This is a genomic window from Longicatena caecimuris (assembly GCF_004341945.1).
GTDB classification, from domain to species: Bacteria; Bacillota_I; Bacilli_A; order Erysipelotrichales; family Erysipelotrichaceae; genus Longicatena; species Longicatena caecimuris.
Genome location: NZ_SMBP01000004.1, coordinates 57672 through 115342, shown reverse-complemented (window position 1 = coordinate 115342; position 57671 = coordinate 57672). Strand labels below are relative to the sequence as shown.

The window sequence follows — 57671 nt, the reverse complement described above, 5'->3', positions numbered from 1 at the left end:
CAGCAATTACTGATACAATAATTTCTTCTTCACTGATACTTAACATCTCACGTAGTCTATCAGCATCACGAATTCCCATGACTAAGGTACTTAATCCTAAATCCGTTGCTTTTAATAATAAGTTTTCATTTTGCAAGCCTAAATCATAACAACCCCAGCCATTGCCCAGTTCATTACTTGGTTCACCGTTACGTTCATAACCACTGCGATCTTTTACAAATGTTGTAACAATCAAAACTGGAGCATCTTTCGTATTCTCTGCATTAAATGGGGCAAGCCCTTCCTTTTTCACCTGCTCTAGCTTATCTTTATCCATAACAACATAATAACGTCCTGTCTGTGAATTTTTCCATGTAGGTGCTAAAAGAGCCGCATGAAGTAATTCCTCCACAACTTCTTTCTTTATCGGCTTATCTTGATATTTACGAATACTTCTTCTTTGTTCCAACACTTTCTGCATTTCCATCATTATCACCTCTTACCTTAAGTATATACTTATTTTGCGATATGTAAATTGTATCTTTACATCTATATGGATATAAAAAGTAAACAAAAGTATCATAATAACCCAATATAGTTAACCTTTTGTAGTATATCTAAGTAAAATAAATAGTATAAAGGGGCGATATTTATGACAATAGGAGAAGCAAGCTGTAAACGTATCTTGCAATTATGCAAAACGAACGAAATCACCTTAAATGGTCTTAGCACAACATGTGGTATCACACAATCAACATTAAATAATATTAAGTTTGGAAAAAGTAAAAATCCAACGATATCAACAATTAAAAAAATATGTGATGGCTTATCCATCACGATAATAGAATTTTTTGATGATCCACTTTTTGAAAACTTAGAACCTGAAATCGGTTCATAAACAGACAGCATCCTTTTCGTTGCTGAAGTATTACATAGATGGATAAAGAACATAGCGCTTTTTTCATACTGTAGATTTTTGAGAAATCGTAGTTTATAAGCTATGCAAATGCTTTGCATTGTTAGCGTCATATAAAGATAGTAAGAAGATAACTCGTAGGATAGAAAACTGCTTTTTCAATATTATTTAACCCCTCTTACATGAGCTATATAAAAATAGTAATGAAGCAGAGCTGTTAAAAAAAAGAAGATTGCATATGAGCAACGAAAGTGCTGAATATCCAATCTTCTTTTGTCATTCTTATGTTCCTATCTTAGTGTTTAAAGTGACGCACTCCGGTATACACCATCGCAATGCCATGTTCATTGCACACATCAATGGACAGCTGATCCTTGATAGAACCACCTGGTTGAATAATGGCTGTTACCCCTGCTTTCACTGCTTCTTCTACAGTATCTGGCATAGGGAAGAAAGCATCACTGCTCATAACAGAACCTTTAGCTTTTTCACCAGCTTGCTCAATGGCAATCTTTGCCGCACCGACACGATTCATCTGACCGGCACCAACTCCGATTGTCATGTTATCCTTTACCAATACGATGGCATTGGATTTCACATGTTTTACAACCTTCCATGCGAACAACAATTGTTTCATTTCTTCTTCCGTAGGCTTACGGTTTGTTACACAACGCAGATCCTCTTCTTTCAGCTTATGATCATCAATATCCTGTACCAATAAGCCATCGTTAACATTCGTATATTTATATTTTGTAGTTACTTCTAATGTCGTATCCAATTCCATCAGACGGATATTCTTTTTCTTTGATAAGATTTCAAATGCGGCCGGTTCAAAGTAAGGCGCAATGATGATTTCTAAGAAAATATTTGCCAGTTTTTCCGCAACTGCTGCATTGACCGGCTCATTCATAGCCACGATACCACCGAAGATGGAAATCGGATCTGCTTCATATGCCTTATCCCATGCTTCTTCCAAGGTCGCACCAATACCTACACCACATGGATTCATATGTTTTAATCCAACAACGGCACACTGTCCTTCAAAATCCTTTAAGATTTCAATTGCTGCATTGCCATCCTGAATGTTGTTGTAAGATAATTCCTTACCATGCAGCTGTTTGGCATTTGCTAAGGAGTAAGAAGGTTTCATACCTTTATAGAAGGCAGCACTTTGATGTGGGTTTTCTCCATAACGAAGGTCTTGTACCTTATCGAAGGTAATCGTTAATTTTTCAGGATATTTCTCACCCGTTTTATTTGTTAGATAGTCCGCAATCATCGCATCGTATGCTGCTGTATGACGGAAGACTTTAGCAGCCAAGAATTCTCTTGTCACCGGACAAGTTTCCCCCATTTCGCGCAGTTCCTTCAGCACTGCATCATAATCATTTGGATCCACAATGACCGGAATATAGCGATAGTTCTTAGATGCGCTACGCAGCATGCTAGGTCCGCCGATATCAATATTCTCGATGATTTCTTCATGCGTTACACCTGGTTTTTGTACGGTTTGTTTGAAGGGATACAAGTTTACACAAACCAAATCAATATAATCAATACCTAATTCCTGCAGCTGACGAACATGCTCCGGATTATCACGTACACACAATAACGCTCCATGTACCTTTGGATGTAATGTTTTTACACGACCATCCATGATTTCCGGAAAACCGGTAACCTCTGAGATACCAATAGTATCTAAACCGGCATTATCCAAAGCCTTCTTTGTACCACCGGTAGATATAATTTCATAACCTAATTCTTTTAATCCGGATACGAATTCAATCAGATTTGTTTTATCAGATACACTTACTAATGCTCGTTTCATAATAACACCGCTCTTTCTTTATTTATATTCTTCCATACGTTCACAAACTGTCTTTAAGACACGTGGAAACATATCATATTCCTTCGCATGCACATGCTCTTCTAGGGTTTCCAGATCCCATGCAGGATCAATCATGATCTTTTCCTGATGGATGATTTCCCCTGTATCGACACCTTCATCTACATAATGCACGGTAACCCCTGTATAAGATACCTTTGCTTCAAAAGCATCTTGAATGCTATGCGCACCGGGGAAGGCAGGTAAATATGCCGGATGCAGATTGATGATACGATTTGGATAGTTGCTTAACAACACCTTGCCAATAAAACGCATATATCCTGCTAGAACAATCAATTCAACCTCGTAGTTCTCTAAGGTTTTCATGATTTCTGTTTCATAGCCTTCTTTACCGCCATAGCCCTTAGGATTCACATAGACACATGGAATACCTAAACGCGCTGCACGCTCTTTGGCATATGCTTGTTCCTTATCAATAATCAATACCTTACAAACGGCATTATCAATATGTCCATTGTTTATTTCGTTGACAAGATTCTCAAAGTTAGAACCATTGCCACTGGCAAATATCGCAATGTTTACCATGTTAAATCCACACTTCCACTATCGGTTACTTCACCGATGACATAAGATTCTTCGCCGATTTCCTGTAACAGGCTTTGTACCTTTTCTACATCTGCTTTATCCACAGCCATCATAAAGCCAATACCCATGTTGAAGACATTGCACATTTCCTTCATAGGAATATCCCCTGTCTTCGCGATGAAATCAAAGATTGGTTTATGTGGATATGTTGTTAAATCGATAGAAACACCCTGTCCATCCTTTAACATTCTAGGTACGTTTTCATAGAAACCGCCACCGGTAATATGACTCATGCCTTTGATATCCACCTTACCTAGCAAGTGTTTAATAGCTTTGACATAAATCTTGGTAGGGGTTAATAAAACATCACCTAGTTTTTCATTACCTAATTCTTCATAACGCTTATGTAAATCTAATTTCGCATCCTTTAATAAAACCTTGCGAATCAAAGAGAACCCATTTGAATGTACACCGGAGCTTGGTAAGCCAATCAACACATTGCCTTTTTCAATCTTCTGGCCATCTAACAGATTACATTTATCTACAGCACCCACACAGAAACCGGCAATATCGTAATGCTGTACATCATACATATCCGGCATTTCTGCTGTTTCGCCGCCAATCAAAGCACATTCTGCCTGCACACAGCCATCCGCAACACCTTTTACCAATTGCTCGATCTTCGTTGGCTCATTCTTGCCCACTGCCAAATAATCTAAGAAGAAGATTGGCGCAGCTCCTTGTACCAAAACATCATTTACACACATTGCGACTGCATCAATACCAACGCTATCATGCTTATCCATAGCAAAAGCAATCATCAGTTTGGTACCAACACCATCTGTACCGGAAACCAAAACCGGCTCTTTCATATTTAACATGGATAAATCAAACATACCACCAAATGCACCGATAGAATCAATCGCACCCTTTACCTTTGTACGTGCCACATGACTTTTAATCAATCTTACGGATTCATAGCCAGCTTCCAGATTGACACCGGCTTCTCTATACTTATCACTCATATTCTCTTTACCTTTCTGTATATCCTATACATGATAGCGATGCCTGAGGATGTGTACACAGGCATTGCTATCTTTTTCATTCCTTCTTATTTATTTTTAAAGTAGTTCACACCGTTTTCAAAGATGTTCTGTAGTTTATTACCATCAATATTCTTAAACAGTCCATCTTCATAACGTTCACTATGTCCCATCTTACCTAAGATACGACCATCCTTAGAGGTAATACCCTCAATGGCATAGTAAGAACCGTTGATATTATACGTACCATCCATGGTTGGATTACCCTCAAGATCAACATATTGGGTCGCAACCTGTCCGTTTTCAAACAGTTCTTTGGCAACTTCTTCACTTACCACAAACTTACCTTCTCCATGTGACATGGCAATGCTATGGCAGTCATTTGGTGTAAAGCTAGACAGCCAAGGAGATTTATTGCTGGTAACTTTCGTTGTCGCAATATGCGAAACATGGCGGTTGATGTTGTTACGGAACAAGGTAGGAGAAGCTTCATTCAGCCCTTCAATATTGCCATATGGCAATAAGCCACTCTTGATCAATGCCTGGAATCCATTACAGATACCAAGAATCAAACCATCGTTATCTAACAATGTCTGGACTGCTTCATTTACCAATGGATTACTTAAGACATTCGCAATAAACTTACCGCTGCCATCTGGCTCATCACCGCTGGAGAAGCCACCAACCAGCATTAAGATCTGGGCATGGGCAATTTTTTCACTTAATTCCTTCAAACTGCGTTCAATGCTTGTAACATTCAGATTGTTGAAGACATAGATTTCAACTTCGGCACCGGCACGTTCAAACTGCTGTTTTGTGTCATATTCACAGTTTTGACCAGGGAAGACCGGAATAATAACTTTCGGTTTATCATATGTCTTGCTTGCTTGCTTATGTTCTGTGCTTGTATAGGTAGGTGTATCCACACGTTTTCCATCATGATCAACACTCATTGGATAAATCTTATCATAACGCTTGCACCAAACAGCGATAGCATCATCAATGTTGATACGTTCCTCATTGATACGAATACTGTTTGTATCGGTTGTTGTACCTAACAGGATGAAGGCATCATCTTCGATTACCTTATCACTTTCAACGATGATAGAACCGATGCTGATATCAAAAACAGGCTCATTTGTCACAACATCGATACCAATCTTATTACCAAAGCTCATCTTGCATAAGGTTTCGGCAATACCACCGAATTTCACAGTAGCAGCAGCTACGATATCCTTATTTAAGATATGCTCGCGCACAAGGGCAAAGTTTTTCTTTAACTGTTCATAATCCGGAGTCTTGTTTGCTTTTGGTGTGTGTTTTACCAGATACAGGTTATGACCTGCTGCTTTGCATTCACTGGAAATGATATTGTCTGTCTTTTCGGTTGTGACGGCAAAAGTAATCAAGGTAGGTGGCACACTGATATCATTAAAGGTTCCGGACATAGAATCCTTACCACCGATTGCCGGTGTTTCAAATGCCATTTCTGCCTCAATCAAACCAAGCAGTGCCTGCATAGGTTTGCCCCATTTTTCAGGGTCTGTATGTAAACGTTCAAAATATTCTTGATTGGTTAAACGACAAGTAGCATAATTACCACCTAACGCGGTCACTCTTGCTAGGGCTTCTACGACAGAATAGCTAGCTCCTAAATAAGGAGAGTATAAAGATACCTCAGGATGATATCCATGTGTCATGATGCTTGCGGTATTTGTGAAACCAAAGACAGGCAATTTCTGTACGCTGCCTTCTGTTTCAGTTAATTGATACTTACCGCCAAATGGCATTAAAACAGTAGACTTACCGATGGAAGCATCGAACATTTCAGCCAAGCCAATCTGAGAAGCAACATTTGGCTGCTGTAAGTCTTCTTCAATGCTTTTCACACTACTGTGGAATGGATCTTTTGTTGTTAAGCCTTCTTTCACAAGAACATCCTGTAAGCCACGCACACCATTGGTATCCAGGAAAGCACGTGACATATTCACGATTTCCTTACCCTGGAACTGCATTACCAAGCGTGGTTCTTCGGTTACCACGGCGACGATGCAGGCATCAAGATTTTCTTCATAGGCATATTGTTTAAACTCATCAAAGTCTTTTTCTTCAATTAATACAGCCATCCGTTCCTGTGATTCAGAAATTGCCAACTCAGTACCAGATAAACCGCTGTATTTTACTGGCACTTTATCCAAATCAATTTGTAAACCATCGGCTAATTCACCAACGGCAACACTGACACCGCCGGCCCCAAAGTCATTGGCTTTCTTAATCAAACGTGTCGCCTTTGGATTACGGAACAAGCGCTGCAGCTTACGTTCAATCGGTGCATTTCCTTTTTGAACCTCACTGGAACATTTCGTTAAAGAGGTGTCATTGTGTTCCTTACTGGAACCGGTAGCTCCACCGACACCATCACGTCCGGTAGCTCCACCAATCAAGACAACGATGTCACCGGCATTTGGTTTTTTACGCACAACATTTTCTTTCGGTGCTGCTCCAACGACTGCACCAACTTCCATACGTTTTGCGACATAGCCATCATTATAAATTTCTTTTACATATGTGGTTGCTAAACCAATCTGGTTTCCATAAGAAGAATATCCGGCAGCCGCCCCCTTAGAAATACGGGATTGTGGCAATTTGTTTGGTAAAGCTTCCTTAATATCTTTTGTAATATCACCGGCACCGGTAATACGCATTGCCTGATAAACATAGCTTCTTCCTGACAATGGGTCACGGATGGCACCACCGATACAAGTGGATGCGCCACCAAATGGTTCAATTTCCGTTGGATGGTTATGCGTTTCATTCTTAAACATCAACAGCCACTGCTGATCTTCACCATCTACATCCACCGTGATTTCAATGGAGCAGGCATTGATTTCATCACTGACTTCCATGTCTTCCAATTTACCATTCTTACGCAAATATTTACCGGCAATGGTTGCCATATCCATCAAGGTCATGACTTTCTTATTACCATGTACCTCTTCACGTAAATGCAAATAAGTTTCATATGCCTTCTGGATGCTATCCTGTAAAGAACCGGCATCAAAGGTCACATTCTGTAAGATTGTTTCAAATGTTGTATGACGACAATGATCAGACCAATAAGTATCCAATACCTTTAATTCCGTTAAAGTCAGATCACGCTGTTCTTCTTCTTTGAAATACTTCTGCACATGGGCAATATCTGCCAAGGTCATAGCTAAGCCATGTTCCTGACGAAGTGCTTCTAAGCCTGCTTCATCCAAAGCACAGAAACCTTCTAAAACCGGAACAGCTTCGATTTCTACATCTTCTTCATTGATTAACACAGAGAGATCTTTCTCTCTCATTTCCACAGGGTTAATAAGATAGTTCTTAATGGCGATAAGTTCTTCTTCACTTACACTGCCATCTAGAATAACGATCTTTCCACTTTTGATAACAACATCCTGCTTATTATTCAACAGCATCAAACATTGCTGTGCGCTATCAGCACGCTGATCATATTGACCTGGCAGGCATTCATATGCAATGTATGTCTTTCCTTCCAATGCGATCTCATCAAATACTTCATCTGTTACTTTTTCTGATAATACCTTATCCTTTAACAGTTCCATATCATGGTCATCCCCATGAAAAACATCATAGACATTGTAAAGCTCAATACCATGTACATCAGATAAATTCAAATTCTGTTTTAATTCATGAAATAAAGAATCTGCTTCTACACGAAAAGCTTCTTTCTTCTTCACATACACACGATAGTTCATCTTCTTCTCCTTATATTATTCCACTTCAATTACGGAATCTTTGATAACTTTTTCAGCCATTGCTTTCTTAAAGGCTTCCATTTTTTCAGCCATTTCATCATCGCTCAAGGCAATCATCTGTGCTGCCAGGATGGCGGCATTTTTTGCGCCGGCTTTACCGATTGCGACAGTTGCGACAGGAATTCCACCAGGCATTTGCACCGTACTCAGCAAAGAGTCCATACCACCTAATGCACTTGTCTGAATAGGAACACCAATCACTGGTAATGTCGTAGAACTAGCAATCACACCACCTAAGTGTGCAGCTCCACCGGCAGCTGCGATAATAACCTTAATACCGCGTTTCTTTGCGCCTTCTGCCAATGCGATAACTTCATTTGGCGTACGATGTGCTGATAAAGCATGTGCTTCAAAGGGGATATCGAATTCCTTCAGCTGATTGAAACAAGCTTCCATAGTAGGAAGATCACTGCGACTTCCCATTAAAATACTGACGATAGGTTTCTTTTCACTCATTTGCTTTTCCTCCTTAGAAATAAAAAATACATATCAAGCATCTCTTAATATGTACACTAAAAACCGTTGAATTGTGTAATTAATATAGTGCATCTTCTTAAGACCATAAGTAAGACCTCCTATAAAAATATAAAGACGTACCTGCCTGCCAAGCAAACAAGTACGTCCCGAACAAAAAGAAAGAGTAATTGTTTGCTTGTAGCCCGTGAATTTACGGCTCACGGCTAGAAACTCTCCATCCATATTATGGAGTATATACAAGCATATTGTCAATACATGATTATTTTACTAAACTTCCTATGGTATTACAATAGGTTTTCTTAATTTTTACATATATTTATGCAGGTTTATTATCATTTTTACCTGTATTCAATATAGCATAGAAACGGTTGCTAAAAATAACAGATAAAAACAAAGCCTGTGTCCCCTTGCTACATAAGTAGTTTGATATCCTCGTTCATTAATTTCTGAAAATATCTTAATTTTTTAATACCTTCTTGCGTCTATGCTACTTTGTGTTACAATGTAGTTGAAGGAAGTACCTTGTGTAACAAAGTAGAGGTGATTGCATGTATGACAAAACACAGCTGATGCGTGGGAGTCTGGAAGGATGTATTCTCAAGATTATCGAAAAGCAAACAACATATGGCTATGAGATTTTAATGGGCATGAAAGAAGCCGGCTGGATAGATGTCAGTGAAGGTACCTTGTATCCCATATTATTGCGCTTAGAAAAACAACATTATATCAAGGCTGAGAAAAAAGCATCACCGCTAGGTCCTAAACGTAAGTATTATCAGATTACAGAAGCAGGCAAAATGTATTTAGCTGAATTTTACGAAAATTGGCAAATTCTAGAACATACCATGCTTGTATTATTCGATGATAGAAAAGATACGTAATAATATAATGCATAATGTTTATGCAGGTGGTACAAGAGCATAATCGAAAGGAGTGAACACGATGAAAGATACAGGAAACTTAAACAAGGAATATCGTCAAGTTTATCAAACAATGTGTGAGTATCTATATACAAAAAACATAAACAAACTCATTCGTAAAGATATCTTAGCAGACATTTTAGCAATCGCCGAAGAAGGACAACTACGTGGAGCTTCACCACATGAAACCTTTGGCGATTATGAAAGTTTCTGTGATGAGGTATCAAAAAATGCCATTGCGGAAACAAAGTTAGAAACAATTTCTTTATACCTAGGTGCCTTTCTTATGTTATTTAGTTTAAGCTTCTTAAAAGAATTACTTTTTTCCTTACAAACGACCCTACAACTTGGCTATCTGCTTTATGACAGAGCAGACTTCTGTATGTACTTCACAGATTTCTTAATGATAACTTTAGTTATGTATATCTATCAAAGATATGCTTTCCATCTACCTAAAATGCGTATTCTTATCATAATTATAGGCTTTATTGTTATTGATGGCGGTATGTATTTAATAGCTCCTTATCTCCTGCCAGCTAAGATGCATATTCCTTTATTATTTATTGGTTGTATTTGTTTCATTTGTGTAATCATGCTAAGTTTGTCTTACTGGCTGCGGCATAAGCATTATCAACAGTTTCTTAACTACAAGAGTACATCAGGAGGTGAGAATGATGTTTTACAAAAATAAATTAGATGAGCGTGGTCTTAATAGCGATTATCTAACAACCTTCCATTTAATGAAAGATTATTTAACTAGCAAGCATATTAATCGTTTGGTTTTGTATGACATTCTAGAAGATATTCTTGTGATGGCTTTGGATAATCAACAGCGCAATTTAAAGCCTAAAGAAGTTTTTGGAGATTATCAACAGTTTTGTGATGAGATTTCCCGCAATGCCGTAAAAGAAACAACGATAGAAAAAGTAGGTTTATATGGCGGACTGCTATGCATTTTTATCACACTTCTTTTCCTAATCGGAATCTTCAATAACCATGGTGAGATACGTTTTACTGCAGATGAACTTATACGCTATATTTTGACATTTATAGGTATCCCTATGACCATCTTTATAATCAACCGTTTATCCTTTCGTTTAGAATTTGGTCGTTACGCCATTATGATACCCCTCTATGCTTTACTAATTTGTATAATGCCTCCTATGTTATCGCCTTATTTGCCTCATTCTATTATAATTCCTATAGTTTTTATTGGCATATGTATTCTCTTAACACCTATTTTGTTATACCTGTACTTTCATACACAGCATAAGAATTACTTTTCCTATAAAGAAGCAGCATAAAAACGGAGGTGTCTTTATGAAAAATAAAGTAAAAGATCTGCACCACGATTATAAAAAAGTATATACAAAGATTGCTCGTAATTTATCCTCTCGTCATATCAGCAATACTGTATTCCGTGATATTCTTGACGATGTGCTCGCCTTAGCCTTGGATAATCAACAACGTGACATCCCAACAGAAGAAGCTTTCGGTGATCTTGAAGAGTTCTGCAATCAAATCAGCGAAAATGCTGTAAAAGAAACCATGCTAGAACATATTTTGCGTTTATTATACATCTTTTCCGGTGCTATCTTCATCTTCTTTATCATGATCTTGCTTTTGTCTTTGATAGGTCTTGATGATACGACATCTATTTCTTTCACACACTATACATTTACCTTTACTGTAAATGATTTCTGTACCGCTCTTGCCGTATCTGCTGCCATTTTATTAGCTGATTTTGCACAAGGCCGCACTGTTTTGCGTTTTAAAGAATATAGTTGGATCATCTATATAATTATTTATGCTGTTTGCTATATAGGTATCATGCTTTGGGCAAATACACACTATACCGGAACTATCACCATCTCTTTCTTAGCGCTATGTATCATCTTATGTGTCATAGGTGCTATTTCAATTTTCTATCATATACTATGCCGCAAACAATTTAAGAAATATAAAGGCTTATGATATAGGCAGAAAGATTGCAATTCCGGCAAATTTCCCCTATGATATTTCTAAGTGAGGTGGCTAAAATGAAAGTCTTATTTATTGAATATCCGAAATGCTCCACATGTCAAAAAGCGAAAAAGCACTTACTATCCCTTGGTGTTGAGGTAGAAGCACGTCATATCGTGGAAGATACACCAAGTGCTGCAGAGCTAAGCACATGGTGGAAACAAAGCGGACTTCCTTTAAAGAAATTCTTTAATACCAGTGGTAATTTATACAAAGAACTACATATGAAAGAACGTCTTCCTTTGATGAGCGAGGAAGAACAATTGAAATTGCTGAGTGAGCATGGCATGTTAATCAAACGTCCGCTTCTTGTAACAGAGCAAGTTGTTCTTGTTGGCTTTAAAGAAGAGAATTACACAAACTTATGTTCACAGTCTTGATTTTATGATATATTTAAAGAAAGTATATTGAGGTGATTGCATGAAATTAGGGGAATCTTTAGAAGATTATTTAGAAACATTGCTGATATTGGAAGAAACCGGAAAAATTCGCTGTGTGGATGTCGCAAGTCGCATGCATGTATCCAAACCCAGTGTAAACAAAGCCATGAATGTGTTAAAAGAAAAAGGGTATGTCTTACAAGAAAGCTATGGAGATATTCATCTCACCGATGCCGGAAGAGATTTGGCAAAAAGTATTTATTTGCGTCATGAAACCATCAGCGGTTTTTTACAAGATGTACTTGGTGTCAGTGCTGAAAATGCTGATGAGGATGCCTGTCACATTGAACATGTCATCAGTGAGGAGACCTTTCAAAAACTGATGGATTTTAAAAACAAATATGCGAAATAAGCTGAAGAAACATCAACATCATTGCTGACTTCCTTCAGTTTTTTTTATGACTTTTTTATAATCAGCCGCATAACCCTTATATGAATACCTCGTACAGTTTTTTATCCATCATGATCTACATCTTTTTCATAACTCTACTAACAGTCGATTGATTATAAAAGCATGACACTGTAAGATATAGCCAGGAGGTGTATGTATGGATCAGATAAATAATGAAAAAGTCGGTTCGTATATAAGTGAATTAAGAAAAGCAAAAAAGCTTACACAAAAAGATTTAGCTGACAAGTTGTATGTATCAGATAAAACCGTAAGTAAATGGGAGCGTGGAGTAAGCATGCCCAGCATACCCTTGCTTATGCCCCTAGCAAATTTATTTGATATCACTGTTACTGAACTACTAAAAGGTGAGCATCAGAATATCGAATCCTTGAAGCCATGCGATATTCATGCATACGATCACGTCATCTATCACACGCTACAACAGCATCGAAAACATTGGATCATCGCATATTTCCTATGCATCATCATCTTTTTCTTTGAAATTATCATGTTTACTATGGCAGATATCTCGATATCAGACTTACAAAGCAGCATAACTACTAGTGTTATCATCTTATTATTAGGAGGATATTTTTGTTTTCTTACCCCAAAGGTATTACCTTCCTATTACGATTCAAATAAGATTCATTATGTTATGCATGGTATTTTCAGAATACATTGTACCGGTTTATCTTTCCATAATGGGAATTGGCCATATATCTGTACCACAATTAAAAGTTGGGCACTGCTATCTGCTGATGTATTCATTCTCATCCACGGTATATGTATAAAATTATATGGTTCAACAGTTACAAGCAACATACAGGGCGTTTTACTAACCTTTCTTTTCTGTAGCTTAATACTTGCTATATATTATATAGGTAAAAAGTATGAATGATATAAAGAGTAGAAATACCTTTAAACTTTCCATTGTCAATATAAAATAAAGATAAGAAAATAGTATTTATCTAATAAATAAAATCTTCTTATCTTTTTTGTTTTTCAAAGTTCCTATAACCGCTATGTATTATAAAATAACCTTTGATAATTTCTTTCTAATTGCTCAGCTAGCTCAGCTTCGCTCATACCCTTTATTTCACATAAGCGTTGAAAGGTTACTTCAACATACATCGGCTCATTTTGTTTGCCGCGATGTGGATGTGGTGTAAGATATGGGCTGTCTGTTTCAATAAACAATCTGTCTACAGAAAGTTTTTCAGCAACCTCTGGAGCTCCTCTTGAATTTTTAAATGTCAATGGTCCGCCATAGGAAATATAAAAGCCTAATTTCATTGCCTCAACAGCTGTCTCATAACTTCCGCTGTAACAGTGGAAAATTCCTTGTAAAGGTCTGTGTTCTTTCAAGATGTCAAGCGTGTCCTTTGTGGCTTCTCGCATATGTATAAGAATCGGAATGTGGTATTTTTTCGCCATTTCAAGCTGACGTATAAAGCCTTTTATCTGATCTTCTCTTTTTACGTCATCCCAATGATAATCCAAACCTATTTCACCAAGTGCACACAACTCATGATGCTGTAATAAGCTTTCCAATCGTACATAATCTTTTTCTTCAAATTTATATAGATCATTGGGATGAAAGCCTAACGCAATATCAAAGATTGCAGGATGTTGCTTTTTTAAACTTTTTGCACGTTCAAATTCTTTAAAATTCGTACAAACAATCAGCATTCTTCCTACATGATGCCTTTTTGCATTTTCAATCACATCATCAATGCGTTCAAATAGATCATCACATGTGATATGACAATGAGTATCTGTTAATGTATAGTCCATATCTTTCACCTTCTTTTTAAGAATCTGCTTCTGTAACCAGTCGATTAAAAACCATCCTATATTTACTTACCTAAACAGAAATTAGCAAATAATGTGTCTAATAAATCTTCTCGATGTACTTCTCCTAATATCTCTTTTAATGCCGTATAAGCTTCCTGTATATCGATTTCTACCACATCAAGTTCAAGTCCCATCGCAATCGCATCAACAGCTGACAGCATACTTTTTTTGGCTTTCATCATTTGTGATATTTGTCGTTCATTCGCTAATACGGGCTCTTCTATAACAATTTTATGACTGTCAAATAATCGATGTACTTCATGTATTAACGGTTCAATTTCATGATGCTGAGCAGAAATGCATATGCCTTTTATATGTTGATTAAGATCTTTTTTATTATATACAATAATTCTTGTCTTATTTTCAGTCATTTGCATCAGTTGCTGATCTTCTTCATCCAATGGACGACTGGCATCTAAAACTAAAATAATTAATTGTGCATCTTCGATAGCTTTCATACTTCTTTCGATACCGATTTTTTCAACAACATCCTCTGTTTCACGAATTCCCGCTGTATCTATCAAATTCAAAGTCAAACCACCCAAGTGAATATGACCTTCCACAATATCTCTGGTGGTTCCTGCTATTTCGGTAACAATTGCTTTATCTTCTTCCAGAAGGGCATTTAACAAGCTGCTTTTCCCAACATTTGGTTTTCCGATGATCGCTGTTTTGATACCTTCTTTCATCATTTGTCCACTTTCAGCACGTTCTAATAATTGATCAATTTGTGAAAGCCATTTTTGAATCTTAGGAAGTATCACTTCATTGCTCAACATCTCAACATCATCATATTCAGGGTAATCGATATTCACTTCTATATTCGCGATAATATCTAAAATATTTTTAATGAATGGCTCTAATAATTTTTTTACACTTCCGCGAATCCCATGCATTGCTAATTTCCGACTCTCATTAGAATCCGCAAGAATCATATCGTTAATAGCTTCTGCCTGTGTCAAATCAATTCGGCCATTTAAAAATGCTCTGCGCGTGAATTCTCCCGGCTCTGCTAAGCGTGCCCCCTGCATCAGACAAAGTTGCAGAATCTTTTTTGTCACATAACGGCCGCCATGGCAATTGATCTCTACGATATCCTCTCTTGTAAATGTTTTAGGAGCACGAAAAACCGATACTAACACCTCATCAATTTCCTCTTTTGTAATAGGGTCTAGGATAAAACCATAACTGATTGTATGACTTTTTTTTGATGTCAGATCGATCGAACATAAGGAATCAACAATTTGAATGGCCGCATCACCACTCATTCGTATGATCGAGATGGCGCCATCTACAGCTGCTGTTGAAATTGCCGCAATGGTATCTTGTAACATGTATAAACACCTGCCGTTTCTAACGTATATTGTATCATGTATATCACCATTTTTCCTATTCGTTTACCATCTTTTTCGCAGATAACGCATAAATTGTATGCTTTTGTAGATGCTTTGGGAAAAACAAGAAAATAACGCATAGCTGATATACACTACACTTTTCTTTCAAGCATCCTATTTTTGTAAAAGCGGCATTTCTGTTTTGTTACCATTTCTTAGTGCTTAATGAAACGTAAGAATTTTATGTAGTAAAAACGCTTGAAAACAGGTATAATAAATATGCTTATCATTACAAGAAAGGGCTGAAAACATGGCAAAAAAAAGCACGAATAAAAAGGCGTTCTATAAAAAGCCTGAATTTTATTTCATATTGATATATGCCGTACTTACTTTAGCATTTATCGTTCAAGCATTTACAATTAATCTGATTCCTATGAAATATTTTATGATACTTGCTGTATTGCTTCTGTTACTATTATTGGCAATGTATTATTTACAGATGGGTAAAAGAGTAAATCGATTTAACCGAGCTTTAGGAAAAGTTCTCATCGTTATTCTTTCCTTATTATTAGCTGTAGGTAATTGGTATATATTTAAAACAAGTGATGCTTTCTCAAAAATGACAGGTAGTGATACCGATGTATCTATCCTATCCGTTGTTGTTATGAAAGATAGCAAAATGAAAGAAATCAATGACTTAAAGGATAAGAAACTTGGCACAATCTCTATTGGTGATTCAGAAACCCAAAACAAGGCATTGACAGATATTGAAAAAGATTTAGGATCTAAGCCAGTTACCATTAGCTATTCTTCTTATAAGAAATATGGTGATGACTTATACAATGGAAATGTGGACGCAATCTTAGTTAACGAAGGTTCTCGCGGGATGTTTGAAGAAGAACACTCTGATTTTAACAAAAAGACACGTGTCATTAAAGAATACCGATATGAGACCAAATCAAAAGCATTGGCAAAAGGTGTTGACGTTACCGAAGATCCATTTAATGTGTATATTACCGGTATTGATACGTATGGTTCTATCGCTACTGTATCGCGTTCCGATGTTAATATGATCGTATCTATTAACCCTAAAACACATCAGATTTTAATGACCGGTGTACCTCGTGATTTCTATATTCCTCAGGTATGTCAAGATAATCAGCTTGATAAACTGACCCATACAGGTATCTTTGGTGTTGATTGTACTTTGAAATCAGTTGAGAACTTTATGGATATCAAATTAAATTATTATGCACGTGTAAATTTCTCAAGTTTAATTAATATTGTCGATGCATTAGGTGGTATCACAGTAAATTCTCCATTTGCCTTTACGACAAATAACGGATATCAAATCAATGTCGGCGAGAATAATTTGAGTGGTGAAGCAGCCCTTGGCTTTGTTCGTGAACGTTATTCATTAGCTGATGGTGATCGTGAACGTAGCCGTAATCAAATGCGCGCTTTGACAGCTATCATCAACAAAGCCTTATCCCCTACGATTATCACAAACTATACAGGTATTATGAGTGCTGTAAGCGGCAGCTTCCAGACAAATATGTCACAAAGTGAAATGACAGCATTTGTAAAAGCACAGTTGAATGATATGAGTGGCTGGGATATCAAGCAAATTCAAGTGAGTGGCCGCGGCGCAACCAAGTGGACACCGGCTAATGGATTTAATGCCTATGTTATGGTACCAAATGAAGCCTGTGTAACGAATGCTATTAAGTTAATCAAAAAGATAGATAAAGGTGAAACCATTACACAAGCAGATATTGATCATCAAAATGAGCTTGTTTCAAAAGCCGGATAATACTTTCTGTTATAGGGAAGTTTCGTCTTTATCGTTTCTTCGAAAAGACATCATGACGTATCCCAATTATTAGTAGCGATAGTTCTTATCTTTCAAATGAAGGAAGTAATCTTATCATCTTTAAAGAATAAAGTAATCTATAGAAAAGAAGAAGTTTGTAAACCTGTTGGATATGATTTCATTCAGTATCCATAACCTGCAACCTTCTTCTTTTTTTCTTCCATCGTGTAATGAATTTGCCTTTAATTTGCAATATGATGATGAAAAACCGGCGTTGTATCATCGATGATCCGGAATTCAAAGCCTTGTTGTATATAACTGTTTAACAGCGTAGGCAAAGCCTCAACAGTAGCTTTATTGGCACCTCCATCATGCATAAGCATCATGACCGTATCCTGATTTCTTACTTCTTTTAGCCCTGTGTTTATCAAAGAATCCACGCTTGTATAACAATTTCCATCACCGTTCGAAGCATTCCAGTCATAATAGTGATACCCATGTTCCTCAACTTTTTTAGCTAATTTACTCATAATCTTAGAGGCGTATTTCCGTGAGACTGTATTACTGACACCACCTGGAAAACGCAGAATTTTTGTCCTTTTTCCTGTTTGTTTCTCAATGATATCGTTCATTTTTTCAACATCTTTAAAATAACCATCTACACTTGTATAAATTGTTTTATAGTCATGTGCATATGTATGAACTCCTATCGCATGGCCTCTTTTTACCTCTTCTTTAATCATATTTATATGATCTGGGCTTTCTGCTGTTACGAAAAAGGTTGCTTTCACATGGAAACGATCTAGAATATCTAATATTTCTTGCGTATTCTGACTTGGACCATCATCAAAGGTAAGATACATCACTTTTTTCTTCTCGCTGCTTACCTTAATCAATTCAGCAGATGGCAAGACGGATGCCATCATCGCAATTACTAGCAAAAAACCACAACAACACAAAAACACACGCTTTGCTAATTGCTTATCCATACAATCACCTCATGAGTTATTGTTCCCCGAGGTGTTAACTTTATTTGCGATGGCAGATTCTTTTCGTAAACTGCCTCGACTTACCGAATGTAACATCATGCATAATTTAAATACCCCAACAGATTCTACTCTGATGTACTTTCTTGTGAATTCAAAGAATTATGATGTTTCTTCCTTTCTGAAATTACATTTCTATAGTAAAATAAAAGACAAGGAGGGATAGTATGCAAATTGATTCATCTCTTATTCATGCCTTTTTACATGATTTACCTATGGAACAAACCAGCGGATATTCCTATGTATCTGGCTTTCAACAACCAGATAGCAAACGTAAAGATGTCGTTTCCGCATTACTAAGTGAACTGGAAACGATTGTCGAGGAATTCCCGGTATTTAATAAAGATATCTGGTTAAGCTTATTTTCCGATATGGATGAGCTTCTTGCTTCATTAACCATCATACCGGTTGTCGGAAGTACCTCAGCCCCAATGCGTACCGAAGTTTTCAAGCACAATGTTATCATTTTAGATCTGATTCATATTGCTGATTATACAAGAATCCTCTCTCAAATGACTTATATCATGCAAAATTATATCACTTTGGAAATAACCAAGCTTTGTATACGTCATCGTTACCCTTTGTCAACTCACCATTATCTTGACATGCTAGATGATATGACATTTACTCATGGGCTGGCTAATTGGTTAGCCTGGAATCGCAATTGTAAAGAGTATAAATTTCAAGATGTCCGCTATGAGCCTCACAAAGAAAAAGCATTTGGCATGTTGGCACAAGCTATTACAATTGAAAATAAAGCTTTGCAGCATACCGTATTGCATAAAGCATTACATAGTGACTTTTGGAATCAATTCACGGCAGTAGCCGGTATGTTTTATTTTGATGATGTTTATCATGATATAGGAAAAGATGGTATCTTATTGCTTTATCGACATGGGCCTAAACATTTTATTCACACCATTTTTCATACAAACGATAAATAGAACATACGTTTCTTAAAAAGCTAAGTACCATGAGTTATCAAGAAAAGTTTAATGAATTATAATGAAGTTTGTTGAATTAAAAAAATTTTAATGATTTACAAATAAGTTTAATGAATTATAAAGAAGTATGTTAAATTATGAAACAAAGTTTGATAAGTTATAAGAATAGAAAAGCAATAAAATATCCTTTATAAAGACTTATATAAGAAAAGAGTCGTGACATTACACGGTATCTCTCACATTTGCCACTTCATTTGTGAGAATACATTCGTATATGCCTTGACTCTTTTTTAATAAATATATTTTATGATGTTTAATAATTGTTAGGAGATGCCTCTTCAGGAGAGCCATGTTGCTGTTCTGCCTTGATTTCAAAATGAATCATCAATGACAACAGTGCTCTTAGAAGAATGATCGCACCTAAAATGAGGATTTCATTTAGACTGCGGACAAGAACCGTCTTTAAAATTTCGGCTCCCATCTTAAATTCCAGTCCCAATGCCAGAGCATTTGCTAATTCGATACGTATCGGGTATCGTTTCTTTGTCAGAAAAGCCTTACTATAATGATAGAAAGCCTTAACCGAACCGAAGGTGATTACTGCAATCCCAATCAGTTCCAGTAAAGAAATAATTTCTGGCAGGAATTGTGCAACGATATGTTCCAGCATATAAATTCCTTTCTATGTATTTTTTTATTCAGCGTAACGGGAAACAATTGGACTTACCGGGCGGTTTTCTTCAATTGCCTTAATGACATCACCAAGTACCGGTCCAACAGATAATACTTTCATTTCTGGATACTGAGCAGCTTTTTCATCTTGTGCAATTGTATTTGTACAGATGAAACCTGCTAAATTACTTGCTTTTAAACGATCAATTGCTGGTCCGCTTAATACCCCATGTACACAAGATGCGTATACAGCGGTAGCACCCTTTTCATACAACATGTTAATACCTGCTGTTAACGTTCCGGCAGTATCTACAATGTCATCTACCATGATGGCAACCTTACCATTTACATCACCAATGATATTCATCGCTTCTGCCACATTTGGTTTTGGACGACGTTTATCGATAATAGCCAATGGTGCATGCAGAATCTCCGCTAACTTACGCGCACGCGTAGTTCCTCCATGGTCCGGAGATACAACAACTACATCCTGCAGATTTAATTCCTTGAAATATTTACCGATGATTGGTATTGCTGAAATATCATCCGCCGGAATATCGAAGAATCCCTGAATCTGTGTAGCATGAAGTTCCATTGTGATTACACGGTTAGCTCCTGCTCTTTCAAGTAAATCAGCAACTAACTTTGAGGTGATTGGCTGTCTTGGTTTTGCCTTACGATCCTGACGTGCATAGCCAAAGTATGGCATTACGACAGAAATATGTCCGGCGCTGGCACGTTTGCAGGCATCAATAGCAATCAACACCTCCATGATGTTACTGGAAACCGGTGCGCAGGTAGACTGTACGATAAAGACATTCTTACCACGTACAGATTCCCCAAGTTCAACCATGATTTCTCCATCGGAGAAGTGTTTTACATCACACTGTCCCAGAGGAATACCCAGTTGACTGACGATTTCATTTGCCAGACCCACACTGGATGTTAACGCAAATACTACTGTTTTGTTTTCCATTGTTCCCTATTCCTTTCCTATTTGTTCTTATACTTTGATCCATAACCTTTCTTTATGGACTGACGAGAGCGGGCAATTCCCATATCACCATCATCTACTGAATCAGTAATTGTAGAACCTGCCGCAAGCAAAGCGTTTTCGCCAATGGTCACAGGCGCAATCAGATTACAATTGCTGCCAATAAATGCACCATCTTTAATCGTCGTGCGATATTTGTTCTTACCATCGTAATTGACGGTCACAACACCACAGCCAAAGTTGACACGCTCGCCAACATCACTGTCTCCCACATACGTTAAGTGCGCACATTTACTTCCATTGCCAAAGTGTGAGTTTTTAAATTCCACAAAATTTCCAATACGACAATTCTCACCGATTTCCGTATTGTTTCTTAAATGTGACATAGGACCGATAGCTGTCTTAGCCCCTACCTTACTTTCAACAATTTTGCTGCTATCAATGGTCACACCATCTTCAATAAGCGCATTGCGTAAGAAAGAATTCGGTAAAATTGTCACATGGGAACCTATCTTAGTGTTTCCCTGCAGATGCACATTGGGATAAATCGTTGTATCCTCTCCGATTTCCACATCAGCATCAATATAGGTGTTGTCTGGATCCAGAATGGTCACACCATTTAACATGTGTTTATGATTAATGTGCTTTTTCATCCAGCTATTGGCTTTTGCTAAATCAACACGATCATTCACACCCATGGTTTCCTCTGCATCATCTACGATCATCGCATTTACCTTTTCATTATGCTTATGAAAAATTTCTACCAGATCTGTTAAATAATACTCATTCTGGGCATTGTTGGTGGTGATTTCTTTTAAACCATCAAACAGCTTGCTGGTCTTGAAACAGAAAATTCCAGTATTGATTTCTTTAATGGCTAATTCCTCAGCACTGCAATCTTTTGCTTCAACGATTTTTTCAACCATACCATCACGATTACGTACTATACGTCCATAACGCTCACCATCCGCTAATACGCTAGTCAATACGGTACATGCATAGTTTTGATTCGCCGCAAATGCTTTCAGAATTGTTTCTTTCTGAATACAAGGTCCATCCCCATTTACGATAATGGTATCGCCGTCTTCTTCAGCTAATGCCTTAGCTTGCATGACAGCATGCCCGGTACCCAACTGCGGTTCCTGTAATGCATATTCTACGTCATCTTGTAAATACTCCTTGACGCTATTTGCTCCATGTCCGACAACAACAATGATTCGATCAACCTCGGCAGCCCTTAATGCCGCGATAATATGTCCGATCATTGGTTTATTTAACACCGGATGCATGACTTTACATAGTGAGGATTTCATTCTGGTACCTTTACCAGCCGCTAATACTATTGCAGATTTCATAAAAAAATTACCTCCATTCCTATTTTATCAAAAAAGCCAAGTAAAAAAAAGGTATATCGCCTATTTCCTACCCAATTTCCGTTGTTTTCCATATGTTTACGAATGTATACTTCACCATGAAGATTAAATGTGGCAATGTTCCTTAACCTATGATACCATGTAGACATAAGGCAGGTTGATAAATTTATGAACGATAAAATGCTATTTCTTTTTGATGTTGATGGTACACTCATTGACACAGAAACCCATCAAATTCCCCTTTCTACAATCACAGCCTTACAACAGCTGCATAAACAAGGGCATTTACTGGGAATATCGACAGGACGTTCTTTGCCATCATTGAAGAATGGCGGTTTTGCTTCCTTAATTGATTGGGATTTTTTCTTATGTAACAATGGTCAGGCAATCTTTAATAAAAAACAAGAAATCTTACATCTCGCCTGTATTCCTCAAGCGAGTGTTGAAAAGTGTATGCAGGTGGCACATGCCCAACAAAATCCTATATTGATAATTCATGGAGAAGGTGAATATCTTACTGCTGCGCCTAATGAGCTGGTTTATCAGGCATTGGATTTTTTTAAAGAACTTGTTCCAGAAGTTAAGCCTTATGATGGACAACCTGTCATCATGATGATCGCTTACGGTCCCTTACAATACGATTATGCATCTTATCATGAAATTGATGGTATACATGTTATTCCCGGATTATCCACGTATGCCGACATCGTATTAAAAGATTATCATAAATATAAAGGCATCCAATACTTGTTAAAACATCTGCAAATGGATTCCTACATTGCCTTTGGGGATAGTTTAAACGATGTAGAAATGTTGGCACATGCTGCCATAGGCGTTGCTATGGGAAATGCTCATGAAGATGTAAAAGCAATCGCTGATTATGTAACGACAAAAGTTAGTGAAGATGGTATCCTGCAAGCATTAACTTCCTTACATTTTTTGTAATTTTAATTCAAGTAAGCCTTAATTTTAAGTATTAACTGTTTTCTTATGCTGTTTATGATAATATTCTAATGATCACATCACGGTGAAACATGATACAAAAAAAGAATCCTTGGCAATTCATTCACGCAATGATTTACTGAAATAGGTTTGAATATTATCTCTTTCAAGTAATCTCATGCTTAGAACTTGCTGATGATTCTTTTTCTTTATTCACTTCATATCCTAGTTGTACAAGATTTCCAAAAGCCGATAGGAATACATTTTGTCTGATACTAACATTTCCATATAAAGGATCCTCATTTAACATCTCATGCTTTTGGTAAACCATCCATTGATAAAGGGAACACAAGCTGTACTACAAAAATGTCTTCTACCTCCTGAATCACTAAAGTAGCATTCATGTAAGACAGCATTTTTCGTACACTCTTTAATCCGATATGAGAACTTTTTTCTTTTGAAATATCCTCTTTCTTATCATTTTTAATACACATGCATAACTGCTTTTCTTCACAGCGTAAACTTATTTCCACTTGTGATGACCCATATTTGCGGATATTTGATAATAAATTATCGAATATTCTTTTTAACAAACTCGTTTCAGCCATAATCTTAAATGGTTTTGCGTCAATAAGCAGCTGAATCTCAAAACCACTGTCAATCAATTCATTGCCAAAGGCCTCGAGCATCACATTTACCTGATCTTGATCCATCAGCTGCAATTGGATATTCTCATCCTGTGCATAGATTAGGAAATGCGTAAATAAACGATCAGACATATCTTTAATTTGATCAGCCTTTATTTTACACTTACGAATATATTCCGAACGCTCTTCTTCATTCTTATATATTTTCATGTCAAGAATATCAAGATAACCAAGGAGGGAGGTCAATGGCGTACGTAAATCATGACTCATCGCTGTAACCAAATCCTGATTTGCTTGTTTTGCTTCTTTTTCACTTCGCATGTTTTCATCTAATACAGAACGCAATTGGTTCAATTGAATTGCCAGATCTGTTAATTCATCTTTACCTTCATAAAGAATCGGATGTTGAAAATCCCCACTTTCTATCAGCTTCATTTCATCCCCTATTTTTAGGATGTAATTTATTTTACGGCGGATATAGCGCATGATCAGTAATAGAAATAGCATCACACAAAGCACAATAGCACCTATTACATACAGCTCCATAAACCAAACACCTTGATAAGAATACACGGTCAAATTATATGTACCATCATAAAATTTTAATGTATAATCTTCATATTGTGGATAATATAACGTTAATAGAAAAGAAGATGTTTCTATGTATACATCCTTTTCCAAAGGACTGGCATGATCCGTATAATAGACCCCTTCAGAATCATATAGCTGCATCGTAAGATGGCGATATTCTTTCATTTCTTCACGGATGCGTTTCTGATCATTTTTTGATATATGTTTCTTGGTAATCGTAGTTTGCAATTGAGCTACCGATTCAGCTGTTGATTTTGTTAAGGCTGTTTCATCAATAATGAAATGAAAAACGCGATAACGGTTCATGAACAAAATAGCAAATAATAAAGCACTGGCCACAAAAGAAATTAACACTATCATAACCAGTTTGATACTTAATCTGGATATTCGTGTTTTTCTAATCAAAGCGATACCCCTTTCCCCAAATAGTACGTATATACTTAGGATTGGAAGGATCAACTAATAATTTTTTCCTTAAATTCCGTATATGTACCATGATCGTGTTATTGGCAGTATATAAATAGGATTCATCCCATATGCTTTCGTATAATTCTTTATTAGAAAAAACGCGCTTAGGATTGGTAATCAGTAATTGCAAGATACGATACTCTATCTCGGTAAGATTTACTTCTTCATCACCAACCCATACACGATTACTATTTTGATCCACTTTCAAATCATTACGTTCTATAATATTACTTTCCTCAATATTACTTTTTCCGCGATATACATAAAAACGACGTATAAGAGCATTTACACGAGATAAAAGCTCGCTATATGAAAATGGTTTAATAAGATAATCATCGCCACCACTGTTAAAGCCGTCTTCTTTATCTTGATCTAAAGTCTTTGCCGTAAGAAATAAGATAGGTACATTGGTTAATTCACGGATACGTCGACATGTCTTAAAACCATCCATACCGGGCATCATGATATCTAAGATAATAAGATCCTGTGCTTCGCATTTTGTAATAGCTTCTGCACCATTGTCAGCTTCATTCACAATATATCCTTCATTACTTAATAGTACATTGACCACTTCTCGGATTTCTTTATTATCATCTACGATCAGGACATTATATGCCATACCATCACCTGGTATATTGTAATGAACTCACCTAAGCAGTCATCCTTACAATATACGCATCCTTTCTATACAATGTTTTCGTCTTCATTATATAACATTTATATGAAAACACTAGTAAATAATAAGGGTTTAAGACTTTTTAAGATTTACCAAAATGATTCTAACGTTTTTATTCCAGCGCATAAATTGTATGTAGACGAATGATTGTTTCAAACACAGCATCAATTCCTATTTCATCTATCCAAGAGCATAACGCATGCAAATCATCTTGTTCGTTTGATATTTCCATGATATCTACGTTTATTTGAAAGATTTCTGAATCTGTAATAACGAGCCCTCCATTCAAAACACATGCAACTGATGGTATACTTTATTTTACCATTTTTAACTATATATAGTTAACTCGAATTCAGAAATTTCTTTGTTCTATCGATTCTAAGAACATCTTTTCATGATTCCTCATTTTTATGATTCCCCATAATGAAAAAAAGACGTAATGGAGTGACGACTTTGAAATGAACTATTTATCTAAACTTTAAGATTCATTTCCCTTGTGTCAATTCGCATTACAGCCTTTTTATAATTGTTTGTTCCTGTTTCTATCATCCATTATTTGGTGCATCCTTCTTGATGATTTTTTCTTCTAACACTTCAAACATGAGTGCCGCATCATTCTTATTTACTTGTTTCTGTAGCATCAAAACGCGAACACTTAATTCTCGATAACCAAACAGAACGCGTATTTCATCACCAATTTTTACATCCGTAGATGGTTTTGCTACTTTTCCGTTAACATAAACACGTTGTTGATCGGCTAATTCTTTTGATACTGTTCGCCGTTTTAAAATACGTGCTGTTTTCAGATATTTATCTAATCGCATCGTAACTTCACCTCTACGGTATAGTTTACCATTTATTGTGATTGTTGGCGAGATAAAAGTTGTGTAAATGCCTCCAACGCATATAACTGTTCTTTATCTAATACACTTTTATCATATAACATAACAAAGGCTCCAAACCAATCGCCAAAAGAGGTAATCGGATAGATAATACCATCATATGCCGTATCCTGATTTTTCATGACCATTGTATTTTTAAAAACTTGCATGCGATGAACATGACATTGTTCTAAGAAACTTTCGCGCAAATTAATTTGTTTTTTGTTTAACCATTCATCCTGGATAAACCAAACAGTATTTTGATACATTGCATGTAAAGTTTCACACATGATATTTATTTCTTCCATATGATTTGACATGATATCATGTTTTTGAATTACGATGCGATCATTATCAATGAAAAATTCAATAGAATCTCCTTCTTTCAATCGATATTGTTTTCTTATTTCTTTAGGGATAACCAAACGTCCCAAATCATCCAGTCTTCTAACGATTCCAGTAGCTTTCATAACGACACTCCTTTACAACGTGTAGTATGAGCATTTTCATTTGAAATATTCGTTTCTTAAACGGGAATGCGTGATACTTATAAATTTGTTGTATATATAGTTAATTTAACTATAATTGGTTAAACTTTCTATAGCGAATCTTTTAGAATAGGTATTAGAAAAGGAGTGATTCCAATGACACTACAAGAAGTATGCTGCCAACGTATTCAGGAATTATGCGATGAGCGCAACATTTCCATGAATAAACTTAGTATTTTATGTGGTATGACACAATCAACACTAAGTAATATTACCTCTGGAAGGAGTAAGAATCCAACTGTTTCCACAATCAAAAAGATTTGTGATGGTATGGATATCACACTAGCAGAATTTTTCGATTATGAACCGTTTAATGAATTAGATCAGGAAATTAAATAGTCTTTATAGAGAAGAGATGCAAGCAATTGCATCTTTTTTCTTTTGCCATGAAAATTAAGTCTAATCTGCTGTTTTTGCTAATATTCTATTGCTTTCCTTTTGACAGGTTATATATCTACAAGTTTTTTCTCTTATGAAATAGTATAGAAAGAAAGGAGGTGACATCTATGCAAAACAATATACAGAATGATTATGGTTTACCTTCTGAAGTATGTACAAATTTATCTACACACCGTAGACAGGTGGTAGGTATGGCTTATGTTCCAATGCAAAAATGGAGTATGCCAATGCCATTGGAAAAAGGATTTTGCAGTGGCACAATATTCTATGATTTAAACAAACCATTTCGACAATAAATGAAAGGAGGTCCTTTTTATGCATGATGATGTTTTAACACAGTTACAAATGTATGATTTTGCTCTGCAGGAAGCTGCTCTTTTTCTAAATTCTCATCCGCACGATAAAGAAGCTTTATCGTACTATCGCACAATGCAATGTTGCAGTAAACAGGCGAGAGAAGAATATGAAGCCTTGCATGGCCCATTAACAAACCGTGAGAATAATAGCTGTTCATGGGAATATATACATGGTAAATGGCCATGGGAAGGAGATAAGTAAGTATGTGGGTATATGAAAAGAAATTACAGTTTCCTGTTCAGATAGAACATCCGGATCCATCTTTTGCGAAAATTGTCATTACGCAAATTGGAGGTCCAGATGGTGAATTGAGTGCTTCCATGCGTTATTTGAATCAGCGATATGCAATGCCTTATGATCGAGTGAAAGCGATGTTGACCGATATTGGAACGGAAGAATTAGCTCATCTGGAAATGGTTTCAGCCATCGTCTATCAACTAACACGCAATCTTAGTGTAGATGAAATTAAAAAAGCCGGTTTTGATGCTTACTATGTCGATCATACAACTGGTATCTGGCCACAAGCAGCAAGTGGTGCTCCATTTACTTCAACTTACTTCCAATCAAAAGGTGACCCTATCACAGACTTGATGGAAGACATGGCAGCAGATGGTGCCGCTTTGTATGATCAACATTGACTGTATAAGTGGTGTTTGCGATAATCAGGCATACCCGCTGCCAGCTTATAAGAATTTAGAAATTCCAATGTATTTCAATAGGTACTTCTTTTGTGACAGGGTCTTTTTTTCCAACTTCTATATAGTCAATCAGCTTATCAACGATTTCCCTGTTTAAATGTTCAAGATTGGTATATTGCTCAATTAACTGGCGTTTGTTATCACCAGCTTGTATCTTTCTTTCCATAATGTCAAGCTGTTTTTGCGTATCAATCACCAGTTTTTCTAACCTTTCCTTTTGAGTTGAGAAGTCTTTGGATAAGTCCAAATAGTCCTGCTCTGACAAGATACCCTTAACCTTATCTAAATACAACTCACGAATACCTTTGGTATATTCTCCAATCTTACTTTGATACGCGGCTATTTCCTCTTTCAGAGCCTTCTGTTTTCCTCTTACATCACTGTTAAAGATTACACTTTGTTCCAGTTCATCTTTATCCAGATATGCGGCAGACAGCTTATTGATTTCTGTAATCACCGCCTGTTCCAACTTAGGTACAGAAATGAAAGAACCAACACAAGCATTCTTAGAAACGTGTCGGCTAGAACACCCTAAATATCGTCTGCCATCAGACTGTTTATTAGAACGCATAACATAACCGCAGTTCATACAGCGGGCTTTTTTGGCAAATAACCCAATCGTACCTGCTGTAAATGGCTTTGCCTTTTGAGCTATCAACACCTGTACCTTATCCCACAATTCACGGTCAATGATCGGTTCGTGCGTACCCTCGACAATGTACCACTCACTTTTCGGACGTGGCTTATTTTGCTTTGTCTTGTAGGATACACTCCCATATTTGCCCTGTACCATATTGCCAATATAAACTTCATTTACCAGCATATCGGAAATAGCATAATATTTCCATAAGGTACTGTTCTTGCCTTTGGGTGTTCGACAGCGTAAACCATGAAGCCGCTTGTATTCCGTTGGGTTGGGAATACCTCGATCATTCAGCATGCGGGCAATGGCAGTTTTTCCATAGCCTTGTGAAAACAGAGTAAAAACTTCTCTGACAACCTGTGCAGCTTCTTCATCAATAATCAAGTGTCCTTTTATATTAGGGTCTTTTTTATAACCAAAGAGAGCAAATGCTCCAATGTGACGACCGTTTTTTCTTAGATCTGTCAGCACACTCTTGATGTTCTCCGACATATCCTCCAAGTACCATTCATTCACCAATCCGTTGATCTGTCTTGATTTCTTATTTCCTTTATTTGCGGTATCCGCATTATCAACTATACTAATAAAGCGAATACCCCAAATGGGAAATAGACCGTGGATATACTTTTCTACCAATTCAAGCTCCCTGGTAAATCTGGATTGCGTCTTACATAAGACAATATCAAATTTACGGTCTTTTGCGTCATTCAGTAACTTGTTGAACTCTGGTCGTCGTCGGTCAGAGCCAGTGTAATCATCATCACTGTAAATATTGTAGACCTCCCACCCTTGTTCTAAAGCATATTGAAGCAGCATAGACTTTTGATTTTGAATACTGTTACTGTCATCTGTTTCTGATTGTTTGTTTCTATCTTCTTCGGATAAGCGGCAATATATCGCAACCCTTGACGTATTCATCATGTTTTGTTCTCCTTTTCAAAGATGGCAAAACAAACGATCACTGCTTATGTTATGATAACACTTTGCAGAATCGCTTGTTTAACAACTCGCAGGGGTAGAGTGCCCCTTACTTTTTTCAAATTGGTTTATCAATTCTATCCATTTCATAGTAAACACTTTCTGCAGAGCCGCTGTATCACTATTTTTAAAAACATTCTTGCAAACTACTTTAACATCATTTGCCATGAAACCACCTCACTACACTATATTTAAAAAGTATCCAAAAATGCTTGTACATAATGAAATAAGTTATCTATTCATATGAAGGAATCAGATGGCTTTAGAAAGCTCCATGGGACGCTCACCATTTCCAGTGTGATGGATGATGCGTATTAGACGAGTGTATCAGTATGCTGATATATAGAACATAGCCGCAATCTTCTTTCAGCATATGAAACGCTTTAACTCCAAGTGCGAATTTTATAATTGTATAATTTGCGTTTTGTCCCTGCTCTATATTCGCAGAGGTGGAAATGAGATCCCTTAAAAGTCCCAGATACAAATGAAATATTCATTGCGTGCTCGTAGGAAGCGTGCTATACTTAAGTTAGTACCAACATGAACAGGGTTACCCTAATATGAGCAGAGAGATAAAAAATAAACTAATAATTTATTGCTTCGCTGAAAATCACCAAGGAACGGTAAACACATAAGAGCAGGTGTCCCCCTGCTGGAGGACAGAAATGGCAAATGATAATGTACTTAGCGAGCTGATTTACGAATACTATGAATCGCGAATTCTTTTTGGCATGTACCAATATGGCGACCAGTTAAGATCAATTTCACAGATTTGTGCTTCCTTTGGTCTGGCGCGAAATACGGTGCAGACTGCTTTGGACAAATTGGAGGCAGCTGGGTACATAAAAACAGAACAGCGGAAGATGGCCATAATCGTGTACCAGGGGACAGAGAAAACCTTCATAGAAAATGCTATGAAGTATTTTGTTCCGCGCAGAGATGGAATGCTAGATATTAATCAACAAGGGGCTCTGCTATTTTCTACGGTCTGGGAGATGGGGTTAAAAAACTTAGAACGGAGTATCTCTGCAGGTTTATACAAGAAAACAAATGCAACTGGGATATTGAGTGAGGAACCAACAAAATTGTATTATGATGTCCTGAGAACTTTCAACAATGGCTTAATGGAAAGTCTATACTGGCAATTCTTGCGTTATCTCAATTATTTTTATCCCAATAAAGAGTACGGCATGGTCAATTATATGGAAGATGGTCTTTTGTCAGTTGAGATAGCCAACCGCATGAAGGCGGAAACAGATGCTTACTACTATCAGAACTTTCTGGAAGTCAAGGCATTTGTCGATTCCATTCCCGAGGAACATCACTTGAAAAATGTGCCGCAGATTCCGTTTACATGGACGATGTATCGAAAACGGCCGCAGGTGCGCTATACCCTTGCCTCCACCATTATTCAAGAGATTTTCTGGGAGGTCTATCCCGTTGGCAGCTATCTGCCGTCCCTGCCTAAAATGGCAGAACGGTATCATGTGTCATTGAGCACAGTACGTCGGACCCTGGATGTACTACATTCACTGGGGGTGACGAAAGCCTACATGGGGGTCGGGACCCGGGTATGTATGGAGCCTATCAATCCGTATATACTTAACACGCGGGAAATGCAAGAGAACTTGACCCTGCACAAGGAAGGAATGGAGTTTCTCTTTTTGACAATATATAACGTAACTCTCTTTACTTTGGAATCAATTACCGCGGAAAAGAGAGAAGCTTTATTGCAGGAAATCAGCAAATTTCACGGTAAAAATAACGATATTCTGTGTATTGATGTCCTCTTAAAGTTTATCTCTACTGAAGTTCCCTCTGTATTCTTGAGGGAGTGCTATGGTAAGTTGAGGGAGCTGATGGCATGGGGATATATTTTCTCTGCCGTGTTAAGAGGCTCTGGTGAACAGCCACATATGGATTTGAACGATTTTATCGCCCAGCTGGAAACAGATATGATGGCGGAGCATTGGACGGCGTGTGCACAATCTTGGCAGGCGTTTATTGAGGATAGACTGGACTTTTTACGCACAAGGTTTTCATTGGAAAACCCTAAGGATCAGATATGAGGACAGTGGTGTAAAAGGTTCGTGCAACGTAAAACAAGAGAGAATTTGGGGCTAAATGCCAGTCAAAAATGAAAGAGCCAAGCTCGTCTTCAAGGGAAGCATAACGAGATTGGCATGAGTAAACATTCTAGCAACATATCTTCATCCCATTTGAGCAGACAGCGGCATCATGGAGAATCTCAAGATGCTGGTCGCGGATGATGAAGGCTTCTGCGCCCATGCGCATATGCTGCTTGAAAAGGCGGAGACTGACAAGCCCATCGCAACGACGAAGTAGGCCATTATGGCCATACAAACAGTGTTAAAGATCCATTAGAAGATCGGTAATTCAATGTATGATTAATAAAATACCGTATTTAATGGAAGCGAGGTAATTCAGCGGATCCGCAAAGTGCTTAGGCGTATGCGTTGGTTCTATTATCTCATGGCATGATCGAAGGGAAAGCGTGCACGAAGCGAAAGCGATAGGAATGAACAGTTATATTAAGAAGCCGATTGAAGTGGGTGTGCTTTACAGAAAAATATCAAAACTGTTATAGGAGTGATGTGAATCATCATCGTTGGGAGAAAATTATGTTGAAGAAAATACGAAATATGAAACTAAAGTTTAGGTTGTTATTATCGTATGCAATGGTAATCGCAATATGTCTGTCGGCAAGTATTGCTGCTCTATTCATGCTGAATAGAATTGGCGATAATCTTTCCTCTTTTTATCGTAATAATTATACAGTGACGATCAATGTGTGGCTAGCGAAAAGGGAGATGCAGGCTGCACGAGGGGATATCTTAAATGCCATATTGGAGTCTGATGTGGAAGAATCCGCGGAGTACATTGATAAGGCGAAGGAAAGCCTCAGAAACATGCGCGCTACATTTCCCGTAATCCGTAACTCCTTCAAAGGGGACATCGCGATGGTGGATAGGGTGGATAAACGGCTGCAGGAGGCCATCGTCTACCGTGACAAAGTATTCGCTTTGGTGGAAACGGGGAAAACGGATGAGGCATACGAGGTCATGAAGTCCAGTTATATTCCGGTTCTGAATCAGATGGCGGATCTTCTCCAACAGATCGCGGATGTGGCGGCACATAACGCCCAGGATATGGTGAAGGAAGGGGAATATGCGCAGGCATCGGCAATCACTGTTATCATGATCATCATGACATTCAGTATCGTGTCTGCGGCACTGCTTGGCATCTATATTTCCAACAGCATCCGCAAGCCTGTGAAGGAGATTGAGGATGCCGCCCAGCAGTTGGCAAACGGTCAGTTAGACGGCGTGTGCGTTTCCTATACGTCGAGAGATGAACTGGGAAAGATGTCGGATAGTATACGGGATTTAATCAGCTATCAAAAGACGATTATTGAAGATATCAGCGATATCCTTGGCGATATGTCCGAGGGGAATTTTAAAGTTCAATCCAATGTCAATGAATACTACATGGGGCATTATGACCGCATCCTAGTGTCGATGTGGGGACTGCGGGATAAACTAAGTGATACCCTCTGGCGCATCAGCCAGTCCGCAAGGCAAGTGGCGAATGGTAGTGAACAAGTATCCTCAGGAGCGCAGATCCTTGCGATCGGGGCAGAGGAACAGGCCGATTCGATTGAAAAACTTGCCATAGCTGTAAATGAAATATCTGAGCAAGTCAGGGTAACAAAGGAGAACGCGGATAAAGCGCGCAACCAGACAGACCGTGCGGGCGCACAGGTTTCTGAGAGCAACCAGCAGATGCAGGAAATGATTAGTGCAATGAACATCATCAGTGAAAGGTCCGATGAAATTTACAAGATAGTGAAGACTATTCAGGATATTGCATTCGAAACGAATTTACTAGCCTTAAATGCCTCTGTAGAGGCGGCAAGGGTCGGTGAACTGGGAACAGGATTTGCGGTGATTGCGCGAGAAATACGCAGTCTAGCGGATAAGACGGCAATGGCCTCCAAGAACACGACAGCTCTGATCAAGGAATCGGTGGCAGCAGTAAAAAATGGAGAAAAGGTTGCCCACACGGCGGCCGATTCGCTGCTGCAGGTTATCGAGTGTACAAAACAGGTGATTTTTATGGTGGATAGGATTGCTTCCGCCACAGAAAATCAACATAAATCCATTTCTAATATCACAGCGGAGGTGCGCCAGGTTTCGGATGTGGTGCAGAATAATGCCTCGATATCCGAGGAGCTGGCGGCCGCAAGCGAGGAGCTTTCTACACAGACGCAGATGCTGGATCATATGATTGGGCAGTTTCAGTTGTATGAAAAACGGTAGGCAGTATAAGGAGGATGGCTTGTTTCAACCATGTAGAGCTTGCAAATACGAGCTTACCAGACGAAATATTGTTGCAAATAGACAACCCCACTGGCTTTTATTCTTTTACCACCGTATCGCAGATTCGTGTTGTCATATTGTTTGGCATATATTAAGGATTGGATTGCATACGATTGAACGATGAAATTTTTTGCAGGATAATTTGTTTTATCTTCTATATTATATAGATTATGTACTTTTTGTCCTTATGCAATCGCAGCTAGGGAAAGCCTGTACAATAAAAAACAGCGTGTTTATAAGGCTTTTGGCCTATGTTGTTCTTATGAGGTTGCAGCAGAACAAAAAGCCAGAACAACGTATGACAACCTTATCCGGGAAGCCTGTGACCCAGATGTCATAGCCCCTTTGGTTTTCCTACGCGAAAGAGAAATCGTACATTTCCAACGATTTGGTGAAGCTTTGGCTTACGTTCAAAAACAATTAGATTCAGACAACTATTATCGTTATAATCCTGCTTTTGACAAATAATACAACACTGCTGAGAACCCCTAAGTCCTTCTTGCTTATTGCATAAAGTATTTTAAAGGAAGCCTTAACGCATTTTCTGATGTTAAGGCTTCCTATTTTTATATTTAAATTACTATCTTTACAACAAAATCATTACTTATAACACGCTTCTCACAAACAATTTCTACTTAAACCTTTCTTGTCATAATTTTTTTCTTTATTAACATCTGCAACAGTAACATATAAACAATAAAAACAAATAAAACGACCAAACATCCTTCACCCATCAGCATAAACGAAAAACCATTCTTTCCAAAACCAAATAAACTTGCAAAAAGGTGAAAAGCCGGATAAGCCATAAGACAATGTAAGATTGCTAATATCGGAGGTGCTAAGATCAGCCATCTATTCTCTCTTGCCGACTCTAAACTCAACTCTCTCTTCGTTAATCCAATACGATATAAAATACTGTACTCATGTTCATGCTCGCGTAAATCTTCATGCATACGATAATACAAGATCATAAAGATTGAGAAGATGAAGAGAATGGAGAAAAGAATGCCTAAAAACAGAAAACTTCCATATGCACTCATCATTTCATCTAAAACTGTATAATAATCCTCTATTGTTATTTCCTCGTTTGCGTTTAAGTCTGCAGCTAATGCCTTTTGATTATCTTCACTACCAATGAAATTCATACTGCGATACATACTTAAAGTCGTACTATAACCTGGATCATCGTGTACATATTCCCCGAATAGATAATCTAAATAAGCAACTGCTTGTTGATCAGGTACGATTAAGACTAAATCCGTAGGGAAAACTTCAAAATCGACATCAGAAGATCTTACCTTTTTCTTCATAATAGAAATGGTATGATCATCATTTTCCATGCGTATATTCATTGTATGAATAGGATGGGATGTACGATTCAATAATAAAACTTCATCTTTTTTTAAATGAACTTGTGTATTTGTCGCATTTTGATATCCAGATAATGTGATAGCTGTTAATGCTGGAACCGAATCATTTTCTTTAATCGTTTCATTCACTTTTCCAATCCATAATTCTTCATTGCGTACTACCACTTGCATAGCACCATGAACTACTGGTATCTGGACTTCTTTTTGAATTGCTAAATGATGTTTCTTTACTATTTGTTGGAGCTGTTGATCATCATTTATACCATTAATGATAAATTTATACTCAGGAAAGCGTTGCTTTACACTATCTTCTACCCCTGTATACAGTGATATACACATGGATGCAGTTAATATCAGCATCGTCAGTAAGATCGTAATACTTGCCATTGAAACAGCATAACTACGCAAACGAAATAATAGATTTGATAGGGTAATCATATGTTTTTTATGATAATATAGTTTCTCATTTCGTTGCAGCAGCTTCAACAACATAATCCCTGTTCCTTTAAAAACACAATATGTGCCAAAAATCACAAGAAGAATGGCAAAAACAATTTTTTCTAAATCATCACCAATATCATTTACGGATAAAGATATACCATAACCAACGCCTAAAAATACAATACCAAATATGGTTGTCAATTTTTTTGCTTTTGGCTGTTCTTGCATTTTTTCTTTACGTAACATTGTTAAAGGGTTATGCGTAACAATATATACTGAATCACGAACGAGCAAAACAAGTCCGACAGAAAGCATAAATAAGCTTATCCATAACATCAGTCGCATATCAACGGTAATTCCTTGTATCAGTGTTTGTCTTGCAAAACGTTCTGCACTCATGATAAGCAACTTACCGAATACAATACAGAATATCATACCTCCAATGAGTGCTAACACACTGATAATTATCATCTCACAGGCATTTAGTAATAATAAATTCTTTCGGGAAAAACCCAACACACGATATAATCCCTGACGCGTGGATATCTGACGGCGTATCGTCAATGAAAACGTCCAACATAAGATAAAAATTAATACACATAAGATGACACCACCACATGTTAGTAAGTCTAGCGTCATAATGGAACCTTTTGTTAAGGAATAAAAATTACCATGCGTACCTAAGTATGCGATTATATATAAGAAACAAAAACACATGGACATCATTCCACCATAAGGAAGATAAATATCCTTCATGTTTCGAATATCACTCCATGCCAAGGTGAAATAATATTTAATATTCATGCAGATCCCTGCTTTCTTGAACACTCAGCATATGCACGATACGATTATAAAAAGTTTCACGATTATCTTCTCCACTATAGATTTCTTGAATAATTTTGCCATCTTTTAGGAAAGCGACACGTTGTGCATAGGATGCTGCTAGTGGGCTATGTGTCACCATTAAAATCGATTGTCCTTGTTTTTGTAATGCACACAGCAGTTCTAATAGCTGCATGCTGCTTTTTGAGTCTAAAGCACCACTTGGCTCATCTGCCAATAAAATATCTGGTTCATTGATCAAGGCTCTTGCTATTGCCACACGTTGTTGCTGACCTCCACTTAACTCATAAGGAAAACGTTTTAATAAATCTTCAATATGCAAAGTATGACAAAGCTTTTGCAAGTATTTTCGCTTTTCCTTTAAATCTTTTTGAGAAAGGATGCATGGTAATAAAATATTATCTTCTGCACTTAAAGAGTCAAGCAATGAAAAATCTTGAAACACAAAACCTATGTGTTCTCTACGATATAATGCCTTTTCTTCTTCCTTCATTGCTACAATGTTTTTATCCTGAATATAGATAGCTCCTTCACTTGTATCATCAAAACAAGCCAATAGATTTAACAGTGTACTCTTCCCCGAACCACTTTCGCCCATGATAGCGACAAATTCACCTTTTTCTAATTCCATACTCACCCCGTCCAAAGCATGCGTATGTTGACTTTTTAAACGAGATGTATATACTTTATGCACATTTTCTAATGCTAATATTGTCATAGATATTTCCTCCTTGATCTAAAGTATAACAAGCATTTCCATTTTCTGCCTTAACTTAAGATGACGGATATCTAACATCTATGTCATCTTTCTTTTCACCCTTTTCTATCAAAGATTTCGTTGTCGTTCAATCTTTCTTAAAATCATTGTTTATAACATCATATTAGGTATTGCTTAACAATCTTTTCATCATGCTAAAAACCATTGTCTTTGTAGTATAGACTCATTTTAATAGAAAGAAATCGTACATAATTTTTTACGTAAAAACATTGCTCCCATATTATCTATCCATTAATCTTTCCTTCACCGGATACAAAGATACCTTAGTACCATGCTGCCATTGTGAAGATATTTGCCATTTGATATGCAGACGTTCACAAATTTCTTTAACGAAATATAATCCCATGCCGGTTGCTTGTTTTTTCTCTCTGCCAAGTTTACCAGTATATCCCTTTTGTTTGATTAATACAATATCTTCGCTAGCAATACCACAACCCTCATCCTCAATGCTTACTTCGTCCTTACTACAACGTACATGAATGGTACCATGTTGGGTATATTTTATAGCATTATCTAATAGTTGCTCAATGACAAAACACAACCATTTGCGATCCGTATAAATTTCATCATCCTCATCATATGAGAAATCAAGACACAAACCTTTTTCAATAAACAATGTGCTATAAGTTCGTAATGCTTCTTGTACTATTGTATGTAAACAACACTTTTCCATAATATAATCATCATCTATACGCTGATAAGACAATGCCATCTGCGTATAACGCTCGATTTTGAATAACTCAGCACGGATTTGTTTTTTTCTTTTTTCATCCTGCATATGTTCATTCAACATATGCATAGCAAAAATGGGTGTCTTTATTTGATGTATCCATAATTGAAAATACTGTTCCCGTTCTTTTTTCTCTTTCTGATAAGATTGTTTCTGTGAATAATATTCCTCTTCCAATTCCTTGATGATACGCTGTATTTCTTTGTCTTTAGCAGTTAATGCCTTTCTTTCTAAAAAAGAGACATGATTGCATTCTTGTAATTGTTTTATTTCAGCTCTTCGTTTTACCCAAGCAATACCGATATAACACAATAACATACTGATTTCCATAAACAAGATGTATTCAATGATTTCTTTCTCTATTTCAAATGTCCATAAACAAATGACTTGTACGATCACCATCGTTAAAAGTAAACATACAGATCCTGATAAATCATGTAGTAGTTTCATATATAATATCCTGTGCCTTTCTTTGTATGAATAAAATCATCTATGCGAAAGACATCTTCCAGTTTTTTCCGCAATCTTCCAACATTAACACTTAAGGTGTTATCATCTACATAACAATCACTGTTCCACAAAGCCATCATCATATCACTGCGTGATATTACTACATGTGGATTGCTCATCAACAATTCTAATATTTTCATCTCATTCTTCGTAATTTCCATCATCTTTCCCTGATATTTTAATTGATAGGTTCGCAGATTTAATTCAACACCACGCCATACTAAAACTTCCTTATCTGCTTCTTGCTGCATCCTTCTGATAAATGCATTCAATTTAGCGATGAGAACCATCTTATCAAATGGTTTAACGATATAATCATCTCCACCATATTCATAGGCACTTACCATGCTCATACGATCTGCATCACTGGATATAAAAATTACCGGTGCATTACTAAACTTTCGAAATTGACGGCAAACACTGATACCGTTTATATTGGGGAGATGAACATCCAGCAATACGATATCACAATTTACAGTCGTGAGCTGTTGTAAAATATCTTTTGCCACATCTACTTTATTGACCTCAAAATTCCATTCCTTTAAACAATTACTTAACTCTTCAAGTATAATTTCATCATCTTCAACAATCGCAACTTTTACCATATCTTCACCTTCCAACATAAACCATCTTTTTTAACTTATCTTAACTCAACGTATCTTTTTTATTTATCTTCGCTTACTGCTTATCTTCCTACTGACCATAAATTTGTACTTTATCCATTTCATCTAATGCACAAGTGAAAGCTTCTTGTTTTCTTCTCCTCTTAATTATACACAACTTCATCGAAAAACGCTCTAACCTTACACAGATGTCAGAAAAAAGCCCTCCTATCCGAAGATAGTAAGGGCAATGATTTATAAAACTAGCGTTGCGAAAACTGAATTACTACGTTTTCTTTATCTCAAATATTTTTTTAATGATTCCGCAGGTGCCGTATCTTCCCATTTCACACCCAAATCTTCTCTACCCATATGCCCGTACGCAGCTAATTTGCGATAAATAGGTTTACGCAAATCTAATGTCTTAATGATGCTGGTAGGACGCAAATCAAATTCTTTTTGCACAATTTCAGCAATTTCTTCATCAGGTAATCTACCAGTGCCAAATGTATCAACCAAAACACTCACGGGATGAGCAATACCGATGGCATATGCCAATTGTACTTCACAACGTTTTGCAAGTCCTGCAGCTACAATATTTTTTGCCACATAACGGCTAGCATAAGCAGCACTACGGTCTACCTTCGTTGGATCTTTACCAGAGAAAGCACCGCCGCCATGACGTGCCATTCCACCATATGTATCTACAATAATCTTGCGGCCAGTCAACCCACTATCACCCTGAGGACCACCAATTACAAAACGACCTGTTGGATTGATATAAATTTTCGTATTTTCATCCATCATTGTCGGATCAATAATAACATCAATAACATATTTTTTCAGGTCCTTGCGAATGGTTTCCAACTCTACTGTATCCGAATGTTGCGTTGAAATAACAATTGTATCTACACGTTTCGGAACATCATTTTCATATTCAATCGTAACCTGCGTCTTACCATCTGGGCGAAGATAATCCAATGTACCATCTTTTCTGACTGCAGTCAGTTGTTTTGCTAAACGATGAGCCAAAGAAATTGATAATGGCATCAATTCTGGTGTTTCATCACAAGCATAACCAAACATCATTCCCTGATCACCAGCACCATTATTATCTTCTTCCTTACCTTCTTTTGTTTCTAAAGAATGATCAACACCCATAGCGATATCACTGGATTGCTCATCAATCGAAGTTAATACGGAACAAGTTGTACCATCAAAACCATATTTTGCTCTGTCATAGCCGATTTCCAGTACTACATTACGTGCAATACTTGGAATATCGACATAGCAGTTTGTCGAAATTTCACCCATGATCATGACCATACCAGTCGTACAGCAGGTTTCACATGCTACACGCGCATTGGGATCTTGTTCAATGATAGCATCTAACACCGCGTCACTGATTTGATCACAGATTTTATCAGGATGTCCTTCTGTTACTGATTCAGAAGTGAAAAACTGTTTATTTAACATATGTATTCCTCTCTTTTTTTTATCTTTTTCAGCTCTTTTATTGTAACGCATTTTTATTTATGAAACAAGGTTTACTCCATCTTTCTTCAAAGCTGATTCTCTATATCTTGACACATGCAGATAAGAGTATATTGGATAAGCTGGTTATGGTTAAAAAGCGTTAACTATAACATGATTCATATATAAAAAGAGAATGCAATGACATAAACCTCGTTAATTGAACAACTAATTAACAAAGGGCATTTCAAACATTCTCTTAAAACACTGTTTAACCTTTGAAATTTTCCAGATGAATCTTCACTGTTTCATTTATTTTACTGAATTCCGTATAATGATGCAATTTTGTCTGCTCAACATACGTATCATACTCGGTATTATCTTCCTTTTGTGGAATACTGATTTCATAATCCATATCACTTGTTATAGATTTAACCAAATCATCACGAATACGGAATACAAGTTTATAAGAATGAAGTTTTGAGATATCGGCATTCTCTATTTTATCCTCTTTATTTTTTTGATTATAAATTTTTATGTAAGAATCAGGATCTTTTATCGTCAATGTATATAAGATATCATTACCTTCCTTATCTTTTACACATGTAAAACTTTGTTGTGTAAGTTTTAATAAATCATAGTTCAAATAATAATATAAAAAACTATTTTCAATATCTGATGATGTCGTTGCTTCTTTTTGACTTAAGTTGTAGGTACCATTTTCTTGTTTCAGATAGTTATACATATAACCATTTTCTTCACCATATACCACGGTACTATCTTCTGTTATTTGTTTCACCATATAATGAGCTTGCTTTGGATTTGCATTATCGATATCACCAGTGGAAATCACACTTCCACCATTCCCATCTTTTTTTATTTCCGTATTATTTTGATAATAGCGTTGATCTCTTTCATAATCTTGTTGTGATTGCAAATGCAAACTTTTTGCTTTTAAAGTTGCATCCAAATAAGTGAATAGTTCTTTTGTTTCATTACTGAGTGTTGTTTGTTCTTTTACTTTTATGGCATTTGATGGCTGCTTTGTTTTATCATTGGATGAACAAGCAGTTAATAAAAAGAAACATAAGATTGCACAGCATACGCGACTCGTTTTTTTCATAACAACATCCCTCTTTTCTTACTTAAAGTATAGCATTCTTTTTGATATAAGTTACATTTTTATGTGTATAATTTTCTTAAAACCATTTCATTCATTGTTTGTTTCTTTTTTATAAACAGTTTCAATAAAACGTTCAAAAAAGAAAACACCCATCTTTATCACAAAGGTGGATGTATCATTAAGCTTCTTTTCTTTCAAGTTTTTCACAACTCTCTAAAATTTCAATAACCGTAATCAACCAATCTTTTCGCTTCGCAAATTGCAAAGTAATTTTACGATTGACATACCGTAATTGAATATCCTTAGAAATACACGTCATGAATTCAAATAATTTCACACCATCAATTGCATTTGACCAGGTTTCGGTAAATGACATACTAATTCTTTTTGGCTGTTCCTGAAAATTCTCTACATAAGGTTCATTTATGAGAATATCCAAACGTTTCTTTTCAAACAATAACTGAACCGCCTTAGGTAATTTTCCATAATTATCCTTAATCTCTTCTAACATTGCCTTTAATTCTTGTTTCGTTTCTATCTTTTCAATACGCTGATACAATGTAATTTTCTCATAATCCTCATTGGCAAACTGTCCTGGTATATAGGCATCTACTTTTACGTTTGCTTTTTTCATAACTGGCTTTTCAACTTTTTTAATGCCTTTTTTCTCCATAATCGCACTATTCAACATCTCGATATACATATCAATACCTACCGTATCAATAAAACCAGCTTGTTGAGGACCTAACATATCCCCGGCACCACGAATCGTTAAATCCCGCATGGCAATCTTATATCCGCTGCCAAGTTGTGTAAATTCTTTGATTGACTTGAGTCGTTTCATTGCTACTTCACTCAACTGACGCTGCGGAGAATACATCAAATACGCATATGCCAAACGATCACTTCTACCAACTCTTCCTTTTATTTGATATAACTGACTTAAACCAAAATGGTCAGCATCTTCAATGAGAATGGTATTCGCATTTGGTATATCAATTCCTGTTTCAATGATCGTCGTGCAAACCAATACCTGATATTGATTATCCGTAAATTGCATCATGACATCTTCAATATCATCACGGCTCATTTGTCCATGAGCGACACCAATTTCCACATCCGGTAATGCTTCTCGTAATTTTCTTGCGACATTATAAATCTCTTTTACATTGTTATAAAGATAAAAAACCTGCCCATTGCGTGCCAGTTCTCTTTGAATAATTTCCTTGATCATTGAAAAATTTTTCTCAATTACATATGTCTGTACTGGCATGCGGTTTAATGGTGGTGTCTCTAATTGTGAAAGTGTACGTATGCCTATCAAAGACATTTGCAATGTTCTTGGAATTGGTGTAGCACTAAGTGATAAAACATCAACACTGTTTTTTAACTCTTTTATCTTTTCTTTATGTTCTACACCGAAACGCTGTTCCTCATCAATCACTAATAATCCAAGATCTTTAAATTGTATATCCTTAGATAATAAACGATGTGTTCCAATCAGGATATCCAGATTACCTTCTTTTAGATCTTTGATGATCTGTTTTTGATCCTGTGGTTTAATAAAGCGATTTACGACCGCAATATTTACTGGAAAATTGCGAAAACGATGTTGAAAAGTTTTAAAATGTTGTAAAGATAAAATGGTTGTCGGACATAGAAAGGCAACCTGTTTATTATCACTCACTGCTTTAAAAGCAGCTCTTGCGGCAACTTCTGTCTTGCCAAATCCGACATCTCCACATAACAATCGATCCATTGGCTTACTGGATTCCATATCACTTTTTATCTCTTTTACTGCTTTTGCCTGATCAATTGTTAATTCATAATCAAAATCATCTTCAAATTCTTTTTGCATCGCCGTATCTTTTGCGAATGCATGCCCGATATGCTCATCACGATTGGCATATAAATGAATTAAACGATCTGCTAATTCTGCTATTTTTGCACTGACTTTTTTCTTTGTCTTTTCCCATTCACCACTGCCTAATTTATTTAGTTTAGGAGCTGCTCCTTCTTTTGATACGAATTTACGAATCAATTGAAATTGCTCTAATGGTACTAATAAAACATCATCACCTTTATAGGCAATATGCAAAAAATCCTTGTGGATACCATCTACCTCTTTATTGACGATACCTAAATATTTACCGATACCATGCTGATTATGTACGACATAATCTCCGATATGCAGTTCTTGATAATCATGCAAAACTTCAGCTTCTTTAAACTTATTGGAATAACGCGTGGATTTACGGGATTTATGAAATAATTCCTTGCTCGTGTAAACGCTGATTCCTTCTGTTAAACAGCTGAATCCTTCAACCATTTTCTTCTCTAAAATAGAGATGCCATCGGTTAATACATCATCCTCATGAACGATGCGTGTAGCTACATGCTGTTCTTCTAGCAGTTTACGGACTTGTGAAATCTCATGATGATCTAAACATAATAAAACTCTGTGACGATGCGATGCTGAAATGATTTCCTGGATAGTCCGTTCTAAATTAATATCACCTAATGACATGCTCATGATTTGTGATGTAATCGGTTTTTTATAATCCACAAACATGCCAAATTCAATAACTTTATGTTTGCCTAATATTTTGGATAAATCTTCAAATACACCAAACTTATACAAAGCACTTCCTTCTTGAAATAATTCTTGTAAATAGGCAATATTTTCTTCCTGTACATGACGGATTGTATCGTTAACTTCTTCCTTACTAGAAACAACAATACTAGCATCTTTCACATAATCGCAAATCGTATTTGCCTGATCAAGAAACGCATAATAACGATATAAATGATTTTCTGCATGTCGATTTGCCAATAAGTCTAAATCTTCATTCACTTGTGATATCAACTGATCACGAAAAGATAATGATAACTGTTTCTGCTGTATAGCTAATTCTTGGTTTGCACGTTCAACGATACAACCGATTTCTTCATCCGTAAACAAAAGATTATTAGCAGGAATGATTGTCACTTCTTTTATCAGTTCAATTGTTCTTTGCGTGGAAATATCGAAAAATCGTACACTTTCGACAAGATTATCAAAAAATTCTATACGAATCGGATGCTCATAATTCATCGAATATACATCGATGATACCACCTCTTGCTGCATAACATAATGGTTGATCAACACGATTTACATAGGCATAGCCAGCTTCAAATAACAGTTGTTTCAGTTGTTCATAATCCAACACATCATCTTGCTGGATATGAATAAAGTGTTGTTGAAAAATATCTACAGATGGTTGAAAACGAATCGCAGCCGCTGCATTCATGACGCAAATATAAGGATGCTTATCTAAAAGCTTTGCCATTGTTTCCATCTGTGCTGCTTTGCTTTCCGGTGAAGCAGCAATAGCTTCCACCCGTAATGATTCTTCCACGCTGAAAAGCAGCACATCATCCTCTAACAGACATTCTAAACGATCATAGAGTTTTTGTGCCGTATATGCGTTATTCTTAATAATAAACATACTTTGCGGTTTTTTGCGATATGCCGCTGCTAACAGCAGGGCTTCTTCACTTAATGATAAATTACCCAGCTGACTTTTACCTTCAACAATGGAAGTAACCGCTGCATTCTGCATGAATTCCTGAAGAAGTATTTTCACTTTATCACCTTATTTTCTGCATGTATTATCATGAAAAAGCTTTATTTCACATTAAAATGGCTCATCGTATCCATAAAGGTATGCGTAACGCTATAAATAGCTGCATCCTTTGCCAGTGCTATTGCTTTTTCATAATCTTCACGATCTTCTTTTCTGATTTTCCCTAATACCCAATCAATGACAGGTACTCGTGAATCCTTTCCGATCCCTACGCGAATTCTTTTAAACTCTTGTGTATGCAAATGTGCAATAATGTTTTTCATACCATTTTGACCACCTGCACTTCCTTTTTCACGTAATCGTATCTTTCCAACAGGCAAATCTAAATCATCATAAATAATCAAAATGTCTTTTACATCAATATGATAAAACTTGACAGCCTCAATAATAGCTTCCCCAGAATTATTCATATAGGTTTGCGGTTTCATTAATAATACTTGTTCTCCTTGTATTCTTGTCATACAAATGAATGATTTAAATTTCTTTTGTGTGATATCAACATGCAATTCCTTAGCAATCGCATCCATGACACAAAAACCTGAGTTGTGTCTTGTGTTTTCATATTCTTTCCCTGGATTTCCTAAACCGGCTATTAATTTCATTTTATCACCTCAATCAGCTTTCTTATTATACATGAAAATTCCATAGAAAAACAGGAAATCAATCCTGTTTTCGCCAATCTTCAAAATATGTAGAAAATGCACAGGCCATATTTTCAATTAAGAGAACATCTTTTATATTCCAAACTTGACGACTCTTTTTATTCATACCCACAATACCATAAAAATGACCATCATATTCAATTTTTTTCTGTATGGTAGACATGATATGATTTTCTTTATACTTTGTTTCATATGGAAAATCACAATGATTCAGATTATGATTTTGAAATAAACCTGTTTCATCAAATTCGTTAAAATACCCTTCCTCTATATGGTAAATGGCTTGACTGCGAATACTTTTATCATTTAAGTTAAACACTTTTAAATACCCTTGTTCTTTTTTTCGGTCTATAAAATAAAGTAAAAATAAGTCTTGTATATGTAAGATTCTCCCTATATAACAAATGGCTCTGTCTAAAATCGTACTGCTTTTCTTTTCCGTATTTAAAATCATAAATACCTTTGGAAGAACTGCAGAGATCGATAATTTAGAAAATTCATTACTATGCATTGGTAATAAGGTTTCTTCCTGAACGTTATCTTCTTCATAAACTACATATTGATTTCTTCCACTCAATTTTGCCTCATACAATGCATGATCTGCTTTTTTATAAATAATATCATATGAATCATCATCCGATGCTTCACATATTCCTATACTGATACTTATTCTTTTTTTAACATTTCTAATTTTAATATCTTGTACATCATTTTTTATCTTTTCTACACAATTTTCTATCTTATATAATTCATATACATGATCTGCATAAATGGCAAATTCATCACCACCTACTCTTCCTATAAGGGTATTTTGATCAACATTATTTTTAATGATTGCTACTATTTCTTTTATGACACGATCACCGATCATATGTCCATAACTGTCATTGATATGTTTAAAATTATCTATATCCATCATCAAGAAAAATGCTTTCTGATCCTTATTTCGACGCTGAAGTTTTTCTATCGTCTGTTTGCGGAAAGCTGTTTTTTTCAAAACGCCGGTAAAGTCATCTAACTCTGTGTACTGCATAAGTTTCTGATTGTTTTCAATGATTTTACGTTGTTTATACAACGTATTTTCTAAATCCATTTTAACTTTCATACTGATCTTACGATTCTCTAAATTAAAAGATTGAGCTTTCTGATATATTTCGTAATGATGATAAATTTCATCTTTTAAATTATCTTTATGAAATTCTTTAAGATATTGTATATAGATTTGTGAAAGTTCTTCTTCAAAATATGGATTTTTCATATCTTTAAATAATTTATTTGCTGTTTGATATAATTTAATAAACAGCGAATCATTTTTCATATGCAAACTCATTTCAAGCATAAAAAACATACAGTTTTTAATATGGGAATAGTCCTCTTCCTGATATAAATTTTTTAATACCTGCTCCATTTTTTCAGGCACCTTTGATGTAGTATGCGCACAGACATCCAGATATAGTTCACTAAGTACATATTCTTCTGGTATTTTAGCTAATTCATTATCTAATTCGTCATATTTCTTTTTCCAAATCCTTACTTCTTCCTGCTCATTCATTCTGGCAAGTGTAAACATAATATGAGAAATAACAATTTGTAAATCTCCCTTTTCAAACTTATCGAGCAACATATAGTCAAATGCTTCTGTATAGTATTGCAAAGCTTCCTGATACATACCGATACTAAAAAATAATGTTCCCATATTTTTTAAAATCAATTGCATGAATCCATATTCCGGATGTTCTTTTGACAGGAAATAAGCATTAATAAAATGATGAAGCGCTGTTAATTCATTACTACTATCTGCATATAAAATGCCGGCAAGATTCATTAAACGTATCTCATAGCGTACATTATCCGCTGATTCACATAGTTTTAAACCTTGACCGCATGCTTTCATAGCTTTTTGTTTATCTTCATTATAAAAAGATAATAAAGATATAAAATACCAGGCAATACTTTCATAATAATGATTTTGCTCTTTTTCAGCTAATTTTAATAATTGCTTTGCCTTTTTCTCTACAATTGACAGATGATGTAGTTTTTGTTGTTCTTCCATCTCTCTCAATAAAGTTTCAAAGATTGTTTCTGTCATTGTGCTCATCTTCCTTTATCGCTATTTTAGCATAAATATTTTAAGCAGTATATGGAATTTTATAAAATTTACTTATATGTGATAAATATAAGATATAAAAATTATAAACCTTCCGTAATATACACTATTTAGAACTTTATAAATTTCCTTTTTTATACCACCATAAATAAAAACAGTCTTCTTACTTTCCTATTTACGATAGATTAACAAATATCTTTTTCGAAATTCATTTAGCATTTTAAATAAGAAATTATCTAGCACATTACATACTCATAATATACAATTAGCTAAAGGTTCTCCATCCTATAACTAATCAGTAAATAACATGTACCTTTCATATCAAATAAATGAAGACATCTTACTAACAAGAATTTCTTATTGTGCAAAAAGAAAAGTCTGCTTTTCACAGACTTTCTAATAGTTTTTTATTGTTTTTCAGGGTCATATACGATTTTTAATCGTCTTTGATTACCTTCCCCTTCACTTACCGTGGAGATATTACGCATATTCGTCAAATAGTTATGAATAGCTTTACGCTCATCAGCTGGCATAGGATCTAAGATAGCATCTGTTTTGCTGCGCTGTACACTTTTTGCTACACGCAATGCTAAAGAACATACTTTTTGGTATTTTTCTTCTTTATATCCATTGATGTCAATGAGAACACGGATACGTTTTTTAAATTCACTGGATACTGCAGATTTCAATACAGCATTCATAGATTGCAGTGTTTGCCCATTTTTACCAATTAAGATAGCATTGTTTTCAGCATCCAAATCTACATGATAGAAATCATTATCTTCACTTACTTCAATGGTTGCTTCCATTTGAATTCCATCAAAATAAGTTTGCAGATAATCCTTCATAAAATCCATGATATCATTTTTGCAATAAGCACTAATCGTTACTTTACTTCCTAATCCCAGAAAACCACTAGTTTCCTCAATAACGGTATAAGTAAGTTCCTCTGCTGTCACTTGTTTATCGTTTGCTGCATTTTGAATAGCATCTTCCAAGTTTTTTCCAGTATATGTTTTCATTGAACGTATGCCTCCTAATCTTTGATAAAGCATTTATGAATCAATAAGTTCTGTCCTACTCTGACAATGGAATTTACCAACCAGTAGAATGACATACCTAATGGCCAGTTGATAGCGAATATGGCAATCATTGCTGTACTCATATACATCATCATATTCATTGAGCCCATCATACCCGGCTGTTTCTTAGGTTCTGCATATTTCTTTTCTTTTACATGTTGTTTCTTTTTTCGATGTTCCTGTAACCATTGTGGCATTTTAAAGGAAAGAAGTTGGAACAAAACCATCAAGATGAAGATAACGCCAAAAGCAATCTGTCCTTCTTTTAAACCTTCAATTGGTGTTTTTGCAAGATTGATACCGGCAAAACTACCAGTTACTACACTGTAAGCACGCATTGTTGCCTGATACATACCCAAAATAACAGGGAACTGAATAAAAGTGATTAATAAAGTTCCAAATGGATTTATTTTATATTTAGAATATAAAGCCTGCATTTCCTGTGCTTGTGCCATTTTGGAACGATCATCTGTACGTCCGGCATACTTTGCCTGGATTTTTTGCATTTCTGGCTGTAATGCCTGCATACGCTGATTTGCGACCTGTGATTTAATAGAAAATAGGAAAATTAATAACTGAATCAAAAAGGTTGCTGCGATGATACCAATACCGGCATCCGTAAAGTTTGCTACCCAGTTGATCAGCTGTGCAATTGGATATACGATAATACCATGGAACCAACCTTCATCCATCGCATCTGAGAAAGTTGTTGGCTTGATGGTAATTCTTTCATCCGGTTTTAAGTCTTTATACAGCTTTTCTGCTTTTGATCCCTTTTCAAAATCTACATTCTTCCTTGCTACGGTTTCTTCTTTAATTGTAATAATGGAGTCCACATAAGTCTTACCATTCTGACCACGCGGTACGCTACATCCTGTGAGCGTTACCACCATCAGCATTACAACAAGAAGCAATTTCTTTTTTTGTTTAAAAAAATCTTTCATTTCATTTCTCCTCGCTAAAGTTGCCTACCTTTATATTTTAACTTTTTTAATCAATCTTTCCAAGAGTTTTTTGTTGTTTATATAATTTTCTTCATGATATTTCACTCGAACGAGAATAATCGTATCAAAATTCTCATCAAATGTATAAATATCTTGTACCATGCTGCGTACTTGCCGCTTAATTTTATTACGTATAACAGCTTTTCCCATCTTTTTTCCAACGGAAATTCCTACACGCGCATGATCTTCTTTTCTAGGTTTTACATAAATAACAAAGGAAGGACATGTATAGAACTTCTTATAATTCATGATTTCCGCAAACTCTCGCGTATCTTTTACACGAAATTCTTTTTTCATATCGTTGCTCCTTTTCAGACCTTACTACAAAAAAATCACCCGAAGGTGATTTTTTAAGCTGACAACACTTTTCTACCTTTACTACGACGACGTGCTAAAACCTTACGTCCTCCAACAGTAGCCATTCTGGCTCTGAATCCATGAGTTTTCTGGTGTTTTCTTTTGCTCGGTTGATATGTTCTTTTCACAAGAGCCACCTCCACTTCTTTTTTCTTTATACAAATTGAGCATTGCTAAGAAATTATACATAAATTCATTATCAAAGTCAATAAAAGTTTAAAATAAATGAAAATTCGCATTCCTTTTTTTAGTTTTTCAATAAAGAAAGTTTATGGAATAAAAAAGGAAATCCGATTAACATAGCGAATATCAAACCTAAAAATAGAAGGATTGGTGTATAAAAGAAACCTATTCCGGAAAGCACAATTTCACAAAAAATCATTCCAAAATATAATAATCTAATATCCAATGAGCTTGTTATCGTTATATAGATATGTATGATTCTAAATATTAAAAAGACACAGATTGCCAACATCAAAATTGTCCAAGCATTCATATTGCCAACCACATAGATTGTCATGGCCAATAAAAAAGCTCCTTCTGTACAATTGCATATTCTAGATAAACTACGACGATTGCTGGCCTTTAGCTTTTCTTCATAATTCAGTAATTTTTCTTTTACTATATTTCCTATTTTATTCATAAAAAACCTGCTTTCTTATTAATTTATATATCGTATCTATTATAACGAAGATTAAAACATTTTCCCATAGTTCTTTTCAGAAAATAAAAAGTGATCTTGTTCTTTCAAGATTTCAACAAAATTTTTATGTTTATATAGGTACTATGTTTTCATAATCAGAAAAGTTTTCAACAATTCTAATCCTCTTTTATAAAAGAAAGTGGAAAACTTCTAAGTTTTACTCCTATTGAAAAGAAAAAAGGGGAATTCTAGCTAAAATTTCTAATATTCTTATTTATCCACAAGCTTTCCACAGTAAATTTAAGCTAGGTTTTCCACCTATTGTGGAAAACGTGGAAAACATTCATTTAGCCTTTAATTATCAGTTTATTTTAATATGAAAAGCTATGGGAAAGCTATTTTTTATACTAGTACTTATCAACTTTTCCACCATTTTTACTTATCCACATTAAAAAATCCACAGGCTTTCCACGTTGATAAGTGTGGAAAACTTTTTTTATCCTTTAATTATCAATGAAATACTTACTTTTCCTGTGGAAAATTTGATATTTTCATAATACGCATAGTTTTTTTCCACCATTTATAGTAAAATATGACTACCGAAAAAAGGAGTTGCTTATGTCAAAGTTTGCTAGTATACAGCTGGATCAGATCTGGCAAAAAACATTGACCCTCATAAATGAAAATGCGCATTTTGATGATGCTGTTTTTAATGCATGGTTTAAAGAGGATTCATCGTTATATGATATAGATGGTGAATTGGCAACCATCATTGTTCCATTTAAAATTAATAAACAAATAATGATGGAATCCATTGATCTGATTCAGGAAAAATTATCTCAGGTTTTGGATCAGCCAGTATCCTGTCAAATATTATTAAGAAATGAAGTCGATTTGTTACAACCATCCTCAGCGGTGAGAAGAAGAAATGAAATCATGTTTGAGGATAAAATAAAAAAAGAATATACCTTTGACAGCTTTGTTGTCGGCAAGAATAACCGTGAAGCCTATGCGGCTGCCATGTCCGCCTGTCATTATCCCGGTAAGTTTAATAACCCATTATTTATCTTTGGTAACTCGGGATTAGGAAAAACCCATTTATTACATGCCATCGGTAATTTTGTAAAAGAAAATAAACCTGATGAAAAAGTTCTTTACATATATAGTGAAGATTTTGTCACTTTACTGATTGAATCTATGAAAAATAAAACAGTAGAAGAGGTCAAAGAAATGATTTGTTCTGTTGATTATCTGCTAATTGATGATATTCAGCGATTGAAACAAAGTACTTCACAAGAAATCTTCTTTAACCTTTACAATAAATTGGTTAGTGATAATAAACAAATTGTTATTACCAGTGATATTCATCCTACTGAATTAAAAGGTATCGAAAATCGTCTGATTTCACGCTTTTCCAGCGGTCTTTCTGTTTCCGTAGGTTCTCCGGAATTTGAAACAGCCAAAGCTATCTTGCAAAAAAAGATGGAAGGACGAAAAGAAGAAATCATGATTGAAGATGAAGTTCTTGATTATTTAGCAACACGGTTTTCCAGTGATGTAAGAAAACTTGAAGGATCTTTAAATGAACTTTTCTTTAAAGCAATATTATATAATCCGGAAAAAATTGATTTAGCATTTACGCAGGAAATATTTAAAGAAAATCCCGTCATTGCAGTGGATGATGAATTAACACCTAAGAAAATAAAAAAAGCGGTTTGTGAATATTATGGATTAACAAGAACGCAGATAGAATCCAAATCAAGAACCAAAAATATCGCCAATGCCAGACATATAGCCGTATATCTATGTCGTAAACATTTAGAAATGCCATTTGTAAAAATAGGCTTTGAATTTGGTAACCGCGATCATTCTACAATAATGGCTAGTTATGAAAAAATGGTAAAATTGTTAAAGGAAAAAGAAACCTTTCAGCAGGCATTATTACAGATTGAAAACAAGCTGGGGATAAAATAAAAAAGTTATCAACATCTTTCAACGTTTCATCCACAGCAAAAATATGTTAAAATAAACGTATGTTATGGGATATACTGAAGTTTTCCACAGTTTCCACATACTTATTATTATTTCATTATAAATAAAAGATAAAGAAGGGAGTTCCACTTATGTACTTCAAAGTAAGCAAAAAAGAATTTTATAACGCATTATCCGTAGCTGCCAGAGCTATCTCAACCTTTTCCCCTTTACCAGCTTTCTCTGGTGTGAAAATTGAAGCTACCATGGATTGCTTAATTTTAACAGGTAGCGATTCTGACATTTCCATTCAAACAAAATTAAAAAAGAGTGAACATTGTGTCTTAGAAATTCACGATATGGGATCTATTGTCATTGAAGCAAAATATATTTTAGAGATTGTACGTAAGATAGATGCTGATGAAATTGAATTTGAAATGTTAGATGGATCATTAACAAAGATATCCGGCAATACCGCAGAATTTCGAATCAATGGTATGAGAGCTTCTGAATATCCTGCGATTGATTTTTCTAAACCAAACGAATGTTTTAATGTAAGTGAAGATATTTTAAAGAAAATTATATTACAAACTAGTTTTGCGACCAGTGATAAAGAAACACGTCCAGTATTAACAGGTGTTAACTTCCAATGTAAAGAACATCAATTACATTGTGTTGCTACCGATTCTTATCGTTTAGCTAAAAAGACAGTAGAAATAGAAGAATCTTTAAACTTTAATATAACGATTCCGGCAAAATCTCTTCAAGAAGTTGTAAAAACTTTAGAAGGGGAAGGCGATGTTGAAATTGCTGTCAATGATAAGAAAGCACAATTTATCATTCATGATACCATTGTACAGACTCGTCTGATTGATGGTGTTTATCCGGAAACAAGCCGTTTGATACCTTTACAGTTTGATTATGAATTAACAATTGACGCTCATGATTTATTAAATGCCATTGACCGTGCAAGCTTTATTAAAAATGATGGTGTATCCGTTATTAAATTTAATTTAAGTGAGCAGGAATGTGTATTATCCAGTAAATCTGTTGAAGTAGGTTCCTCTACAGAAGTCTTAAGCAGTGCAAGTTTTAGTGGAAACGCTCTTGAAATCAGCTGCAATGGACGTTACGTATTTGATGCAATCAAAGCATTAAGCGGCTCTTTGGTAAAATTTAGCCTGTGTGGAGAAATGAAGCCTTTTATCATCCAATCCGTTGATGATGATTCTGTCTTACAGCTAGTATTACCGGTAAGAACTTACGCATAAATAACAATTTAGATAGAAGTGGTTGTACATTTGATCACTTCTTTCTTTTTATAGAAGGAGGTAATTGCATGAGTTTTCTTGAAACAGAATATACATCCCATCATGATAGTAAATGCTTTGGTTTCTTTCTTCGTTATCATCGTAAGAAACAAAACCTATCTTTGAACTATTTTGCAGATATGATTGGAATTACCCCATCTTTTCTAAGTGATATTGAACATGGTAAAAAGGATGTTGCGGAATATACAAAAAAGAAAATATTTCATGAACTCTTCATTAATCAGGAAACCTATGAAAATCATGTATGCAAGTTTGATATTGTTACTATACTACAAGCCATTTTAGAATTTGATATGTCGTTTCTTCATGAAGTATATACTGATATTGAAGATAACATGGATATTTATATGGAAACTTCGGTATTTCATCAGTACATTTTGGCATATACATTAACCTATCTTTTTGAAGATCATAAGACGTTTTTCTTTGATGAAGTATTTATGAAAAATTTTATCTGTATTTTAGATATAGAAGAACAGCATCTTTTATCCGTATGTTATGCCTATAACTTAGAGAAAAATCAAACATGGAAAGAAGCGCAAAAAGAATATAATAAAATAATTCAAAACTATAAATTTACGAAATATCAGGCAATCGATGCATGGCTGTATTTTCGTTTAGCAGAACTTAATCTACATTTGGGTGATATCTATCATAGCCTTGTATATTGTGAAAAAGCGGATGAATATCTAAAAAAAGGCTTATATTTAAAACGTATGTATTATAATTTAGTGACAAAAGCCAATATAGTATCCCTATTACATCAGTATGATGATGCTATTTCACTATTAGATACAATTTTAAAAAAATGTGAACAGGATGATAAACTATGTTTGCATATATTAAATAATAAATGTGCTATCGCCTTGGAACAGCAAGATTATCCCTCACTTTTACTGTACGCAAAACAAGCCAAAACGGCAGGTTATCATTCTGCCTACCTTAGTTTTTACCAGGCATTTGCTTATCTTTGTCTTCATGATATAGAAAAAAGTAAAGAATCTTTTATTAATATGAAGACAATCACAGATCCAATCTTACAGCTCATGTTTTCTTATTGTGCACATCAAATAAAAGGTGAGGATGTAAGTAAAGACATGAAACAGATGATGGATTGGATACAGAATGAATATGATTTTCAGACAAAAAAGTTTTTAAAAACGATCGTCATGCAATATCATGAACAGCATTCTGATTATGAACAGGCGTATTTCATATCGAAACTATGATTCTCTATTAGCTAACAGCGACTTATTTACATACTAGTATCTCTATCGTATCTTAAAAACGGCGGTGATACTATGAAAAAAGAAAAGCAATTTTATCGAAATATACTTCTAACGATTTTATTGCATAAAAAATTATATGTAGGTTTATGGATATTCTTTTGTTTGTTACTTGTTTTTTTACAAATATTATTTGCCTTAGTTTTTCAAAATTTAATAGATGCTATTACAGCAATGAAGCTTGATGATTTACAAATACAAATTATCTATACATGCATGGTAATTAGCGGTATGTGTGTTTGTAAATATCTACGTCAGATACTTTATGCCAAATTTCAAAAAGAAACTTTTCAATATATGAAAGCTCTCTTGATGAAAGCTATTTTCAATAAACAAATTGCTATATTCCATGAAGTTCCTGACAGTACTTATTTAACATATTTATCTTCATGTATGACGGAAATACAAACAAAGTTTTTTGATTCTCTACAGGCTATGTTATATGATATTCTGTTATTTTTAGGAGCTGTTTTTGGTATTTTTTATCTGAATATGATGATGGGATGCGTCATTCTACTTATGACTCTGATGAATATCTGTGTTCCTTTCTTAACGCGCAAGAAAATCATGACAAGAACCGAAAAATCACTTCATATGAATACCATTTTCCTAAGCTATATGAAAAACATCATCAAAGGTGCAGATACGGTGAAATTCTATGGAATGGAAGAAGCCATTCATACACAATTTTCTGATATGAATAAAAAACAGGAAACTTGTAAATATCAGCTACAGACAGTCCTTTGTTTATCTGATACGATCATTTTTTTATTAAACTATGTTACTGTATGTGTACCTTGGTTTATTGGTGCTTATTTAGTGCTTCATGGTGCGTTTCATTTAGGTACCTTAATGGGAATCAGTCAGCTTAATAATAATGTAGCCTCACCTTTACAAGACTTTTTCACTAGATCATCCTTATGGCAATCTGGTCTAAAAGTAATGAAGGAAGTATTGCATACGATTGATTTACCGATGATTGATCATACGAATAAAATTGATGATGTAAGATCAATTACATTACAATCA

54 protein-coding genes and 1 riboswitch (2 of these 55 cut by a window edge) are annotated in these 57671 nt (G+C 35.6%); of the genes, 22 read left to right on the top strand and 32 right to left on the bottom strand.

Annotated features, from left to right (window positions below; genetic code table 11):
* Positions 1-469 carry the 5' portion of a nitroreductase family protein gene (locus tag EDD61_RS03790; protein ID WP_017144737.1) on the bottom strand. 71 nt of this gene lie to the left of the window's left edge, so only the first 469 of its 540 coding nucleotides appear in the window; the start codon lies at positions 467-469; its stop codon lies off the left edge, out of view.
* A gap of 162 nt (positions 470-631) precedes the next feature.
* Between EDD61_RS03790 and EDD61_RS03785 the strand changes: the two genes are divergently transcribed.
* The gene (locus tag EDD61_RS03785; protein WP_008690297.1) at positions 632-877 is read left to right on the top strand and encodes a helix-turn-helix domain-containing protein; all 246 of its coding nucleotides are present in this window, start codon (positions 632-634) and stop codon (positions 875-877) included.
* Positions 878-1190: 313 nt separating this feature from the next.
* On the opposite strand, the gene purH is transcribed toward EDD61_RS03785, so the two are convergent.
* The 5 genes from purH to purE all read right to left on the bottom strand — a co-directional run bounded on the left by purH (position 1191) and on the right by purE (position 8649).
* Positions 1191-2723, bottom strand: coding sequence for a bifunctional phosphoribosylaminoimidazolecarboxamide formyltransferase/IMP cyclohydrolase (gene purH, locus EDD61_RS03780; RefSeq protein ID WP_132224077.1), 1533 nt, complete (start codon positions 2721-2723; stop codon positions 1191-1193).
* A gap of 18 nt (positions 2724-2741) precedes the next feature.
* Entirely contained in the window at positions 2742-3326 is a 585-nt protein-coding gene (gene purN, locus EDD61_RS03775; protein WP_132224075.1) for a phosphoribosylglycinamide formyltransferase, read from the bottom strand.
* Positions 3320-4351 (bottom strand): phosphoribosylformylglycinamidine cyclo-ligase, encoded by a 1032-nt coding sequence (purM, locus tag EDD61_RS03770; RefSeq protein ID WP_132224073.1) that lies wholly within the window; start codon positions 4349-4351, stop codon positions 3320-3322. The genes purN and purM overlap by 7 nt, the downstream gene beginning before the upstream one ends.
* A gap of 86 nt (positions 4352-4437) precedes the next feature.
* Positions 4438-8133, bottom strand: coding sequence for a phosphoribosylformylglycinamidine synthase (locus tag EDD61_RS03765; RefSeq protein WP_132224071.1), 3696 nt, complete (start codon positions 8131-8133; stop codon positions 4438-4440).
* Between the two features lie 15 nt (positions 8134-8148).
* A complete protein-coding gene (gene purE, locus EDD61_RS03760) occupies positions 8149-8649 on the bottom strand; it encodes a 5-(carboxyamino)imidazole ribonucleotide mutase (RefSeq protein WP_008690292.1) in 501 nt (166 codons plus the stop codon).
* A 179-nt stretch (positions 8650-8828) separates the two neighbouring features.
* Positions 8829-8930, bottom strand: a riboswitch (purine riboswitch).
* Between the two features lie 288 nt (positions 8931-9218).
* On the opposite strand from purE, the gene EDD61_RS03755 reads away from it, so the two are divergent.
* From EDD61_RS03755 to EDD61_RS03725, 7 genes are all read left to right on the top strand, one after another.
* Positions 9219-9551, top strand: coding sequence for a PadR family transcriptional regulator (locus tag EDD61_RS03755; RefSeq protein WP_132224069.1), 333 nt, complete (start codon positions 9219-9221; stop codon positions 9549-9551).
* Between the two features lie 61 nt (positions 9552-9612).
* Positions 9613-10281, top strand: coding sequence for a hypothetical protein (locus tag EDD61_RS03750; RefSeq protein ID WP_132224067.1), 669 nt, complete (start codon positions 9613-9615; stop codon positions 10279-10281).
* A complete protein-coding gene (locus EDD61_RS03745) occupies positions 10265-10894 on the top strand; it encodes a hypothetical protein (protein ID WP_207900960.1) in 630 nt (209 codons plus the stop codon). Before EDD61_RS03750 ends, EDD61_RS03745 begins: the two co-directional genes overlap by 17 nt.
* Positions 10895-10910: 16 nt before the next feature.
* On the top strand, positions 10911-11564 hold the full coding sequence (locus tag EDD61_RS03740; RefSeq protein WP_008690288.1) for a membrane protein: 654 nt from the start codon (positions 10911-10913) through the stop codon (positions 11562-11564).
* A 65-nt stretch (positions 11565-11629) separates the two neighbouring features.
* The gene (locus tag EDD61_RS03735) at positions 11630-11992 is read left to right on the top strand and encodes an arsenate reductase family protein (RefSeq protein ID WP_132224065.1); all 363 of its coding nucleotides are present in this window, start codon (positions 11630-11632) and stop codon (positions 11990-11992) included.
* Between the two features lie 40 nt (positions 11993-12032).
* The gene (locus tag EDD61_RS03730) at positions 12033-12404 is read left to right on the top strand and encodes a metal-dependent transcriptional regulator (protein ID WP_008690284.1); all 372 of its coding nucleotides are present in this window, start codon (positions 12033-12035) and stop codon (positions 12402-12404) included.
* Between the two features lie 196 nt (positions 12405-12600).
* Positions 12601-13341, top strand: a complete 741-nt coding sequence (locus tag EDD61_RS03725) for a helix-turn-helix domain-containing protein (protein WP_132224063.1) — start codon at positions 12601-12603, stop codon at positions 13339-13341.
* 122 nt (positions 13342-13463) lie between these two features.
* On the opposite strand, the gene EDD61_RS03720 is transcribed toward EDD61_RS03725, so the two are convergent.
* Both EDD61_RS03720 and mnmE read right to left on the bottom strand, forming a co-directional pair.
* On the bottom strand, positions 13464-14237 hold the full coding sequence (locus EDD61_RS03720) for a TatD family hydrolase (RefSeq protein ID WP_117547832.1): 774 nt from the start codon (positions 14235-14237) through the stop codon (positions 13464-13466).
* Positions 14238-14299: 62 nt separating this feature from the next.
* Positions 14300-15631: a tRNA uridine-5-carboxymethylaminomethyl(34) synthesis GTPase MnmE gene (gene mnmE / locus EDD61_RS03715; protein WP_008977989.1), complete on the bottom strand. Its 1332-nt coding sequence runs from the start codon at positions 15629-15631 to the stop codon at positions 14300-14302.
* A 310-nt stretch (positions 15632-15941) separates the two neighbouring features.
* Here mnmE and EDD61_RS03710 point away from each other — a divergent pair, with 310 nt between their 5' ends.
* The gene (locus tag EDD61_RS03710) at positions 15942-17444 is read left to right on the top strand and encodes an LCP family protein (RefSeq protein WP_008690280.1); all 1503 of its coding nucleotides are present in this window, start codon (positions 15942-15944) and stop codon (positions 17442-17444) included.
* A 242-nt stretch (positions 17445-17686) separates the two neighbouring features.
* On the opposite strand, the gene EDD61_RS03705 is transcribed toward EDD61_RS03710, so the two are convergent.
* Entirely contained in the window at positions 17687-18433 is a 747-nt protein-coding gene (locus tag EDD61_RS03705) for a polysaccharide deacetylase family protein (RefSeq protein WP_008690279.1), read from the bottom strand.
* A gap of 224 nt (positions 18434-18657) precedes the next feature.
* On the opposite strand from EDD61_RS03705, the gene EDD61_RS03700 reads away from it, so the two are divergent.
* Positions 18658-19434: a hypothetical protein gene (locus tag EDD61_RS03700; protein ID WP_132224061.1), complete on the top strand. Its 777-nt coding sequence runs from the start codon at positions 18658-18660 to the stop codon at positions 19432-19434.
* 313 nt (positions 19435-19747) lie between these two features.
* Here the strand turns inward: EDD61_RS03700 and EDD61_RS03695 are convergent, their stop codons facing one another.
* Genes EDD61_RS03695 through glmU form a run of 3 tightly spaced genes read right to left on the bottom strand, consistent with a single transcriptional unit; the run spans position 19748 to position 22455 of the window.
* On the bottom strand, positions 19748-20104 hold the full coding sequence (locus EDD61_RS03695; RefSeq protein WP_008690277.1) for a DUF1622 domain-containing protein: 357 nt from the start codon (positions 20102-20104) through the stop codon (positions 19748-19750).
* A gap of 24 nt (positions 20105-20128) precedes the next feature.
* On the bottom strand, positions 20129-21082 hold the full coding sequence (locus EDD61_RS03690) for a ribose-phosphate diphosphokinase (RefSeq protein ID WP_008690275.1): 954 nt from the start codon (positions 21080-21082) through the stop codon (positions 20129-20131).
* A 17-nt stretch (positions 21083-21099) separates the two neighbouring features.
* On the bottom strand, positions 21100-22455 hold the full coding sequence (glmU, locus tag EDD61_RS03685) for a bifunctional UDP-N-acetylglucosamine diphosphorylase/glucosamine-1-phosphate N-acetyltransferase GlmU (protein ID WP_132224059.1): 1356 nt from the start codon (positions 22453-22455) through the stop codon (positions 21100-21102).
* 186 nt (positions 22456-22641) lie between these two features.
* Between glmU and EDD61_RS03680 the strand changes: the two genes are divergently transcribed.
* Positions 22642-23418 (top strand): HAD family hydrolase, encoded by a 777-nt coding sequence (locus EDD61_RS03680; RefSeq protein WP_132224057.1) that lies wholly within the window; start codon positions 22642-22644, stop codon positions 23416-23418.
* A gap of 308 nt (positions 23419-23726) precedes the next feature.
* On the opposite strand, the gene EDD61_RS03675 is transcribed toward EDD61_RS03680, so the two are convergent.
* From EDD61_RS03675 to EDD61_RS03660, 4 genes are all read right to left on the bottom strand, one after another.
* Positions 23727-25058, bottom strand: coding sequence for a HAMP domain-containing sensor histidine kinase (locus tag EDD61_RS03675; protein WP_243642684.1), 1332 nt, complete (start codon positions 25056-25058; stop codon positions 23727-23729).
* Positions 25051-25740, bottom strand: a complete 690-nt coding sequence (locus tag EDD61_RS03670; RefSeq protein WP_008690271.1) for a response regulator transcription factor — start codon at positions 25738-25740, stop codon at positions 25051-25053. The genes EDD61_RS03675 and EDD61_RS03670 overlap by 8 nt, the downstream gene beginning before the upstream one ends.
* 602 nt (positions 25741-26342) lie before the next feature.
* A complete protein-coding gene (locus EDD61_RS03665) occupies positions 26343-26621 on the bottom strand; it encodes an RNA-binding S4 domain-containing protein (protein WP_008977983.1) in 279 nt (92 codons plus the stop codon).
* Between the two features lie 32 nt (positions 26622-26653).
* Positions 26654-27148: an AbrB/MazE/SpoVT family DNA-binding domain-containing protein gene (locus EDD61_RS03660; RefSeq protein ID WP_008690269.1), complete on the bottom strand. Its 495-nt coding sequence runs from the start codon at positions 27146-27148 to the stop codon at positions 26654-26656.
* Between the two features lie 174 nt (positions 27149-27322).
* Here EDD61_RS03660 and EDD61_RS03655 point away from each other — a divergent pair, with 174 nt between their 5' ends.
* The 4 genes from EDD61_RS03655 to EDD61_RS03640 all read left to right on the top strand — a co-directional run bounded on the left by EDD61_RS03655 (position 27323) and on the right by EDD61_RS03640 (position 28620).
* Positions 27323-27565 (top strand): helix-turn-helix domain-containing protein, encoded by a 243-nt coding sequence (locus EDD61_RS03655; RefSeq protein ID WP_008977982.1) that lies wholly within the window; start codon positions 27323-27325, stop codon positions 27563-27565.
* Between the two features lie 167 nt (positions 27566-27732).
* Entirely contained in the window at positions 27733-27921 is a 189-nt protein-coding gene (locus EDD61_RS03650; RefSeq protein ID WP_132224055.1) for a spore coat associated protein CotJA, read from the top strand.
* Between the two features lie 19 nt (positions 27922-27940).
* Complete coding sequence (locus EDD61_RS03645; protein ID WP_008690265.1) at positions 27941-28183, top strand: spore coat protein CotJB; 243 nt, start codon at positions 27941-27943, stop codon at positions 28181-28183.
* A gap of 2 nt (positions 28184-28185) precedes the next feature.
* Positions 28186-28620: a manganese catalase family protein gene (locus EDD61_RS03640; protein WP_132224053.1), complete on the top strand. Its 435-nt coding sequence runs from the start codon at positions 28186-28188 to the stop codon at positions 28618-28620.
* A 55-nt stretch (positions 28621-28675) separates the two neighbouring features.
* Here the strand turns inward: EDD61_RS03640 and EDD61_RS03635 are convergent, their stop codons facing one another.
* Together EDD61_RS03635 and EDD61_RS13730 are read right to left on the bottom strand one after the other, a co-directional pair.
* Positions 28676-30244 carry a recombinase family protein gene (locus EDD61_RS03635; protein ID WP_132224051.1) on the bottom strand — a complete coding sequence of 523 codons (1569 nt, stop codon included), beginning with the start codon at positions 30242-30244 and terminating at the stop codon, positions 28676-28678.
* Positions 30245-30322: 78 nt separating this feature from the next.
* Positions 30323-30469, bottom strand: a complete 147-nt coding sequence (locus tag EDD61_RS13730) for a hypothetical protein (RefSeq protein WP_008690262.1) — start codon at positions 30467-30469, stop codon at positions 30323-30325.
* Between the two features lie 497 nt (positions 30470-30966).
* Here EDD61_RS13730 and EDD61_RS03630 point away from each other — a divergent pair, with 497 nt between their 5' ends.
* From EDD61_RS03630 to EDD61_RS14150, 3 genes are all read left to right on the top strand, one after another.
* Positions 30967-32370, top strand: coding sequence for a GntR family transcriptional regulator (locus tag EDD61_RS03630; protein ID WP_132224049.1), 1404 nt, complete (start codon positions 30967-30969; stop codon positions 32368-32370).
* A gap of 573 nt (positions 32371-32943) precedes the next feature.
* The gene (locus tag EDD61_RS03625; protein WP_008690260.1) at positions 32944-34641 is read left to right on the top strand and encodes a methyl-accepting chemotaxis protein; all 1698 of its coding nucleotides are present in this window, start codon (positions 32944-32946) and stop codon (positions 34639-34641) included.
* A gap of 216 nt (positions 34642-34857) precedes the next feature.
* A complete protein-coding gene (locus EDD61_RS14150) occupies positions 34858-35169 on the top strand; it encodes a manganese catalase family protein (RefSeq protein WP_308066613.1) in 312 nt (103 codons plus the stop codon).
* A 167-nt stretch (positions 35170-35336) separates the two neighbouring features.
* Here EDD61_RS14150 and EDD61_RS03615 read toward each other — a convergent pair whose 3' ends face one another.
* The 14 genes from EDD61_RS03615 to EDD61_RS03550 form a co-directional block, all read right to left on the bottom strand.
* Positions 35337-37316, bottom strand: coding sequence for an FtsX-like permease family protein (locus EDD61_RS03615; RefSeq protein WP_132224047.1), 1980 nt, complete (start codon positions 37314-37316; stop codon positions 35337-35339).
* Positions 37306-38073: an ABC transporter ATP-binding protein gene (locus EDD61_RS03610; protein ID WP_008690257.1), complete on the bottom strand. Its 768-nt coding sequence runs from the start codon at positions 38071-38073 to the stop codon at positions 37306-37308. Before EDD61_RS03610 ends, EDD61_RS03615 begins: the two co-directional genes overlap by 11 nt.
* 280 nt (positions 38074-38353) lie before the next feature.
* Entirely contained in the window at positions 38354-39313 is a 960-nt protein-coding gene (locus EDD61_RS03605) for a sensor histidine kinase (protein ID WP_008690256.1), read from the bottom strand.
* A complete protein-coding gene (locus tag EDD61_RS03600) occupies positions 39310-39978 on the bottom strand; it encodes a response regulator transcription factor (protein WP_026006745.1) in 669 nt (222 codons plus the stop codon). The genes EDD61_RS03605 and EDD61_RS03600 overlap by 4 nt, the downstream gene beginning before the upstream one ends.
* A gap of 294 nt (positions 39979-40272) precedes the next feature.
* Entirely contained in the window at positions 40273-41451 is a 1179-nt protein-coding gene (metK, locus tag EDD61_RS03595; RefSeq protein ID WP_132224045.1) for a methionine adenosyltransferase, read from the bottom strand.
* Positions 41452-41719: 268 nt separating this feature from the next.
* Positions 41720-42571, bottom strand: coding sequence for a hypothetical protein (locus tag EDD61_RS03590; RefSeq protein WP_132224043.1), 852 nt, complete (start codon positions 42569-42571; stop codon positions 41720-41722).
* Positions 42572-42749: 178 nt separating this feature from the next.
* On the bottom strand, positions 42750-46199 hold the full coding sequence (mfd, locus tag EDD61_RS03585) for a transcription-repair coupling factor (RefSeq protein WP_132224041.1): 3450 nt from the start codon (positions 46197-46199) through the stop codon (positions 42750-42752).
* A 41-nt stretch (positions 46200-46240) separates the two neighbouring features.
* On the bottom strand, positions 46241-46801 hold the full coding sequence (gene pth / locus EDD61_RS03580; RefSeq protein ID WP_132224039.1) for an aminoacyl-tRNA hydrolase: 561 nt from the start codon (positions 46799-46801) through the stop codon (positions 46241-46243).
* 58 nt (positions 46802-46859) lie between these two features.
* Positions 46860-48950 (bottom strand): GGDEF domain-containing protein, encoded by a 2091-nt coding sequence (locus EDD61_RS03575; RefSeq protein WP_132224037.1) that lies wholly within the window; start codon positions 48948-48950, stop codon positions 46860-46862.
* A gap of 425 nt (positions 48951-49375) precedes the next feature.
* Positions 49376-49990: an RNA-binding cell elongation regulator Jag/EloR gene (gene jag, locus EDD61_RS03570; RefSeq protein ID WP_008690249.1), complete on the bottom strand. Its 615-nt coding sequence runs from the start codon at positions 49988-49990 to the stop codon at positions 49376-49378.
* Positions 49991-50004: 14 nt separating this feature from the next.
* A complete protein-coding gene (locus EDD61_RS03565; protein ID WP_008690246.1) occupies positions 50005-50994 on the bottom strand; it encodes a YidC/Oxa1 family membrane protein insertase in 990 nt (329 codons plus the stop codon).
* A gap of 30 nt (positions 50995-51024) precedes the next feature.
* Positions 51025-51351, bottom strand: a complete 327-nt coding sequence (rnpA, locus tag EDD61_RS03560) for a ribonuclease P protein component (protein ID WP_008690243.1) — start codon at positions 51349-51351, stop codon at positions 51025-51027.
* Positions 51352-51404: 53 nt separating this feature from the next.
* Positions 51405-51539 carry a 50S ribosomal protein L34 gene (rpmH, locus tag EDD61_RS03555; protein ID WP_008977969.1) on the bottom strand — a complete coding sequence of 45 codons (135 nt, stop codon included), beginning with the start codon at positions 51537-51539 and terminating at the stop codon, positions 51405-51407.
* 119 nt (positions 51540-51658) lie between these two features.
* Positions 51659-52054: a hypothetical protein gene (locus EDD61_RS03550; protein ID WP_132224035.1), complete on the bottom strand. Its 396-nt coding sequence runs from the start codon at positions 52052-52054 to the stop codon at positions 51659-51661.
* Positions 52055-52672: 618 nt separating this feature from the next.
* Here EDD61_RS03550 and dnaA point away from each other — a divergent pair.
* The 4 genes from dnaA to EDD61_RS03530 all read left to right on the top strand — a co-directional run.
* On the top strand, positions 52673-54028 hold the full coding sequence (gene dnaA, locus EDD61_RS03545; protein ID WP_008690241.1) for a chromosomal replication initiator protein DnaA: 1356 nt from the start codon (positions 52673-52675) through the stop codon (positions 54026-54028).
* A gap of 149 nt (positions 54029-54177) precedes the next feature.
* A complete protein-coding gene (gene dnaN / locus EDD61_RS03540) occupies positions 54178-55296 on the top strand; it encodes a DNA polymerase III subunit beta (RefSeq protein ID WP_008690240.1) in 1119 nt (372 codons plus the stop codon).
* 68 nt (positions 55297-55364) lie between these two features.
* Positions 55365-56585, top strand: a complete 1221-nt coding sequence (locus tag EDD61_RS03535; RefSeq protein WP_132224033.1) for a helix-turn-helix domain-containing protein — start codon at positions 55365-55367, stop codon at positions 56583-56585.
* A 72-nt stretch (positions 56586-56657) separates the two neighbouring features.
* On the top strand, positions 56658-57671 hold the 5' portion of the coding sequence (locus EDD61_RS03530; RefSeq protein ID WP_132224031.1) for an ATP-binding cassette domain-containing protein. It continues 684 nt past the right edge of the window; only the first 1014 of its 1698 coding nucleotides appear in the window; the start codon lies at positions 56658-56660; its stop codon lies beyond the right edge, outside the window.

Excerpts from the sequence above, each read along its gene's own strand:
- EDD61_RS03785 (WP_008690297.1), top strand. The coding sequence starts at position 632 with ATGACAATAGGAGAAGCAAGCTGTAAACGTATCTTGCAATTATGCAAA.
- purH (WP_132224077.1), bottom strand. The coding sequence starts at position 2,723 with ATGAAACGAGCATTAGTAAGTGTATCTGATAAAACAAATCTGATTGAA.
- purN (WP_132224075.1), bottom strand. The coding sequence starts at position 3,326 with ATGGTAAACATTGCGATATTTGCCAGTGGCAATGGTTCTAACTTTGAG.
- purM (WP_132224073.1), bottom strand. The coding sequence starts at position 4,351 with ATGAGTGATAAGTATAGAGAAGCCGGTGTCAATCTGGAAGCTGGCTAT.
- EDD61_RS03765 (WP_132224071.1), bottom strand. The coding sequence starts at position 8,133 with ATGAACTATCGTGTGTATGTGAAGAAGAAAGAAGCTTTTCGTGTAGAA.
- purE (WP_008690292.1), bottom strand. The coding sequence starts at position 8,649 with ATGAGTGAAAAGAAACCTATCGTCAGTATTTTAATGGGAAGTCGCAGT.
- EDD61_RS03755 (WP_132224069.1), top strand. The coding sequence starts at position 9,219 with ATGTATGACAAAACACAGCTGATGCGTGGGAGTCTGGAAGGATGTATT.
- EDD61_RS03750 (WP_132224067.1), top strand. The coding sequence starts at position 9,613 with ATGAAAGATACAGGAAACTTAAACAAGGAATATCGTCAAGTTTATCAA.
- EDD61_RS03745 (WP_207900960.1), top strand. The coding sequence starts at position 10,265 with ATGTTTTACAAAAATAAATTAGATGAGCGTGGTCTTAATAGCGATTAT.
- EDD61_RS03740 (WP_008690288.1), top strand. The coding sequence starts at position 10,911 with ATGAAAAATAAAGTAAAAGATCTGCACCACGATTATAAAAAAGTATAT.
- EDD61_RS03735 (WP_132224065.1), top strand. The coding sequence starts at position 11,630 with ATGAAAGTCTTATTTATTGAATATCCGAAATGCTCCACATGTCAAAAA.
- EDD61_RS03730 (WP_008690284.1), top strand. The coding sequence starts at position 12,033 with ATGAAATTAGGGGAATCTTTAGAAGATTATTTAGAAACATTGCTGATA.
- EDD61_RS03725 (WP_132224063.1), top strand. The coding sequence starts at position 12,601 with ATGGATCAGATAAATAATGAAAAAGTCGGTTCGTATATAAGTGAATTA.
- EDD61_RS03720 (WP_117547832.1), bottom strand. The coding sequence starts at position 14,237 with ATGGACTATACATTAACAGATACTCATTGTCATATCACATGTGATGAT.
- mnmE (WP_008977989.1), bottom strand. The coding sequence starts at position 15,631 with ATGTTACAAGATACCATTGCGGCAATTTCAACAGCAGCTGTAGATGGC.
- EDD61_RS03710 (WP_008690280.1), top strand. The coding sequence starts at position 15,942 with ATGGCAAAAAAAAGCACGAATAAAAAGGCGTTCTATAAAAAGCCTGAA.
- EDD61_RS03705 (WP_008690279.1), bottom strand. The coding sequence starts at position 18,433 with ATGGATAAGCAATTAGCAAAGCGTGTGTTTTTGTGTTGTTGTGGTTTT.
- EDD61_RS03700 (WP_132224061.1), top strand. The coding sequence starts at position 18,658 with ATGCAAATTGATTCATCTCTTATTCATGCCTTTTTACATGATTTACCT.
- EDD61_RS03695 (WP_008690277.1), bottom strand. The coding sequence starts at position 20,104 with ATGCTGGAACATATCGTTGCACAATTCCTGCCAGAAATTATTTCTTTA.
- EDD61_RS03690 (WP_008690275.1), bottom strand. The coding sequence starts at position 21,082 with ATGGAAAACAAAACAGTAGTATTTGCGTTAACATCCAGTGTGGGTCTG.
- glmU (WP_132224059.1), bottom strand. The coding sequence starts at position 22,455 with ATGAAATCTGCAATAGTATTAGCGGCTGGTAAAGGTACCAGAATGAAA.
- EDD61_RS03680 (WP_132224057.1), top strand. The coding sequence starts at position 22,642 with ATGAACGATAAAATGCTATTTCTTTTTGATGTTGATGGTACACTCATT.
- EDD61_RS03670 (WP_008690271.1), bottom strand. The coding sequence starts at position 25,740 with ATGGCATATAATGTCCTGATCGTAGATGATAATAAAGAAATCCGAGAA.
- EDD61_RS03665 (WP_008977983.1), bottom strand. The coding sequence starts at position 26,621 with ATGCGATTAGATAAATATCTGAAAACAGCACGTATTTTAAAACGGCGA.
- EDD61_RS03660 (WP_008690269.1), bottom strand. The coding sequence starts at position 27,148 with ATGAAAGCTACTGGAATCGTTAGAAGACTGGATGATTTGGGACGTTTG.
- EDD61_RS03655 (WP_008977982.1), top strand. The coding sequence starts at position 27,323 with ATGACACTACAAGAAGTATGCTGCCAACGTATTCAGGAATTATGCGAT.
- EDD61_RS03650 (WP_132224055.1), top strand. The coding sequence starts at position 27,733 with ATGCAAAACAATATACAGAATGATTATGGTTTACCTTCTGAAGTATGT.
- EDD61_RS03645 (WP_008690265.1), top strand. The coding sequence starts at position 27,941 with ATGCATGATGATGTTTTAACACAGTTACAAATGTATGATTTTGCTCTG.
- EDD61_RS03640 (WP_132224053.1), top strand. The coding sequence starts at position 28,186 with ATGTGGGTATATGAAAAGAAATTACAGTTTCCTGTTCAGATAGAACAT.
- EDD61_RS03635 (WP_132224051.1), bottom strand. The coding sequence starts at position 30,244 with ATGATGAATACGTCAAGGGTTGCGATATATTGCCGCTTATCCGAAGAA.
- EDD61_RS13730 (WP_008690262.1), bottom strand. The coding sequence starts at position 30,469 with ATGGCAAATGATGTTAAAGTAGTTTGCAAGAATGTTTTTAAAAATAGT.
- EDD61_RS03630 (WP_132224049.1), top strand. The coding sequence starts at position 30,967 with ATGGCAAATGATAATGTACTTAGCGAGCTGATTTACGAATACTATGAA.
- EDD61_RS03625 (WP_008690260.1), top strand. The coding sequence starts at position 32,944 with ATGTTGAAGAAAATACGAAATATGAAACTAAAGTTTAGGTTGTTATTA.
- EDD61_RS03615 (WP_132224047.1), bottom strand. The coding sequence starts at position 37,316 with ATGAATATTAAATATTATTTCACCTTGGCATGGAGTGATATTCGAAAC.
- EDD61_RS03610 (WP_008690257.1), bottom strand. The coding sequence starts at position 38,073 with ATGACAATATTAGCATTAGAAAATGTGCATAAAGTATATACATCTCGT.
- EDD61_RS03605 (WP_008690256.1), bottom strand. The coding sequence starts at position 39,313 with ATGAAACTACTACATGATTTATCAGGATCTGTATGTTTACTTTTAACG.
- EDD61_RS03600 (WP_026006745.1), bottom strand. The coding sequence starts at position 39,978 with ATGGTAAAAGTTGCGATTGTTGAAGATGATGAAATTATACTTGAAGAG.
- metK (WP_132224045.1), bottom strand. The coding sequence starts at position 41,451 with ATGTTAAATAAACAGTTTTTCACTTCTGAATCAGTAACAGAAGGACAT.
- EDD61_RS03590 (WP_132224043.1), bottom strand. The coding sequence starts at position 42,571 with ATGAAAAAAACGAGTCGCGTATGCTGTGCAATCTTATGTTTCTTTTTA.
- pth (WP_132224039.1), bottom strand. The coding sequence starts at position 46,801 with ATGAAATTAATAGCCGGTTTAGGAAATCCAGGGAAAGAATATGAAAAC.
- EDD61_RS03575 (WP_132224037.1), bottom strand. The coding sequence starts at position 48,950 with ATGACAGAAACAATCTTTGAAACTTTATTGAGAGAGATGGAAGAACAA.
- jag (WP_008690249.1), bottom strand. The coding sequence starts at position 49,990 with ATGAAAACATATACTGGAAAAAACTTGGAAGATGCTATTCAAAATGCA.
- EDD61_RS03565 (WP_008690246.1), bottom strand. The coding sequence starts at position 50,994 with ATGAAAGATTTTTTTAAACAAAAAAAGAAATTGCTTCTTGTTGTAATG.
- rnpA (WP_008690243.1), bottom strand. The coding sequence starts at position 51,351 with ATGAAAAAAGAATTTCGTGTAAAAGATACGCGAGAGTTTGCGGAAATC.
- EDD61_RS03550 (WP_132224035.1), bottom strand. The coding sequence starts at position 52,054 with ATGAATAAAATAGGAAATATAGTAAAAGAAAAATTACTGAATTATGAA.
- dnaA (WP_008690241.1), top strand. The coding sequence starts at position 52,673 with ATGTCAAAGTTTGCTAGTATACAGCTGGATCAGATCTGGCAAAAAACA.
- dnaN (WP_008690240.1), top strand. The coding sequence starts at position 54,178 with ATGTACTTCAAAGTAAGCAAAAAAGAATTTTATAACGCATTATCCGTA.
- EDD61_RS03535 (WP_132224033.1), top strand. The coding sequence starts at position 55,365 with ATGAGTTTTCTTGAAACAGAATATACATCCCATCATGATAGTAAATGC.